Origin of the sequence: Rubrilithobacter danxiaensis, from assembly GCF_047272945.1 — a bacterium.
GTDB lineage: Bacteria > Bacteroidota > Bacteroidia > Sphingobacteriales > Sphingobacteriaceae > Rubrolithibacter > Rubrolithibacter danxiaensis.
The window spans coordinates 57,672-102,683 of the sequence record NZ_JBKOPS010000013.1; the positions used below are offsets into that span (position 1 = coordinate 57,672).

A 45,012-nucleotide genomic window follows, 5' to 3' on the forward strand; every position below is an offset into this window, starting at 1 on the left:
TCGAAAGGCTCTTCTGTTTTTTGCAGGGGCATATTCAGGTAAACACAGCAGTTACAAACTTTGTTGACAAAGATTCAGCAGGAAAAAGTTTTAAAATAAAAAAACCGCCATCATTAAACCTTGAGGGATAGAGGCCGTCATACAGAAGTCAGTGGTTGTGCGTTTTAAGGGAGCTGTATTGTGTGCAGCTTCCTTTTTTATTTATATATCGGTTATATAAGCCGGATTCCTTTTCAAAATGTAATATTTAAGGTTTAGTTTTTTAGCCTGGGCGGACCATCTTTTAATATTATAATCGCTGTTAGTTCCATCAATAAGCAGTGTAGGAAAATTAAAAGTGTTTTTAATCCGGTTTATATTTACTCTGGGATTTCCGCTTATAAGCACTGCGCTTAATACCATCTTTTCTGAATAATGTTTCTTATCGAAGTTTTTATCCCAAATGGCCATTTTCCAATTTCTGAATTGAATAAAATTACCCTCCAGGTAAAAATTGCTACTTATTATTTTCTGTCCGGTTTTAATCATCGTCAACTCTCCTATTCCCTGTTCCTCTGTTGATGGTTTTACAGAAAAGGTAAAGGTTTTATCGGCTGAAGTAAGACCGGTAAGAAGAAACATGTGATTGCCTTCTATAAAACCAACCGCCGAGCTCTTTCTTAGTGTGTAGAAAACTACTTTCTTTTCTTTTATTTTAACCAGCCTGGTATTGATGTGGGTTAAAGAAAAAATTAACATGAAGAATGACGTATGCCAAATTGCAGCCTTCTTCTTATAAATTATAAAATAGAAAAGTGAAAAAACGATGGCATAAATCAGGAGATATTGAAAACTGTTGATCCAAATCTTGTTTAAAACAGAAAAAGGAAGATGCTCGACTGTAAACAAGAGCTTATTTGTAAATACAATACTATGATTTAGAAACCAGCCCAGAGAAGATTCTATTAATCCGAATGGCAGCAGAACAAACACCAGGCCGGCGTACATGATCAGTGCAACAGGGATAACAATTAAAAGATTGCTGATGAGAAAATACAAAGGAAACTGATGAAAATAGTAGAGGCTTAAAGGAAATGTAGCAAGTTGGGCTGCGATTGATAATGCAGTATAACTCCATATCTGGTCGAAAAAATAGTTCTTCACATAAAGAAGCTGATAAATTTTGGGATACAGATATATTAACCCCAGCACCGCCAGGTACGAAAGCTGAAAACCCACTTCAACAAGGTAAAAAGGATTGTAAATTAGAAGCAATACCGCCGAAATTGAAATAAGATTGTAGGAATTGGTGTGTTTGTTAACAGCTTTCCCGATGATAACAAAACTAAGCATAATTGCTGCCCTGCATACGGCTGAAGAAAATCCGGTTATTGTTGCATAAGTCCAGATAAAAATCAATAAAATAAAAGCTTTTAATATTCTTAATCTTTTATTTTTATCAAGGGGACGAAGCAGAAAAGCAATTACAATAAAAACGATACCTACATGCATACCTGAAACGGATAGGACATGCATGGTTCCTGTTTGAGAATATGCATTTAAAACTTCCTGTGTTAGATCTGCTTTGTAGCCGAGAATAAGGGTAGAAGCTACGGCTGCTGCATTTTTATCTGCAATGTGTTTATTAAAACGCTCAACAAGTTTTTGCCGCAGGTTGATGGCATATTCTATAACAGGATTTCCTGTATGATGACCTATCAGACGGATTTGCTGCTCGTTAATAAAAGCCTGATAATAAACAGAACGGTAGCCCAGGTACTTCTTAAAATCAAATTCAAAAGGATTATACGGAGGATCTATTTCTTTATATTTTGAAGGAATCAGCAGTAAATCCCCATACTGATATTTTTGATTGAGGAGGGTGTCTGTTTTTAAAGCAACTAATAAATTTCCCTTTGATTTTTGAAACTGGTTTTTATTCAATACTTGCTTTACTTTTACCTCGAAGCGCAAAATATCGCCGGTTAACTTAGGTTCGTAAGAAATGGAGGCAATCAGAAAATCCGGATTTAATTTACTGAAATGGTTCACCTCTAACTTTTCACTTTGCCGGACGCAAAGCAGGTATCCACTTAAAGCAATAAACAAACTGAACAAAAATCCGGCAATTCCCCTGTAATTAAATAGGGAAAGCCTTTGATAGAAAACTATAAAAAGGAACAGTAAACCCAGCAACAAAAATTGTACATGCTGCATCATTTTAAAAAGCTGCAGTGTAGGAATGCTGTAAATTGCCACACTTATTCCGGCTATCAGCGGCAGCAGAATACGTACAAAGGGAATTTCGCCTTTTAATATCCGATCCATTACAATTGCAAGTGTAATTGAAGTTTTATCTCTGATTTTTTGCGACCATTAATTTTATCCGTCCCCGAACCTATTTCATTTATATCAATATAATTTGTAGTGGAGTACCTGACTGAAACATCAGTTTTCCTGGTAATCCTGTATCGGGTATTTAAATAAAAGCGCATACCGCTGTTCTGGAAAGCAGGTGAAGAAAAATTATATAAAAGATCTGTTTCGTAAGCATATATGCGGGAATTAAACCCGGGAGTATCAAATAATGCGAATCGTCCGCTGCAAGAAAACCGGGATTTTGGACTGTATGCAATATCGTGGTAAGCAAGGTACCCTGATTCAGTTTTTTCCAACCCTTTCCTGTATGTACTTATTTCTAAACGGTTTTTGAACCGAAGATCCTTAAACTGATAGCTCAGTTCTGCCCTGTAACTTCTCCTGACAACCTCTTCCAGGTAATTGATTTCATTATCCTCCTCATCATTTTCTTCTTTATTTTCAATTTTATAGCGAAGATTTACAGTTAGTTTTTTATTTGGAGAATAATTAAGCTGAGCAAGGATTTCAAAACCTTTTGAGGGAGCATCCACGCGAAATTTCATCCAGGGGAAACGAAAAAAATCAGCATATGCTGAAATCTCAATTTTTGATCCTGCTTTAAGATTTAAACCTGTATAAAGTCCCTTTTCATTTACTGCAGTGCTTGATTCTGCTAACGCCTGGTTATAAAACGAATGATAATTTTTCTGGTAGCTCCGTTTTAAAACTACTAAAGAAAGATTTGGAGATAAACTTACCAGAGCCCCGGCCTGGTAAGCCATTCCGCTGCTCATGCTTTTAGCAACCTCTCCGAAAAAATAAATATTTTTATAAATGTAACTGTAGTATAAGCCGGTATTTATTAAAGAGGACGAAGCAAAATCAAACTTTTTGTATGGTTCAGAATCAGCCGCAAAGGAATGATTAAAACCAGTACGATAAATAATAGCACCGAGCTTCAATTGCTTATTCTTAAATTCTATTACTGAACCGTAATCAAATTCTGCTATTGATTTTCGGTTTTCTGATTCTGTGGCTGTTCGATGCAATCCCGTTTCAAGCAGTGACTTTACCCGGAAATCTTCTGTAAAGCTCCCATCAATTTTTTTATAGGAAACAAATGGCGTAATACTGATCTTTTCGTAAGCGATAGTAACTGCAGATCCCCGAAAAAAAGAAAACTCATTTGCAGAGGTATAGGGTTTAATTCCTATATCATTTCTTACAATGGATGCGATTGTTGAAGTTTTACCGAAAGACAAACCGGACCATAACGTTAATCCCTGACCAAATTGAAGAGAATAATCACCAATAATCACTTTTTTAATAATTCCGTCCGATTTTAAAAGCACATGGCCAGAATAAAAATCAAAACCGCTTTTATGCCTGCCGGAAAAGAAACTTTCTCCCGGATCTTTTTCCATTGTAAACCCTGCGGATAAGCGGTGATCGTAATTAAAACGATACTGCATTAACAGTTTTTGAGGAGATCCGGGATAAGCACTATTCTTTGCCGAATCTCCTTTTAAGAATCCTTCCTGCTTCTCTACCAGCTGTACTGTTCTGAAAATAATTTCACTTTGTCCTTTTTTCAGCAACTGGTTTATAGAAAGATTTGAGAAGGGATTACCAGAAGCTATTTTTAACATCGGCAACAATTTCTGAACGGTTTTTGCATCAAAACCTTCAATACTTTGCAATTCAAGTAACTCAATAAACTTTCCGCTTTCTTCCCGGTAGTTCATAAAAGCTGCAATTTGCAGCGGCGATAAAAATACAAGCTCTTCTAACTGTTCTTTTGTTATCCTGTTTACATCCACCGGATTCTTGCGGTAAGCCATCCATATTTCGGTTAATTCAGACAGATCGGTTTCTTCCTCAGTACTTTCTGCTACAGATTCTATGAGTTCCTCACCCCACTCGCCAACCGTTTGTGCTGCTATTTTCCCTGATGCTATTACCTGAATTATAAGAAACACAGCAAAAGGCAACTTTTTAAAATTCATAGCTAAAAGCAACCTGGGGTGAAAATCCAAGAACAGGATGAGAAGAGGAAGCAAAATCAAAATGGAACTTTTCGTATTCAAATCCAACTCCTGCATATTCACGTACAGGATTTGCCGAAAATCCACCGCGTAATGCAATCCAGCTTACAGGTATATATTCCAATCCGATTTTAAAATCTGAAGTTGTTTTCAAGGTCTTAGCCAGCGCCGAACTCAGCAGAATTTTATCAGTAAATTGATAAGAAGCGCCAAACTCAATTGTAACAGGTATTACAGCGTCAACCTCTGTAGTAAATCCACTATTGTTGGGATTAGAAATATGCGTTCCGATACATAGCTTCTCATAAGGTTTATATTGTAAGCCTCCTTCCACAGAAAAGCTTTTTGCCGAACCATATTGCTGGATTTTTACCTGATGATAATTAAAATCGAGTGCCGCAAAAATTGTCTTTCCGAATTTCCGGGCGTACGTAAAACCCATTCGCTGTTCATTGTACACAGAAAAACCATAATTTTGAAAGCTAAGTCCGAAAACATTCGTATTGAATGGAACGGCAATCACTGCAGATTGCGTACTGAGATCTTCGTTCAGGTATTTGCGTTCGTAAGCGCCCGCAATAACAGCATACGACAAGGCTGCCAATCCCGCCTGGTTAGATTGCAAACTCCATACATCCTGCAAAGAAACTCCCGTATTACCGAGAGCAGTAAATCGCGGACCGGAATTAATCTGCGCCTGAAGTAATACCGGCAGAAATAGTAGTATCGAGAGCCAGAGACGTTTCAACTTATTGAAGATAAGAATTTTACACTATCAATAAGAAAAAAATTTACTTTTGATTAAAAAGCCTATCGCAATTGATACTATAAAAACTGCCTGATCTGTTTGTAGATAAGAAGTAATTAACGATTTTAGTAATTTAATTAAATCAGATCGAACTATTAACCTACTTGAAATGAAATCCTCTTTTTTAAATAAGGCTCTGATCCTTGCGTTTTTTACCACGGTTGGCTCATCTCATTTATACGCACAATCAAACGCTGTAAAGAAAAGCTACTCAGGAAATCCGGTTTTTGATGGCTGGTATGCCGACCCTGAAGGGGCGGTTTTTGAGAATCGCTACTGGATTTATCCAACTTATTCGGCGCCTTATGAAAAACAGGTTTTTATGGATGCTTTTTCATCTCCGGATCTGGTAAACTGGACTAAACATGCACACATCGTTGACACTGCCTCCATCAAATGGGCTAAGAAAGCAATGTGGGCACCAGCAATTGTAAAAAAAGATTCCTCTTACTTCCTGTTCTTTTCAGCGAATGACATTCAAAATGAACAACAAACCGGCGGGATCGGAGTTGCAATAGCGAATCGCCCCCAAGGCCCTTTTAAAGATTACCTGCAAAAGCCTTTGCTCGATAAAATTGTTAATGGTGCTCAACCAATTGATCAGTTTGTATTTAAGGATAAGGACAATCAGTATTATATGATTTACGGCGGCTGGGGACACTGCAATATCACCAAATTAAAAGACGATTTCACTGGTTTTGCTCCATTAGAAGACGGCAGTACTTTTAAAGAGATTACGCCTAAGGATTATGTGGAAGGTCCTTTCATGTTTATCAGGAATGGCAAATATTATTTCATGTGGTCAGAAGGTGGTTGGGGCGGACCTAATTATCGTGTTGCTTATGCTATTTCTGATTCTCCTTTTGGTCCCTTTAACCGTATTGGTACTATTTTACAGCAAGACCCTACGGTGGCCACAGGAGCGGGGCACCATTCTGTTATTCACAACGAAAAGAAAGATGAATGGTATATCGTTTATCACAGGAGGCCCTTAGGTAAAAAGGATGCCAATGAGCGTGAAACCTGTATAGACAGAATGTATTTCGATCAAAACGGCCTGATCAAACCTGTAAAAATAACAATGCAGGGAGTAAAGAAAAGCCGCTTGAAGTAATTTAAACAACATTTTATAAAAACAAATCCGAACTATGGGCTGGGCTTATGCTGATGGAGAAAAGCTTCAAACGGTTTTTGTTATTTTACTAATTCTGTTTTTTGCCGCTCTATTTCTTGGATTATTTTTTCTTTATAAATTACTTAAACGAGCTATCAGAAGAATAAGCAAAACAAACTAAACTCATTTTGTTACCAATAAATATGATTAAAAGAATAATGCCGGAGGGTTTCCGGCATTATTCTTTTGAAATATATGAAGGGCTTTTAAATTATTTATCGTTTTTTATTTCTACCCGCCGATTCTGTGCTCTTCCCTCTTCGGTATCATTTGTTGTAATTGGCTTGCTTTCGCCATATCCCACAGTTTGCAGGTTTTCAGAATTTACACCGGCATTCACTAAGAAAGTTTTCACTGAAACAGCTCTGTCAACAGATAAGGATTTATTATGTTCCTCAGTTCCCTCTGCAGATGAATGGCCGTTTATAATAAACTTTGCTTCGGGATATTTCTTCATTTCGGAGGCAATTTTATCTAAAACAGGGTAAGACGAAGTTTTTAATACTGCAGAGTTAAATTCAAATTGAATATTACTGAAATTGAAATCGGGATTATCTTCAATAGAAACAGGTTCTTCCTTTTTCTCTTCAGTTACAACCGGTTCCGCTTTTTCTTCTACTTTTTCAGTTACAACCGCAGGTTCCTGCGCAGGTTGAGCTGCTATTTTTTTTGTTTTACAAGCCTGAAATGAAAGTGCCATAACTGCAATCATCAATGGCAAAAAAATTTTTTTGAAAATTCTCATAATAAAGATTTTTGTTAAAAATCTAAAACTACTTAAAACGTTCTACACAGGCAATACTTTGTAAACGATGTTGATTTTAACATCCCGGATTTTTATTCCAGCCGGATCGCAAAAATTTTACAAAAAACTTGCATGAAATAAATTCACATCTTATTTTTGATTTAACCAAATGGTTAAACAATATGGATAAAACAGTGAAAGATCAGTCAACAGAAGAAAAGATACTACAAGCAGCTAAGAAAGTGTTTGTACTGAAAGGCATGGCCGGTGCACGAATGCAGGATATTGCTAATGAAGCCGGAATAAACAAAGCCTTGCTTCATTACTATTTTCGCAGCAAGGAAAAGCTTTTTGAAGTAATTTTCACTGAAGCATTAATGCGGATCGTTCCAAGAGTTACTGCTATCCTTGATTCGGATGAACCCTTGTTTGATAAGATTGAGGAATTCTGTTCCGATTATATTGATGTGGTATCGGATAACCCATACATTCCTCTGTTTGTTATTAATGAAATGAATAAACAGCCGGATGATTTTATTAAAAAGATCTGGGGCAAACAAAAACCTGCAATTAACAACTTTCTTAAACAGGTAGAAGAATACAGCATGAAAGGTCTAATAAAAGAAACAGATCCGCATCAATTATTAACACATATAATTTCGATGACAATTTTTCCTTTTCTTGCAAAACCTATCCTCTTTTTTATCACTGATATGGATAACAAGCATTATTTGGAATTCATGCAGAAAAGAAAAAAAGAAATACCGCAATTTATTATTAATTCAATAAAGAAATAATTTTTTTGCCATGAAATTAACTAAATGGTTAAACAGAACGGTTATTACTTTAGTAACTTTTATCAGTCTTACATCAACTACTATAGGGCAAAATTTACCTGAATTAAGCCTGGAAGAGGCACAGCGTTTAGCACGCGAACACTACCCGGCTCTAAAACAAAAAAACTTTATAAAGCAAGCAGAAGAAGTAAGCATCAGTAATCTGAATAAGGGATTTTTGCCTCAGATCAGTATAAACGGCCAGGCTACTTATCAATCGGAAGTTACCTCGATAACAATTCCAATACCCGGAATTAACATTGATCCCCCGTCTAAGGACCAGTATAAAGCTACCACTGACATAAACCAGCTGCTTTTTGACGGAGGAGTGATCAGGCAGCAGAAAAAAATACAAAAGTTGAGTTCGCAAACAGAAGCACAACGAACGGAAGTAGAACTTTATCAGCTTCGTGAGCGAGTTGATCAGATTTATTTAACAATTCTTTTACTGGAACAGCAGCAAAAACAAATTTCGCTGATTTATAAAGACCTGCAAACAGGTATAGCAAAAGTACTGGCTCAGGTACAAAACGGAACTGCTTTTCGCTCCAACCTGGATGTATTAAAAGCAGAACTGCTTAAAACGGACCAGCGAAGTGTAGAATTAGAATCGTCAAGAGAAGGTCTGCTGAATACGCTATCAGTTTTAACGGGAACAGACCTGAACGCGGAAACAAAATTTGCCATTCCTCCCACCCCGGTTATAGGTGATTCAATTCAACGTCCCGAATTAGATCTTTACGAAAAACAGGAGCAGTTATTAAACCAGCAAAAGAAACTGGTTGCTGCAAAGAATCTTCCGAAAGCAAGCCTCTTCGGACAAGGAGGTTACGGAAGACCAGGGCTGAACTTTTTGAAAGATGAATTTGACTGGTTTTATATAGCAGGAGCAAAACTTACGTGGAATTTAAGCAGCCTATACACTGCAAAAGCGGAGAAAAAGCTGATTGATCTGAATAAAAACGGTGTTGAAGTCCAAAAAGAAACTTTCCTGATTAATACGCAATCACAATTAAAGCAGCAATTAGCAGAGATTAAAAAGCTCAAGCAGTTAATTATTTCAGACGAAACAATAATCAGTTTACGTGAAAAAGTAAAAATGGCCTCCAGAGCGCAGCTGGAAAGTGGCGTAATAACAGCAAATGATTATCTGAGAGAAGTGAATGCCGAAGACCAGGCCAGGCAATCCAGAATTATTCATCAGATGCAAGTGCTGCAGGCACAAATAAATTATCAGCATTTAACCGGATTTTAATTATACAGCAATGAATAAAATAATAACCTTATTACTTGGCACTTCAATTCTATTAGCCTTTTGCACCTCCAGTGAAAGCGATTATGATACCTCAGGTACTTTTGAAGCCAATGATGTGATAGTTTCTTCTGAAATAGCAGGCAAAATAATATCATTTAATATTGATGAAGGACAAACCTTACCGGCAGGCAAAATTGTTGGCGAGATTGATGCAGAGGGAATAGCTCTTCAAAAAGAACAGGTTGAAGCAAGCATACGTGCGTTAAATCAAAAAACTGCTGATGTAAAGCCCCAGGTAAAGCTACTGGAGGATCAGCTGGCTGTACAGCAATCGCAATTAAAAACACTGTTTAGAGAAAGAAAACGCACAGAGAACCTGCTAAAACAGGACGCAGCTACAGGAAAGCAGTTAGATGATATCAACGCCCAGATAGATGTGCTTAATAAACAGATAAAAGTAACACGGCAGCAGATCAATGTGCAGAAAAGCGCTATTTCTACTCAAAACAGGGGAATTTTAAGCGAGGGCAAACCGCTTGAAAAACGAATAGCCCAATTGAATGATCAGCTTGAGCGGGCAAACATCACCAATCCGGTAAAAGGCACAGTAATTACCAAATACGCAGAAGCCGGTGAGATAACAGCTCCCGGAAAAGCCCTTTATAAAATAGCCGATCTTTCTGAATTAACCCTGAGAGCCTATATAACCGGGAGTCAGCTACCTGAGGTTAAACTGGGTCAGCAAGTGCAAGTACGGGTGGATAAAGGGGAAGACGACTATAAAACCCTGCCCGGAACAATTACCTGGATAGCAGATAAGGCAGAATTTACACCAAAAACGATACAAACGAAAGACGAGCGGGCCAACCTTGTTTATCCGATGAAGATCCGGGTGAAAAACGACGGCTTTTTAAAAATAGGTATGTATGGAGAAGTAATTTTTAACCCCGAACAATGAAAGCGGTAACTGCAACGGATATAGTAAAAAGTTACACCACCGGAAAGACGACTACCATTGCTTTGCAAAAACTTTCGTTTGAAGTGAATAATGGAGAGCTTTTTGGAGTAATTGGCCCTGACGGCGCCGGTAAAACCAGTCTGTTCAGGATATTAACTTCGCTTCTTTTACCGGATGAGGGAGCTGCTTCTGTAGCCGGTTTTGATGTAGTAAGGGATTATAAGGAGATAAGGCAACGAATTGGCTATATGCCCGGAAAATTTTCTTTATACCAGGATTTGACTGTTGCCGAGAACCTGGAGTTTTTCGCCAGCATCTTCAATACCAGCATAGCTGAAAATTACAACCTGGTAAAAGATATTTATGTACAGATAGAGCCATTTAAAAACCGCCGGGCAGGAAAACTTTCCGGAGGCATGAAACAGAAGCTTGCTCTTTGCTGCGCCCTGATCCATAAACCTTCTGTATTGTTTCTTGACGAACCAACTACCGGCGTGGATGCTGTCTCACGAAAAGAATTTTGGGAAATGCTTAAAAGACTGAAAGCGCAAGGCATTACCATTCTTGTTTCAACTCCATACATGGATGAAGCGAGCTTATGCAACCGTGTAGCCCTGATGCAGTCGGGAAAAATTCTTTCAATAAATACACCTGAAAATATTATTAACTCATTTTCAAAACCTTTGTTAGCGGTGCAGGCTGAAAACATGTTCGGACTCTTGAAGGCATTACAGCAACTCCCGGAAGTAGCGGATGCTTATCCTTTCGGAGAATATCATCATGTGGTTTTAAAAGAAGGGAGTGACAGTAAGCAACTTTCCGATAAGTTGAAGGAGTCAGAATTTCCCGGCCTTGAGATTATTCCTGCTAAAGCCAATATCGAAGATTGTTTCATTCAATTGATGAAGAACTGATGGAAACTGCACAGCAAGTAATAACGGCAGATAAACTAACCAAGCGTTTTGGCAGCTTCGTTGCCGTAAATGAAATATCTTTTTCAGTTGGACGGGGCGAAATATTTGGATTTCTTGGTGCAAACGGCGCCGGAAAAACCACGGCCATTCGAATGTTATGCGGATTATCTATGCCTACCTCAGGAAAAGCAACGGTTGCAGGATTTGACGTTTACAGGCAGAACGAGCAGATTAAAAAAAGCATAGGTTACATGAGCCAGAAGTTTTCCCTGTACGAAGATTTGACAGTAAAGGAAAACATCCGCTTTTATGCAGGCATCTATGGCAAATCCAACAGTTTTATTAAGGATAGAACAGCAACATTACTGAAAGAACTTCACATGGAAGCAGAGGAAAATAAGCTTGTCCGCTCACTTCCTCTAGGTTGGAAACAAAAGCTCGCCTTTTCGGTATCCGTGTTTCATGAACCTGAAATCGTATTCCTCGATGAACCAACAGGTGGTGTTGATCCCGTTACACGTCGTGAATTCTGGAACTTGATTTATGAAGCCTCAGAAAAAGGAATTACTGTGTTTGTAACTACACACTACATGGATGAAGCCGAATATTGCGACCGCGTATCGATTATGGTGGATGGACAAATTGAAGCTTTAGACAGTCCCAAAAAATTAAAAGAAACATTCAGCGCTGAATCAATGGACGAGGTATTTTTAAAGCTGGCAAGAAAGGCAACCAGAAGCGATGGATGAGAAAGGAGTTAAAAGTTGAAGGTTAAAAATTGAAAGACTGATTATGAAGCAATTTCTATCATTCGTTAAAAAAGAATTTTACCATATTTTTCGCGATCCGCGTACCATGCTCATTCTTTTAGGTATGCCCATAGTACAGATCATCATTTTTGGATTCGCACTTACAAATGAGGTAAAAAACTCTACTATTGCTGTACTTGATAATGCAAAAGATCCTGGCTCTCAATCGCTAATCCAACAGTTGGATGCAAGCAAGTATTTCCAGGTAACCAAATATCTCCAATCGTACCGGCAGATTGATGATGAGTTTAAGAAAGGAAAAATAAAGCTGGTAGTAGTATTACCAGAAAAATTCAATAAAGAGCTGCATTACTCAAACAAAACTGCCGTACAACTCATCGCCGATGCTTCCGATCCGAATGTTGCCAATACACTTACCAATTATGCTTCGGCAATTATTCTGGATTATCAGAATCGTGTTTCAGGAAATGATAAGCTCCCTTACTCTATCAACACAGAAGTAAGGATGTTATATAATCCCCAATTAAAAGGCGCTTATAGTTTTGTCCCTGGTGTAATGGCAATGGTTTTAATGCTGGTTTGCACCATGATGACTGCTATCACCATCGTTCGCGAAAAAGAAAACGGAACAATGGAAGTGCTGTTGGTATCGCCGGTGCGGCCCTTAAAAATAATTTTAGCGAAAGCGGTCCCTTACCTGTTATTATCCGTTGTCAATATCATCAGCATTTTACTTTTAAGCGTATTTGTCCTCGATGTACCGGTAAACGGAAGCGTAATCCTATTGATAACTGAAAGCATTCTTTTTACAATTACAACCCTGTCTCTGGGCCTGCTTATCTCTTCGGCAACAGACTCGCAACAAACGGCCATGTTCATTTCCCTTACGGGGATGTTTTTACCAACGGTTATGCTCAGCGGCTTTATGTTTCCCGTAGAAAATATGCCTTTGCCGCTGCAGATTCTTTCGAATGTAGTACCTGCCAAATGGTATTATTTAATTGTGAAATCGGTGATGATCAAAGGCGTAGGACTGGAAGCTGTTTGGAAAGAAACGCTGATCCTTGCCGCAATGACCGTCGTTCTGCTGCTGCTTAGTATTAAAAAATTTAAAATAAGATTAGCATGAGAACGCTCAGATTTTTACTTCAAAAGGAATTCAGGCAAATATTCCGCGATCCTGCTATTCTTCGGATCATTTTTATCATGCCTGTGATGCAGCTCTTAATTCTGCCAAAAGCAGCAGATTATGAAATTAAGAACATTAAAATAACCGTGGTTGATAATGATCACTCATCCTATTCGCGGGAGCTTATTTCCAAGATATCTTCTTCAGGCTACTTTCTTCTCGAAAACTATACTTCTTCTTATTCAAAAGCAATAGAAGATATAGAGCGGGATAAATCGGATCTGATTTTACAAATACCGGCAGAATTTGAAAGAAATCTGGTTAGGGAAAACGAGAACTCCTTATTCCTAGCAGTTAACGCGATAAACGGAGTAAAAGCAAATCTGGGTGGAGCGTACCTTAGAAGCATTATACAGGATTTTAATCAGCAGATCAGGCTTAAATGGATTCAATTCCCCCGTTTTAGCCCACAACCTGTTATTGAAATCCGTTCTTCAAACTGGTATAATCCACTGATGAACTACGAATATTTTATGGTTCCTGGAATTTTGGTGATCCTGCTTACCATGGTCGGCGCCTTTCTTACTTCGTTAAATATTGTAAAGGAGAAAGAAATCGGCACAATCGAACAAATCAATGTTACTCCTATTAAAAAGTATCATTTTATTTTAGGTAAACTGATTCCTTTCTGGGTTCTTGGACTGGGCGTTTTAACCGTCGGACTTTTTATTTCCTGGATTTTTTACGGAATAATACCTGCCGGAAGTTTCTTTGTAATTTATGTTTTTGCTGCACTTTATCTTTTTGCCGTATTGGGTTTAGGATTGCTTGTTTCCACCTTTACTGCAACCCAGCAGCAGGCCATGCTGATCTCCTTTTTTCTTATGATGGTTTTCATCCTTTTGGGAGGACTTTATACTTCTATAGAAAGCATGCCCACATGGGCTCAATACATTACTAAATTAAATCCTGTAGCTTATTTTATAGATGTGATGAGATTAGTAGTACTTAAAGGAAGCGGGTTTGCCGATATTAAAAGCCATATTCTGGCAACTATTGCTTTTGCAATTATTTTTAACTCACTGGCAGTTTTTAATTATCAAAAGAGAAGTGGATAATATAGAAGTAAGGCTGACAGGTTTAAAACGCTGTCAGCCTTATTGTTTAAAATTATTCCTGTAAGCTTTTTAAATAAGCCATAGTTTGTGGAATCTGTTTTCCGTAGTTCGAGCTCTCATCTTCAATAAAATAATATTTCACTCCCACTTTTTTGGCCGCTTTTAAAATTTCAGGAACATTTAGCTGACCAGTTCCCAGGGCTACATCATTTTCTGTTGATGTTCCACCGGTAAGGTCTCCTTTAACTCCTTTTCTTAAATCTTTAAGATGGACTAACTTCCAGCGGGTTGGATATTTTAGTAAAAGCTGTGCAGGGTCCTGGCCCCCATGAAAAGCCCAGAGCATATCCAGTTCAAAGGACACATATTTAGGATTGGTATTTTTTACCATATAATCGAAAAGAGTTCCATCCTGGTAAGACGCAAATTCATAACCGTGAGGATGATAGCAAAGAGTAATTCCTTTTTCTTTTAAAACTTTTCCCGCAGCATTAAAATCGGTAATTGCTTTTTTTGCATCTTCCAGGGTAAATTCTTTCTGATGCGGTATCCAGGCTACCATTACATAAGAAGCACCAATAATTTTGGCTTTTCGTGCTATTTCAGCAGGATTCTTTACCAGTTCATTGTAGTCGGCTCCTACGGAAGGACTGCTCATATTCCGTTCGTCCAATAGTTTCCTGAATGCTTCTGCACTCATCCCCTGTGGATTCGTACTGCTTTCTAAAACAGTGATACCAAGAGATTTAATACTGTCTAAAGCTGCAGCAACATCTTTTTTCATGCTATTGCGGAAGGTGTACGTCTGCAAACCCGGCGTTTGCGGAAAAAGCGGCTTTCCTGTCTGTGCACTTGCTTCCAGGTAAATTCCAGACGAAATTGCTGCAATACTACAGGTATAAAATATCGTTTTAAAATTCATATATGTGTTTTTAAAATTACTACTTTGATAAGTTACTACATCCGCTCGGGCACTTCAATTCCCAATAATTTCATACCTTTTTTTATCACATTGGCAGTTGCAAAAGAAAGTGCAATTCTAAAATCACGTATAATTTCAGCATCGGCTTTTAAAATAGGTTCTTCATGGTAGAATTTATTATAAAGTTTTGCAAGTTCATATACATAATTGGCTAATTGTGCCGGACTAAACTCAGCAGCGGAAGCTTTTAATGTATCGGGATATTTGCTCAAAGCCAAAATGAGTTCTCTTTCTGTAGCCGCCAGGTTTTCAGGCAGGCCAAAACTTTTCGAAACATCTCCTCCAGCCCGTGCAATTACAGAACGAATGCGAGCATGCGTATATTGAATAAATGGCCCGGTATGCCCCTGAAAGTCAATCGACTCTTGCGGATCAAAAAGCAACCGTTTTTTGGGCTCTACCTTTAATAAGAAATATTTAAGAGCTCCCATACCGATAATATGATATAACTCCTTTTTCTCTTCTTCACTGAAGCCTTCCACCTTCCCTAACTCTTCTGTACGCTGCTGTGCAGTTTCTTCCATCTCAGTCATCAGATCATCCGCATCTACCACGGTTCCTTCTCTTGACTTCATTTTTCCCGAAGGCAGGTCAACCATCCCATAAGACAAATGATACAATCCTTTTGCCCATGTCTTTCCCAGTTTCTCCAGTATCAAAAAGAGAACTTTAAAATGATAATCCTGCTCGTTACCTACCACATAAATAGATTCATCCATTTTAAAGTCGTGGTATTTTAATTCGGCGGTTCCCAGGTCCTGCGTAATGTAAACAGATGTTCCATCGGCACGTAAAACTAGCTTTTCATCCAATCCGTCGGCGGTAAGATCTATCCAAACTGATCCATCCTCTTTTCTGAAGAAAACGCCTTTATCCAGGCCTTCCTGAATAATATCTTTACCTAATAAATACGTATTCGATTCGTAATAAAACTTGTCAAAATCAACACCTAGCTTCTTATACGTCTCTTCAAATCCTTTATATACCCAGCTGTTCATGGTTTTCCATAAGGAAATTACCTCTTCATCTCCAGCTTCCCATTTTTGAAGCATTTCCTGGGCTTCACGAATCAAAGGAGCATTCTTTTTTGCATCCTCTTCACTTTGTCCCTGTTGTTTGAACTCTTCAATCTGCTTTTTGTACTCCTTATCGAAAATAACATAATATTTGCCGGCTAAATGATCACCTTTTATACCACTGCTTTGGGGAGTTTCACCGTTTCCGAACTTCTGCCACGCCAGCATTGATTTACAAATATGAATTCCCCTGTCATTTACTAAATTGACTTTTATAACATTGAACCCGTTTGCTGATAAAATCTCCGCAACAGAATAACCTAATAAATTATTGCGTATATGACCCAAATGCAAAGGTTTATTTGTATTTGGAGAAGAATATTCTACCATTACCTTTTTGCCGTTCGGCGCAAACTGGCCAAAGTCAGTTTTTATTATTTTTTGCTGAAACTCCTCAAGCCAGTATTTATCAGAAACAGATAAGTTTAAAAAACCTTTTATAACATTAAAATCTGCTATTTCCGGGAATCTGGATTTTAAGAACTCTCCGATTTCTGAACCTGTTTGTTCCGGCGATTTTTTAGAAAAACGTGTAAAAGGAAAAGTGACAACCGTAACCTGCCCTTCAAATTCTTTCCTTGTTTGCTGCAGGTTGATGTCTGCAGAAGTAATTTCTGAATTATAAAGTGCCTTAACGGCATCAATTGTTCCGCGTATAATAAAATCCATCCGCCAAAATTAATTAATAAAGGCATATACTCCCACAATTTATATCGTGCAAAAACAGTTAGCTTTGTTGATACAAATAGTTATTTATGCCGACTGCTGATTTTAAGATAAAAGTTAGTTCTGAAGTAGGTAAACTGCGCTGTTTATTAATTCACAGTCCAGACAGCGGGTTAGGAAAAGTTGTTCCCTCTAAAGCTCAGGATTGGCTGTTTGAAGACATTGTGCATTTAGATACCATTAGGAGAAGGGAATACGATATTTATGTAAAAGTATTATTGTACTTTTTAGATGCAGCCAAAATAAAAGGGAAATACGACATCATTAATTCCACTGAAAGATCCTTTTTTATTCCAGATCATGTTGATTTTCATCATTCAACTAAAGTAATTGAACTGCAAACACTTTTATCAGAAATATTAGAAGATATCAGTGTAAGAAAAAAACTGGTCGCTGCCGTTTGTGCAATTGAAGGCTGCACCTACAGCTTACAGAAACAGCTGATAGAAACTGATCCGGTTGAGCTGGCTAAAGTTTTTATTTCAGGTTCTGTAAACGGTGAAAATATGATCTTCGCCCCAATTCCTAATTTTATATTTACACGAGATATAGGAATTACAATAAACGATCATATTTTATTAAACAAACCTGCTAAAACTGCCCGCAGCAGAGAAACTCTGTTAGCTCGATACATTTTTTTCAATCATCCGCTTTTTAGCAATTACAGGGATAAAATTGTTGAGATTCCCGATACCGTCCAATATTTTCTGCGCCCGGGAGAAGAACAAATTGAAAAAACCACGCTGGAAGGCGGCGACGTAATGATTGTAAGTAAAGATCACATTCTGATTGGTTGCAGTGAACGCACATCTTCCAGCGGAGCAGCAGAAGCTATTAAGATTTTATTTGAGAAAAACGTAGTTAGCAAAGCAACAGTAATTAAAATCCCCCGGAAAAGAGATTTTATGCATATTGATACTATTTTCACCCAGGTAAGAAAAAACATATGGGTGGTTTTAGATTCAATTACTTCTACCGATACTACCGTAAAAGATGATATTTTAGATAATCTGACAGGAAAACCAAATAAAGAACGTCCTGAAATTATACAGTTTGAAAAAGGCAATACCAAACAGCCAAAACGTTTTGAGTGTATACAGGAACTCCTGGAAGATATTAGTGAAAACGATTTGGGCTGTAAAGAAAAAACCGTCTTTATAAAATCAGGCAATAATATTTTTCCATACGATTCCCGCGAACAATGGACTGATTCCTGTAATGTGCTGGCTATTAAAGAAGGCGTGGTATTGGGATATGACAGGAATGATAAAACCATAGAAGCTTTTAAGGAAAATGGATTTGAGGTAATAAATGCGGTTGATCTGATTGATAAATTTGAAAGAGACGAACTTATACCGGAAAATATTGAAAACACGTTAATACTGATTCCTTCTGCCGAACTTTCAAGGGCCAGAGGCGGTTTTCATTGTATGAGTATGCCTTTATTAAGAGATCCTATTTAAAAAATACAAGATGCAGGCCACTTCCAATATATTAATGATCCGACCTGTTCAGTTTGATTACAACGAACAAACTGCTTTAAGTAATGCTTTTCAGAATTCTTCAGCGGCTAATGCAGAAGTTCAAAAAAAAGCACTGGAGGAATTTGACCGGTTTACAGAAATACTTCAGAAAAACGGTGTAAATGTATTAGTCGTCGAAGATACTCCGGCTCCTCATACACCCGATTCTATTTTTCCAAATAACTGGATTGCCACTTATAACGATGGTAAAGTATTCCTTTATCCTATGCAAGCCGAAAATCGCCGGCAGGAACGGCGTACAGATATTATCGATACATTAAAAACAAGATTTACGGTAAGCTCTGTAACCGACCTCAGTTATTTTGAAAGTGAAGAAAAATTCCTGGAAGGAACAGGAAGCATGGTTTTAGATCGCGATAACAAAATCGCATACGCTTGCCTGTCGCCCAGAACAGACCCCGAGGTTTTAAAGAAGTTTTGCGATTTAAGTTCTTATAAACTCATTTCCTTTAACAGTACCGATAAGAGTGGCAAAGCTATTTACCACACAAATGTTATGATGTGTATAGGCAATAAATTTGCTGTTATTTGCCTGGAAACAATTCTCGATGAAGCAGAAAAAGCAAACATTATTTCATCTTTGAAAAACACTGGCAAAGAAATTATTGAAATTACCGAAGAGCAAATGAATAGCTTTGCAGGAAATATGCTTGAGCTAAAAAATACCCATGGAGAAAGTTTACTGATTATGTCTGAACAAGCATTAAATTCATTAAGGGATGATCAGATCAGTATATTAAAAAAACATGCAAAAATTATTTCCTCCTCATTAAATACTATTGAAACCAACGGTGGCGGAAGCGCCCGATGTATGATAGCGGAAATACATCTCCCCGAAAAAATAAATTTTAGCATCTTTAAATAATTATGATAAACAATAAGAAAGTTTATGCTCAAAAAATCACATTTTTGCGAAAATTATAAGAATGCAGAGTTACGAAGAATTTCTTGATCTCAGTGTTGGCTTTCCACAGGAAGGTTTTGAGGTTTTGGATGATGAATTATATTTTCATGATCTTAACCTGATGGAGATGATCGAAACGTATGGAACTCCTTTACGTTTTACTTATCTGCCTATTATCAGTAAAAAAATTCAACAGGCAAAGTTGCTGTTTCAGCGTGCCATTCTCGAAAATAATTACCGGGGCGGATATAAATATTGCTATTGTACAAAAAGTTCGCATTTCAGGCATATAGTTGAAGAGGCTTTAAAAAACGACATTCACCTCGAAACCTCTTCTGCCTTTGATATGCCTATGATTGATGCGCTTGAAAAAAAAGGCATTGTAAGTAAAGATATCACAGTTATTTGCAACGGCTTTAAAACCTACCAGTACAAACAATACATCATTGATATGTTTCACGACGGGTTCAGAAATATCGTTCCCGTACTGGATAATAAAGAAGAGTTTAATATTTACGATGATGAACTGGATATTCCATGCAGTTTGGGAATAAGAATAGCTGCTGAAGAGCAGCCTGATTCGCAGTTTTATACTTCCAGATTAGGAATAAGAATGGAAGATGTAATAGATTTTTACAATAGTAAAATTGCTCAAAACCCTAATTTTAAAGTAAAACTGTTACATTTCTTTATCAATTCAGGAATTTCTGATACACCGTATTACTGGAACGAACTGGAAAAATACGTTACACTGTACTGTAAGTTCAAAAAGATCAATCCTGATCTGGATACGCTTGATATCGGAGGCGGAATGCCTTTTAAAGATTCATTGGTTTTTGATTTCGATTACAATTACATGGTTAACGAAATTGTTAAACGAATCAAAGAAATTTGTGCCGAACACGAAGTAATGGAACCGGACATCATTACTGAATTTGGTAAGTATACTGTAGCGGAAGCATCCGGTATATTATATAAAGTTTTGGGTCGGAAACAACAAAATGATCGGGAAAAATGGCTGATGCTCGACGGATCGTTTATAACGAACCTGCCCGATGTGTGGGCTTTAAACCAGAAATATATTCTATTACCGGTAAATAATTGGGACTCCGAATACGAACGGGTGAATTTAGGCGGAATTACTTGCGACGGACAGGATTATTACAATCAGGAAGCTCATATGAACAACGTGTTTATGCCCAAAACTCGTAAGGTTCAGTATCTTGGCTTTTTTCATACAGGTGCATACCAGGAAGTTTTAAGCGGATATGGAGGAATACACCATTGCCTTCTTCCTTCGCCAAAACATGTAATTATACGCCGTAACAGGGATGAAACATTTAACTTTGAAGTGTTCGGCGAAGAACAAAACAGCAAGCAGGTTCTTAAAATTTTAGGATACAATTAAAAAACAAAAGCTCCTAAAAAGGAGCTTTTGTTTTACCTGTTATTTTTTAACGGCTGTAGCAGGTATTCCAATCCGTTTAACTTGATTTCATACATTGTTGCCAAAAGCATTCCCAACTTACCGGGAGGAAAACCCTTTTGGTGGAACCAGATCAGATAACTTTCGGGAAGATCTGAAATTTTACGCCCTTTATACTTTCCAAAAGGCATCTCCATAGTAACAAGCGTTTTTAAAATTTCAGGATTCATTTACTTTTTAAATTTAAACTATTAACTTTAAACAATACAATTAAAAAACATCCGTTAAACGCAATTACCTTAAGCAAAAGTAAATATTTAAACAATCCGTTATTATTAACTCATCATGACCAAAGTAATTACTATCGACGATGAACCTATTAATCATAAAATAGCCCATTTAATTATCGGGAAGAACAACTTATTTGATCAATATACCGGATATACTGAAGCCTTAATTGCCTTTGAATTCATTAAAGACAACCAGAAAAACAGCCAGAATCTACCCGATGTAATTTTACTGGATTTAAACATGCCAAATGTAAGCGGCTGGGATTTCCTTGAAATGTTAAGTAATATCTCTTCCGATTTGAATAAAAAAATTAACGTTATTATTGTCTCTTCTTCTATTGATGACAATGATAAAAAACGCTCCAGAGATTTTCCTTTTGTAAAAGGATTCATTTCCAAACCATTATCCCCCGCTATCCTGCAAGAAACTTTAAATAAAATCAATTAAGCTTAAAATACTTCCAAAGCCACTTCTATCTGAGCATAAATATATTCCAGTTCATTATTGGAAATACAGTAAGGCGGAAGGATATAGATTATATTCCCTAATGGCCGCAGTATAATTCCCCGTTCAAGAAAGAAATTATAAAGATTATCCCGCAAATTACTAAAGTAAGAAGTACCCTCGCCCGTTTTTAATTCAAGCGCTATAATAGTTCCTGTTTGCCGTACTTCAATTAAACGCGGATGATTTTCTATTCGTTGCTTAAAACTGCTGTGAAGAGTTTCTATTCGTTTTATATTTTGTAACGTTTCATCCTTATTCATTAATTCGAGGCTGGCTAAAGCCGCTGAACACGCAATTGGATTAGCAGTGAAAGAATGACCGTGAAACAGCGTTTTTAATTTATCTTCAGACAGAAAGGCATTGTAGATTTCATTGGTGCAGGATGTTACACCCAAAGCCATTGTTCCTCCGGTTAACCCCTTCGAAAAGCACATAATGTCTGCTTTATTTGCCAGATAATCGGAAGCAAACAATTTTCCTGTCCTTCCGAAACCCGTTAACACTTCATCAGCAATAGTAAGAATGTTGTTTTCCCTGCAAAAGAAAATCAGTTCATCCAGATATTCTGCTTCATACATCAGCATCCCTCCGGAACCTAGCAGAAGTGGTTCGAATATAAAGGAGGAGATTTGAGGCTTGAGGTTCAATATTTGAGATTTGAGAGCATCTATATTATCTTTATTTGGAAGGTCGATATAATCCACATCAAATAAAAGCTTATCAAAATGAGCCGTAAAAGCGCTTCGGGCACTTACCGCCATAGCTCCAAAGGTGTCTCCATGATAAGAATTTTTAAAAGCAAGTACTCTTGACCGCTCCTGCCCACGGTTCGTCCAGTATTGAAAACACATTTTCAGTGCTACTTCTACAGCCGTAGAACCATTGTCGGAATAAAATATCTTTTTCTGATTGCCGGGCAATATCTTGAGCAAGCCTTCAGCAAGCTCTACAGCGGTTGGATGTGTAAAACCTGCAAAAATTACGTGCTCGAGTGTTTTTAATTGCTGGGCAACCTTTTCTGCTATATACGGATGCGAATGCCCGTGAGTAGTTACCCACCAGGAAGAAACGGCATCAATGTATCTTTTCCCGTTATCATCTACCAAATAAGCGCCTTCTCCCCTTACTATTGCAATGGGGGGAGCCGCAAGTTTCATTTGCGTGTAAGGATGCCATATTACCTCTAAGTCTCTCTCAGTTAGTGTTTTTTTCATTTTTTAATAGTTCTATAACTCTCTTATCTGTAGGAAAAGTAACATCGTCGGTTGAAAGCTCATCCAAGTATTTCCATCGAAAAACCTGTTTAATATCTCCCTCTTCATCAAAATCAAAAACCATTTCTTTAAATTTAAGCTGAAGTTCATTCAAAGGTTCTACCAGATAATAAACACTGATAATCTGGCTTTCGTTAAATGCAGATTTGCAGAAAAAATCAGTTGTGTAAAAGTGCCGGAGAATCTTAATTTTAACATTGCACTCCTCCATAAATTCACGTTCCAGTCCTTCCAACAACCCTTCGCCATATTCCAGTCCCCCGCCTGGGAATTTACTGAACTGATTCCCATACTCTTCTTCATCACTTATCAGAATCTGGTTATTCTGATTAATTAAAAGGCCGTAAACACGAACATTAAAGAGGTACATGCGGACAAAGTCAAAAGTTAAAAGTCAAAAAATAAAGCTATTTAATAGCTATTCAAAATGCTTTTTGTTTTTGGTTAAGTTATTCAAGGTCCATATAATATCAATTTTCTTTTCTTCACTCCTTACCGGGCAATCTTTCATACGGCAGTAATGGCAACATTGAGGCAGGCAGGGATCAGCGTGAATAAAAAATTCAGTTCGGGTAAAGCCTTTCTGATTGATGAGCGTATCTATTTTAGAAACCTCCTCGTGAACGTGATTCAAATCAAAGTAATAAGGAAGCGTTACATGACAATCTACATGGAAATCAGGCCCGTAACGTTGAGTTCGAAGGTTATGAATATCAATCCAGGGATCACGTCGGTTATCGTTTAATATTCCGATCACTTCTTCTATCCGGTCAAAATCAGATTCGTCCATCAAGCCTCCTACTGATTTTCTTACCAGCTTGTAACCTGTAAATACAATATAAATTCCAAGGGCAACAGAAAGGAGGCTGTCTAAATAATACAAACCTGTAAAATAAATCACTAACAAACCCAGTACTAAACCTGCACTGCTGTAAGCATCGGTAATCAGGTGTTTGCCATCTGCATAGAGAGTTAAAGAATTAAACTTTTTGCTTTGATTGACCATGTAAGTTCCGAGAATAAAATTAACCACTCCTGCAACTGCTATAATTAAAGTACCATCAAAAAGATCGGTTACTTGTTGAGGATAAAAAAGGTTATATCCCGACTTGCTGATTATCAATACCCCTGCAATGGCTATTAAAGTACCTTCAACAAACATGGAAAAAAATTCGACTTTACCATGTCCGTAAGGATGATTTTCATCGCGGGGCAAAGCCGACAGGTAAATGCTGTAAAAAGCGAATGTGCTGGCAACCACGTTTACAATACTTTCGGCAGCATCGGTAAGTATAGAGTTTGAGGAAGTAATAAAATAAGCAAGAAACTTTCCGAACATCAGTAAAATGCCGACAATAAGGGAAGTGAGGATGATTTTTTTATGCGATTTCAAACTGGACAAAGTTAAAAATTCAAAGGCTTTCCAATCAATTATCTTGCCTTTTATCTTAAAAATAACAAAATTATACTGCGGCTTTAGAAACAGCTTTTTATATTTGCTGATTATGAGCATACTATCAGATAGAATCAACAATCTTGCTGAGTCGGCCACTATTAAAATGGCAAAACTTGGCAGAGAACTGGCAGCAAAAGGCGTAGATGTTATCAGCCTGAGCCTTGGTGAAACAGATTTTTATACACCGGATTTCGTTAAAGAAGCTGCTAAGAAAGCTATTGATGAAAATTATTCTTACTATACACCGGTTGCCGGTTACCCTGAACTGCGAAAGGCAATTGCCGCAAAACTAAAACGCGAAAATGGCCTCGATTACTCTTTTGATCAGATTGTAGTTTCTACTGGTGCAAAGCAATCCCTTGCCAATGCTATTCTTTGCCTCATAAATCCGGGTGATGAAGTAATTATTCCTACCCCATACTGGGTTTCTTATTCTGAGCTGGTAAAGCTGGCTGAAGGCGAATCTGTTTTTATTAACACCAGCATTGAAAGTAATTTTAAAATCACTCCTGAAGAACTGGAAGCTGCGATAACCCCTAAGACCAAACTGTTTATGTTTTCTTCTCCAAACAATCCTACCGGAACTGTTTATTCAAGAGAAGAACTTGCAGGCCTGGTAAAGGTGTTCGAAAAGCACCCGAATATTTTTATTATTTCGGATGAGATTTACGAACATATTAATTTTCTTGAAAAACATGAGTCTATTGCACAATTTGAAAGCATTAAAGACCGGGTGATCATTATTAACGGATGGTCTAAAGCTTTTGCAATGACAGGATGGCGCTTAGGATATTCAGCAAGTAATAAAGAAATAGCAAACGCATGCGATAAACTGCAAAGCCAGATAACTTCCGGAACCTGTTCGATCACTCAACGAGCCGGAATTACAGCTTATGAAGGATCTCTGGATAGTGTAAAAACGATGAAAGAAGCATTCTTTAAACGCCGGGAATTAGTTTATAATCTACTTAAGAACATTTCGGGTATCAAGGTAAACTTACCTGAAGGTGCTTTCTATTTCTTCCCCGACGTAAGCTCTTTCTTTGGAAAAGCTACCGAAAATGGTGAAGTGATTAAAAACGCTGAAGACTTAGCCTTATATCTGTTAAATACTGGCCATGTAGCCGTAGTTAGCGGAGATGCTTTCGGAGATCCAAAATCAATACGTATTTCTTACGCAGCATCCGAAGAAAAATTAAAAGAAGCAGTATCACGTATTAAAAATGCTTTAGAACAGCTTAAAGATGAGAAAACTGTTCCAGCAGTTTAATACATTAAACATCCTTATTGTTGGTGATGTAATGATGGACTCGTACCTCTGGGGAAATGTAGAAAGGATTTCTCCCGAGGCACCTGTTCCTATTGTTTCTGTTAAAAAAAAGGAAAATCGTTTAGGCGGTGCTGCCAACGTTGCGTTAAATGTACAATCGTTAGGAGCAACTCCTATTATTTGTGCAATTATTGGTAACGATAAGGAAGGCGACGATTTTCTGGAATTATTAAAACAGCAGGGCTTAACCGACAAAGGAATAATCCGTTTAAAGGATCGGCCAACTACTGTTAAAACCCGTATTATGGGACAGAAACAGCAAATACTTCGTATTGATGCCGAAATGGATGAGCCTGTGGATGAACACACTTCTGGCTTAATCGCAAAAAAAATAAGATCTATTTTTGAAGAAGACCACATCAACGCTCTAATATTTGAAGATTATGATAAAGGAGTTATAACTCCCCGCCTTATTACAGAAATAGTAGCCTTTACAAACGAAAAGAATACAATTACCGTTGTTGACCCCAAGAAAAGGAATTTCTTAGACTACAAAAACGTCACCCTTTTTAAGCCGAATTTAAAAGAACTGCGGGAAGGTTTAAAAATAGATTTTGATGCCAGAAATTTACCAGAATTAGAACAAGCGGCAGCGAGTTTAAAAGGAAAAATAAATTCGCAGAAAGTGATGATAACGCTCTCGGAAATGGGAGTTTATATTGACGGAAATGAAGGAAAAACTTTGATTCCTGCGCACATACGTAATATTGCAGATGTTTCTGGCGCAGGGGATACTGTTATTGCCACAGCTACCGCCTGTTTAGCAGTGGGAATGGATGAATTTAAAGCAGCTGCTGTCGCCAATCTTGCCGGAGGATTGGTTTGTGAATACCTGGGTGTTGTTCCTATTAATAAGGAAAGGCTTTTAGCAGAGGCCGAAAATCTTAAATAACCAGAGTTATTTACTGCGTATAGCTTCTACCGGATCTAAACGTGCGGCCATTAAAGCTGGGATAATTCCAGAAATTAAACCAATAGTGGTAGAAAGTATAAACATTAGAATTACTTTTCCTAAATCCACTATAATAGTGAGATCGAAGAAAAACTTAGTTATAAAAGCAAGCGTAAAAACGATAGCCAAACCAATTACTCCACCCATCACACAAAGAAGAACGGATTCAAACAAAAATTGAAACAGAATGAAGTAATTTTTTGCTCCCAGCGATTTTTGAATCCCGATTATATTCGTACGTTCTTTAACAGATACAAACATTATATTAGCAATACCAAATCCTCCTACCAAAACCGAAAAAATTCCGATTGCTCCTCCTGCCAGGTTTACAACAGTAAACATCTGATCTAAACCTGCCGTTAAAATGGTAGATTTATTTAAAGCAAAATTATCGTCCTGACGGGGCCCTAAACGGCGGATAGAACGCATCACGCCTCTCAGTTCGCTTTCAAGTTCTGCCAGCTGAATCCCTTCTTTGCCTTTTACTGTAATTTGCGGCCCGTATTTTTCATCTTCAATATCAATAACGTTACGGGCGAAATTTATTGGTAATAAAATAGTTTTATCGGCAGAAACTCCAAGCATGTCTTCGCCCTCTTCTTTAAAAACCCCAACAACAGTTACTTTTCGTCCGAGCACACTGATAACCTTTCCTACCGCTGATTCATGCGGGAAAAGGCCATCGGCAATGGTATAGCCAATCAAAGCGATAGGAGAACCTGCCTTTGATTCTATTTCTGTAAAATATCGTCCTTCCGCCAGGTCAAAATTCCATGTTTTATAATAATCATGAGAAGCTGCAGAAATCTGAGCACCTTCAACATTATTGCTTTTATATTTTACAACCCGGCTTTCTATTCCAATTTCATAAGAAATACTCTCGGCTCCTTCTACCCTTTTTGATAATTTCTCAAAATCCCGAAGTGACGGAACGGGACGATTCATATATTTCCACCAGGGATAATCACCTCCAAACTGCCAGGGCCACTTTTGAATATAAATTGTATTGCTGCCCAATTTATCAACGCTGCTTTGCAGATAATTTCTGAACGTATCTACCGCCGAAAAAACTCCGATAATAGTCATTATCCCGATGGTGATTCCAAACAGGGACAAAAAAGCCCTCAATTTATTTTGTCGTAATGCCGAAAAAGCAAAGACAAAACTTTCACCTATTAATTTCAGGACAATCATAACCGTTAGAGTAAAAGTAATTAAAAACGTTACAGCTTTAGTACATTTTGAAGAAACAAAATCTAAGAAATAAGAATTAATATTTACAAATTTATTTTCGCTAAATTTGCGCCCGGAAATTTATACGACACTACATGAAATTATCACAGTTTAAATTCAATTTACCTGAATCTTTAATAGCTCATACTCCTGCCGAAACAAGAGATGAAGCTCGTTTAATGGTATTAAACCGTCAAACAGGTGCTATTGAGCATAAAATTTTTAAAGACATTTTAGGCTATTTTGATGAGGGTGATGTGATGATCTTAAATAACACGAAGGTTTTTCCTGCCAGAATGTATGGTAACAAAGAAAAAACCGGAGCGACCATCGAAGTATTTCTACTAAGAGAACTTAATAAAGAATTGCGATTATGGGATGTATTGGTTGATCCTGCACGTAAAATAAGAGTTGGTAATAAACTTTATTTCGGCGATGATGACCTGCTTGTAGCCGAAGTAGTTGACAATACTACCTCAAGAGGAAGAACTATTCGTTTTTTATTTGACGGCACTGATGAAGAGTTCCGTCGCAATATTGAAATTTTAGGAGAAACGCCACTTCCTAAATATATAAAAAGAAAAGCTACGCCAGAGGATAAGGAACGCTATCAGACTATTTTCGCGAAGAATGAAGGTGCTGTTGCAGCCCCAACTGCCGGACTGCATTTTAGCCGTGAGCTATTAAAACGTCTTGAACTTAAGGGTGTTAATTTTGCAGAGGTAACGTTGCATGTTGGTTTAGGAACTTTCCGCCCTGTTGAGGTTGAAGATCTTACCAAGCATAAGATGGATTCTGAACAATTTATTATTGAACAGAAAGATGCTGATATTGTCAATCAAGGTATAGAACGGAAAAGCCGGATTTGTGCTGTAGGTACAACCAGTATGCGATCTATAGAATCAGCTGTTTCTGCTAATAAAACGCTTAAGGCTGCAAATGACTGGACCAGCAAATTTATCTTCCCTCCGTATGATTTTAGTATCGCTAACTGCATGGTAACTAATTTTCATACTCCGGAATCTACTTTGCTAATGATGATATGCGCTTTTGGTGGATATGAACATGTAATGAATGCGTATGAAGTAGCAGTAAAAGAAAAATATCGCTTTTACAGCTATGGCGATGCTATGCTTATTATATAAAGAGGCATAAAACTGCTTCTGATGAAATATTATGCACTCATTGTAGCCGGCGGAAACGGGAGCAGAATGAGTTCTGATGTCCCTAAACAGTTTCTGTTGCTAAAAGGGAAGCCCGTTTTGATGCATACCGTTGAGGCTTTTTATCAATCGGACATAAAACCGGAAATTATTATAGTTCTTAATCGCTTATACACAGATCAGTGGAAGAGCTTTTGTGAAGAATATAATTTTAACATCCCACATAAAGTTGTTGCAGGAGGAGAAAATCGTTTTTATTCAGTAAAAAACGGCTTGAATGAAATTTCAGAAAACGCGGTTGTTGCGGTTCATGATGCGGTAAGGCCCTTAATTGACATAGCTCTGATTACTAAGTCCTATATAGTAGCCCAAGAAAAAGGAAATGCTGTTTGTTGTATTTCCAGTCGGGATTCTATCAGGCAAAAACAGGGTAACTCCTCTATTGCTTTAAAGAGAGAGAGTATATTTATTGTACAAACACCTCAAACTTTTCAAGCCAAATTACTAAAGGAAGCATATAATCAACCTTATACTGATGAGTTTACTGACGATGCTTCCGTTGCTGAAAAAGCAGGCGTAGCAATTAACCTGATTGAGGGAAACCGGCAAAATATAAAGATAACCTACCAGGAAGACCTGCTGATTGCTGAAGTTTTATTAAATAGAAAATCCGGCATTTAGCCGGATTTAATTGATAAATTGAATTTTTAAGCTGCTCCTCTTATAACTCTTAGCAGAATCGCAATAATCGCGATAACTAAAAGTATATGAATAATTCCTCCCGTGGCGTAACCGCCAAAAAAACTCACAGCCCAGATTATTATCAGGATAACTGCGATTACATAAAGTAGATTGCCCATAGTTTTAAGTATTTGGTGTAGATTGATTATTTAATCTACTATATAAATACCAAAATTGCCGCATTTGTTTAGAGAAAGTAAAGAAACACTTGTATATGTGAAATAAAATACATCAAATTTTATCGAAATACTTTCTTTTATAATCTAAAATTAAATGAGCTAAAGGCTTAGGAAATACTGTGTAAACTGTGGAAAGGAATTGAATTTCAATGCATAATCGGTTGTTTCACCAAATCCAAAATCAAGAAAAACAAAGGGAATACCGGCTAATTGGCTTTGTTCGCTATCTCCTTCTGTATCTCCAACGTATATTGGGCGTTCAAGCGAATACTCTTCTATAAGTAATTGAATATTAATATGCTTTGGCTTGTAATTCGTTCCATATTCCCTGTTGTCTATTATACAATTGTCTATAGCAGCCCAATTACAAAATCGCTCAACTATTCCCTCGGCACAATTGCTAACAATAAATAATTTATATTTTTTTGATAGCTTCTCAATCCCTTCCTTTACCCCTTCATACAAAATACCACCTACTTTAGGTAACATTTTCCGCCTTAGATCATTAACATGCCGGTAAATTTCTTTTCTGCGATCAATTTCAAATTCGGGCAATAATTTTTCCAAAACTTTAACACCTTCCCATCCCATCATACCTGTCAGGTCTTCCCTGGCAACTCTCCGTTGAATTTTTAACTCTTTAAATGTTTCATTCCAGGAGTAGACATACAAGTTAACAGCATCCCATAAAGTACCATCCATATCAAATAATATACTGTCCGGTTTCTCCATATTAAAATTAATGATTAAACAAATAAGCCTTTTTCGTTATTAATGTAGAATATCTTTAACAAAAATTTATACTATGCCCTTATCTGAGGATTATTTCCTGGTTTCTTTACTTGATAATGACTTCTATAAATTCACGATGCAGCAGGCAGTTATAAAATTATTTCCTAAGGCAAAGGCAAAGTACAAATTTATCAACAGAGGAAATCACTCTTTCCCGCCGGACTTTGCACACGCATTGCAGTCAGCCGTAAATGCAATGGCGAATCTGAAACTTACAAATGATGAGAAAAATTATTTGGCAATAACCTGCCCGTACTTTGATCCAACCTATTTAGACTTTCTGCAGGGATATAAATATAATCCTTCTGAAGTTTTTATAGAACAATCTGAAGATCGTGTTGAAGTTAGCGTGGAAGGATTATGGTATAGAACTATATTGTGGGAAGTCCCACTACTATCGCTCATATCTGAACTATTTTATAAGTTAAACGAAGGGGGTAGGATTACAGACGAGGAAATTACGAGATGTACAGAGAATAAAATAGAGAAATTTAAAACATTAGGGGTTACGGTAGCAGAATTCGGCACCCGGAGGCGTTATTCTTATAAAGTACATCGTTTGGTAATCGATGCCTTAAAAAGATCAGGAGGGAAAAATTTTATAGGAACAAGTAATGTACACCTGGCGATGAAAAACGCAGTTAAGCCTATCGGCACACATGCTCACGAGTGGTTTATGTTTCATGCTGCCAAGTATGGTTATAAACTGGCAAACTTATTGGCATTAGAAAATTGGGTAAAAATTTACCGGGGAGATTTAGGAATAGCACTTTCAGATACATACACAACAGCTATATTTTTTGAACAGTTCGATAAAATGTTTTCCAAACTTTTTGACGGAGTACGCCACGACAGTGGTGATCCTGTAACCTTTGGGGAAAAAACAATAAATCATTACGTAAGCAAGGGAATAGACCCTTTATCAAAAACTATTATCTTTTCTGATTCGCTGAACTATGAAAAGGTGGCGCGTATCTCACAATATTGCAAGGGTAAAATTGGAATGTCATTCGGAATTGGAACCAACCTGACAAATGATGTTGGCCCAAAACCTATGAATATTGTTATTAAAATGACCGAAGCTTTTCCTGAGGAAGCACATTGGATCCCAGTTGTTAAACTTTCAGATGAAAAAGGGAAATATACCGGACAAGCAGAAGCAATAAAACTGGCAAAAACTATTCTGGAAATAGAATAAGGAATGTTTTAATTCTGCTTAGACCTTTTAGCAGCAGATATAGGCTGATTATGAAGCAAAACCTTACTTGGAGCAACATTTCTCTTTTCAAACTCATCTTCCTCTTTTAAAGACTGCTGCAATAACAACTCATTATACTTTTCGAGCAAAGAGATATACTTATTCATCCAGTAATAAATATCTCGGTTAACAGCTTCTTCTTTAATATCAAATAAATGTTTCATCAGGTAATATCCTTAATAAAAAAATTACAACTGGTAATCCTGATACGCAACATGGAACAAGTTACCTTTCCTGTTACTTTCAGACACCTTAGGTTATCTATAAAATAATTATTTTTTGAGAGCAAAAGATGATATAGCACCTTCAGAAGTATCAAAAGATGCTATATTAAAATAAATGAGGGAAGTATTTAATTATATTAAATTATCAAATGGTATTAAGCACCTGATATTGATTGGCTAAGCTATAAGAATCAGAATCTGTTTTAGAATCGGAAGTTGGGAAAATTTCATCAAGCATAGCTCCCTTATGATCCTTTCTTGAAGATTTTATAAGCAACTCATTATACTTTTCAAGTAACGCAATGTACTTATTCATCCAAAAATAAACGCTTTCTGATGATTCTACCTCTTCCTTTGTATCAATCAACCTTTTCATTTGAGTAAATTCATCTTTCGGAAAGAAATTAGGAAACTCAATAGAAAAATCGTGTCCGAGTACACAGCCAATTTTACATATTATATCAAGCTTGAGCCTTTTTTGATTGAACCAGTTGTAAACAGATCTCCTGTTAACATGAGTCCGTCGGGCCAACTCTGTAATGCTTACCCCGCTCCTTCTCACTACTCTTTCAACAATAGCTCCAGTATGTAATTCCATATTAACAATGTTTTCTAATAGGTGATGATTGGGTAGATGTGTTGATTAACGTTATTTTACATAACACTAATACAGCATTAACAACATTTTAATAGTATTGTTTAATAAAAGTAAAAAAAATGAAATAAAATACAAAACTAATTAGTAATTAAATCCAACTGCTCGTAAATTGAGTTATTGCTCTTAAACTCAGGCACAATTTCCTTCATTTTCTTTACAAGCTCATAATGATTCTGAGATTTATTAATAGAAATCAGATCGTTAATTACTCTCTCAACTTCTTCAAACTGATAGGTAATAACCTTTGAAATCTTAATTTTTTCGTGATGAGTAGGTATATCTTCTTCAGCATTATGAAGTAATTCTTCATACAATTTTTCTCCGGGCCTTAAACCGGTATAAACTATTTTTATATCCCTGTGCGGAACAAAGCCTGAAAGCTTTATCATTTTTTCTGCAAGGTGAGTTATTTTTACCGGTTCTCCCATATCGAAAATATAAATTTCTCCGCCATTTCCCATTGCTCCGGCTTCAAGTACTAATTGTACAGATTCGGGAATAGTCATAAAATAACGGGTAATTTCAGGGTGGGTAACTGTTATCGGGCCACCCTTTTTAATTTGAGAACGGAATCTTGGGATAACAGATCCATTTGAACCTAAAACATTTCCGAACCTTGTGGTTATAAACTTAGTTTTAGTATTATAAAGATTGTTCAAAGATTGAGCATAGATTTCAGCAATTCTTTTTGATGCTCCCATCACGTTAGTAGGATTCACCGCCTTATCAGTAGAAATCATAATAAATTTTTCCACTTCAAAGTCAACTGAAAGATCTGCTATATTCTTTGTTCCTAAAACATTGGTAAGAATAGCTTCAGCAGGGTTATTTTCCATCATAGGCACATGCTTGTAAGCGGCGGCATGGAAAACAATTTGAGGCTTGTGTTCTTTAAAAAGTAACTTCATGCGGCTATAATTTTGTATATCGCCCATGAAAACCACTTTTTTTGTATCCGGAAAATTATCTTCCATTTCAAGCTGCAACTCATGCAGAGGTGATTCTGCCTGATCGCACAGTATAACCTGTTCCGGAAAATAAGTCATTACCTGCCTTACAATTTCAGAGCCTATAGACCCGGCTGCCCCGGTAATCAAAACCCTTTTACCTGAAATTGCTGTTAATATATTGGTAGTTTGAATTACAATAGGATCTCTTTGCAATAAATCCTCAATTTTCAGGTCCTGTAGCTGATTAATTTGCAATTTTCCATACAACCACTGGTCTGTTGGCGGAACAGTAAATACCTTTACTCCAAGCTCAATACATCTTTCTATCGCTTTCTTCTTTCCTTCACTTTTCAGGTCTTCGCTCATCACCAGCAACTTATCCGCCTGATGTTTATTTTTAAGCGTTTCTATCTCATTTAAATGAAACACTTTCTTTTGCTCTATGTATTTGTTTACGCTTCGGTAATCTTCATCAATAAAGCCAACCACATTAAAACTGCCATCGCTGGTTGCTTCTAAAGCTTGTTTAATCAGTAAAGACGACCGGTTAGACCCATAGATTAATATACACTCTTTGGCAACATTGGTATTATTATTTTTCACCAGGATAAATAAACCTTTAACACCTATCCTTAACATCACCAATAATGTAGATGACATAAAGAAATTAATAAAGAGTGCTGTATTTACTTCAACAATATTGCTTTGAAGGTAATTATCAAGAATAAAGTTGGTAACTATCCAGTGAATGATACTTACAGACAGTACAGCTGTAAAAATCCGTAAAATATCATGGGTATTTGAATATCGAATAATACCGGTATGGATCCGCATCGAAAAAAATACGGCCAAAGAAATTAGTGTATATAGAGCCATATAAATAAAAAAATGGCCCCTTAGTATTTCTGTAAATTCAAACTGTTTGATCATGAAATAGGAAACAGCGAATGACCAGCTTATTATTACCTGGTCCATTAGCAAAATGAGCCACTTTGACAACACCCTGCATCCTGAAATTATCTTTTCCATAGAAGAATAAATAAGTAGATTAAAAAGAATAGTTCTATTCTTCAGCTTCTGAATGAATATAAACTTTTTGTAAAAGCGGAATACTGCTTTTTATTTTCTTAATAACATACCTGATGTCGTTTTCAGTTAGATTTGAACCCGAAGGAAGGCATAATCCTTTATTAAAAAGCCGTTCACTTGTGCCATCTCCGTAAAATTTGCAACCTTCAAATACCGGCTGTAAATGCATTGGTTTCCACAAGGGCCGAGATTCTATATTTTCTCTCTCCAGCGCCAGTCTTATTTCTTCGGCACTAAATTTATCGTCGTCTTCAATTACAATAGAAGTTAACCAACGGTTAGAGAAGTAATCTTCATTCAATTCTTCCTGAAATTCAATTTCTTTAATAGATCCGAGCAAACGATGATAGTACAGGAAATTTTTCCTTCGCTGATATATCCTCAGGGGTAGTACTTCCATCTGTCCCCTTCCAATACCGGCACAAATATTACTCATCCGGTAATTATAACCGATTTGAGAGTGCTGGTAATGCGGCGCAACATCTCTTGCCTGCGTAGCTAAAAAACGTGCTTCTTGTATCCATTCTTCATTTTTCGAGATAAGAGCCCCGCCACCGGAGGTAGTAATTATTTTATTACCGTTGAAGGATAAAATAGCCATATCTCCGAAAGTTCCCAGCTTTTTACCTTTATAGGTAGAACCTAAAGCTTCGGCAGCATCTTCAATTACCGGAATAGAATAACGGGTAGCAATTTCCATTATCCGGTCCATTTGTGCGGGCATTCCATATAGATGGACTACAATGATTGCTTTCGGCTTTTTACCATGGGATAAACGATCTTTAATGGCAATTTCAAGGTATTCCGGAGACATATTCCAGGTACGCTCTTCACTATCAACAAATACCGGAGTTGCGCCCTGGTATGCGATAGGATTAGCAGATGCAGAGAAAGTCATGCTTTGGCAAATAACCTCATCTCCGGCCTGAACTCCCAAAATTATTAATGCAAGGTGCAAAGATGCAGTTCCGGAACTTAAAGCTGCAACATGTATATTATTTCCAAGATAAGAAGACAAATCCTGTTCAAATCCATCCACATTTGGCCCCAATGGAGCTATCCAGTTCGTTTCAAAGGCATTCTGCACATAATTAAATTCTTTCCCACCCATATGCGGTGACGACAACCAAATCTTTCTATTCATAAGTGTAGACATTAGACATGAGTAAATTTTTAAACCATACTAGGGTAATAATTAACTAAAAAATAAAAAATTAAATTATACTATTTTCAACCTGTTCGGCACCATAGAAACTTTAAATCGGGGAATAATGTTTAGCTAAAGAGGCAAAAAATTTTCAACATCTGTATAAAGGGAACCTATTGTTTGCTGCTTCTTTATCTTTACACCTCTCTTCCACCAGTGAATTATAGGCAGAAAGATTTGCAATATATCGCCAGGTTTTAAAGCTTAAATGCAAATCAGAAAAACCTGATTTAAATTCAAAAAGAGAATCTTCCTTCCCGCCAACCCCACCGCCCAGATGCAGATAGCTCATTCCAAGGCTTTTACCCAACACCGCTGCTTCATGAAAAAGCAGTTTCATAGGTGCATCGGGTAAAAATTCATTACGGGTGGCCGCTAAATGAAATTGCATGATATTATTGGAGAGGGTTACTATTCCGCCGGAAGTAATTTCTCCATCATAATAAGCTAATAGCAGCTTACTCTCAAAATCATCTGAGTTAAGCAGATCGAAGAAATACTGATCGTCAAAAAAGTAATAAGAGGAGGCATTCACCTTTATCATATTTTCATTATAGATTTTAACAAACTCTATAATTTCTTCTTTGGTAGATGCTTCTTTAACTTCAAAGCCCTTACGTGCCAACTGGTTTACTTTTTGCCTGATAGCTCTGCGATACCTCAGTTTTTGCTCTTCAAGAGGTAATTGCAAGTCAATTGCTACCGTTTTGCCATTATCAAATATTCCACCAAGTCTTTCTAAGAGAAGTTCCTGATTGATGATCGGATGAAGTCGTGAAAATACACTTACAATATTTTCATTATTCAGAAAATTTGAGAATGCCTCCTTAAAATCTTGTATTATTTTACCATTTAAGTCTTCAAAGGGTAAACTTGAAATGGGGCCTGCATATCCATATACAGACGTACAATCATAAAATGCTGATCCTTCAATTTCTCTTTTGATTAATGGCAATGCAATAAAATCATCCTGAAATTGAAAAACAAACAGAAAAGGATTTCCGGCTTTTTCCAAAGAATTATAGTACCAGGTATGATAAAAATCATACATAACGGAATTTTGGATATACTTGTTCCATAACTCCTTTTCATGTATTGAAATAATATAGTAAGGCATGTAGACGTTAACCTCCATATTCATAGCGTAAAAGTTTTATGTTTTTTAAAATCCCGTACATAAAATATAATCTAAACTGGTGTCTGAAAGAACTTTAATTCAGCAAGTGCTCCTCTTAAATAAAAAGATTTGTCAATTAAGCTAAGTGCTAATTCCCTTTTTGATACCAGGCAGACTGTAGATAACTCTAAGTTATTAAAAAAAGAAATAACTCTTTGCAATAAATTATAATCAATATCCGTTTTAAATACCAGGCATTTACTGTCTATTAAAGTAGCTATAGATTTATTAAGGTAAATAAGCTCTGAAATACCTTTATTTATTTTGGAGATTTGAAAAAAAACATTGTCGTTTTTATTTACAGAAGGATTCGTATTTCCGTTTCTCTTAAAATAACTCGTTATATCGTACCAATATTTACAGTTTAAGATTTCCATTCCGAGCTCTAAATACCATGAAAATATTTTTTTATTTTTTTCAAAAACCTCTACTTCTAAGTCGCTTAAATTGAATTGCTTTCGAAGAATGCTTAAGGAATTTACTAACAAAAAAGAGCCTATTTGCAATTGCGAGTATTGCTTATCCACTACTAAAGCATTGAGAAAAACGGTATCGTTAATTTTGATTGATATAAATCCTACGATCTTTTCTGTTTCAACACAGGTGGCATAAAAGATACGATTTTCATCACCCTCCAAAATATTAATAAGATAGCTATCAAAATTATTAAACATAGAGTAGAAAGAAATTTCCTGTTCTACACTATTTAGTTCAAACAAATTTTTGATTTTATTAATAATATTTTCTTCATAGTAAGGAAGTTCTGTAAAAAGTAGATTCATAAGACGATGAATATTACTCTCTGATAGAAAATGTTTTAAATGAACACTTTCTACAGGAAATTCAGATGGAAGTATACCTTATTCTACCGTTACAGATTTGGCCAGATTCCTCGGCTGATCTACATTGCATCCTCTCATAACTGCGATGTAATAAGACAACAGTTGCAATGGAATGGTAGCTAACAGTGGTAGAAAGGCTTCGCTTACTTCAGGAATTTCAATAACATAATCTGTCATTTTTTTAATCTCGGTATCACCTTCAGAAACTATTGCGATAACTTTTCCCTTACGAGCTTTCACTTCCTGTATATTGCTGATCACTTTTTCGTAAGATGAATGCTTTGTTGCAATAAATACAACAGGCATTTCTTCATCTATCAGGGCTATCGGGCCATGTTTCATTTCCGCAGCAGGATATCCTTCTGCATGTATATAGGAAATCTCTTTAAGTTTAAGAGCCCCCTCAAGTGCTACTGGAAAAAGATTACCACGCCCAAGGAATAAGCAATTTCTTGAATCTTTAAACTTGTATGCAATCTCCTTTATAATTTCGCTTACCTGAAGTGTTTTTTCAACTAGCTGAGGAATCTGTTCGAATTCAGTTAAATATTCTATCAGCTTGCTTTCTTTGATAGTTCCCCTTAATTGCGCTGTGTAAAAAGCAATTAAAGTAAGTACCGTTACCTGCGCTGTAAAGGCTTTTGTTGAAGCAACCCCAATTTCAGGTCCGGCGTGGGTATAAACACCTCCATCAGTTATACGTGGTATTGAAGCACCAACAACATTACAAACCCCAAAGACTGTAGCACCTTTTGCTTTTGCCAGTTCCAGCGCGGCCATAGTATCTGCTGTTTCTCCTGATTGAGAAATTGCAATTACAATATCTTTTTCACTTATTATCGGGTTACGATACCGGAATTCTGAAGCATATTCAACTTCTACCGGAACACGGGCACACTCTTCGATGAGATATTCGCCGACAAGGCCTGCATGCCAGGAAGTTCCACAAGCAATAATAATAATCCTGTCGACATTTTTAAGTTTTTCTGCATATTCATTAATACCTCCCAGCTGAACTTTACCCTGATGAGGATATATACGTCCTCTCATGCAATCTTTGATAGACCTGGGCTGTTCGTATATCTCCTTTAACATAAAATGATCAAAACCGCCTTTTTCCAACATCTCCAGTTGCAATTCAAGTTGCTGTACATAAGGAACACATACGGTATTATCAATTCTCTTGATTAAAAGATCTTCTTTTGTTAAATACGCTATTTCATTATCGTTTAAATAAATAACATTTTTAGTGTATTCCACAATTGGTGTAGCATCTGAAGCAAGGAAATATTCACCTTCGCCTACTCCTATTACAAGCGGGCTACCTTTCCGGGCAGCTATAAGTTTTTCAGGCTCATCTTCGCTCATTATTACAATTGCGTAAGCTCCTATTACTTCATTTAAAGCTACCCGTACAGCTTCATCAAGGCTTAATCCAGCTTCCTTCTGTATATTTTCTATCAAATGAATCAGTACTTCAGAATCGGTATCACTTTTGAAAGTATGGCCCTTTTCAATTAAAGCCTCTTTAATAGTATTGTAATTTTCTATAATACCATTGTGAATAATAGTTAATCTTCCGTTCTGAGAAGTGTGAGGATGGGAATTTCTGTCGCATGGGGCACCGTGTGTAGCCCAACGTGTGTGGCCCATTCCTACTTTCCCTTCTACATCTGCATCCTTAACATGTTCTAAAAGATCGTTTACTTTACCAGTTTTCTTGTAAAGTTTGAGTGATTTATCCATTATTGCTACACCTGCACTATCATAGCCGCGGTACTCAAGTCGTTGCAAACCTTTAATAATTATCGGGAACACATCACGATGTCCGATGTAACCTACAATTCCACACATAGTATTAGTTAGTAAAATTTTAAAATTTGATATTATCAGTTCAAGTTGTAATTCATATTTGAACCGAGATTGGTTTTAAGTAATTTATCTATACTAGCTTTGCTTAATGTTATCCCTTCTGTATTAATAATAAAGGGGTTGCCTATAACCAGATTTAAATTGGGTTCACGTAATTGCCTTAGATCAAATGAAGATGTTTTATTATTTCTAAAGGATGGATTTAAGATAGTTATATTTCCACTAACCTTCTCTCCAATTAATGATTTTTTATTATTACAAGCAATATGCAATCCTTTTGAAGATCCAAAGTCCTTATGATTTTTTAAATAAATTGAAATATTTTTATCAACTGATCCATAAAGCTTTTCTAAACTGAGTGAAATACCTTTCCCCAAATTACTTTCTGTTCGGGCATTTACTATCTTAACATTCTTTACTTCATCCATATAACTATTTGGCTCTATATCTATACCACACATTGGCGGAGTTCCATTATTATTTGCTGTATAGGTATCTTGAATAAGCAGGCTATCTACGCTTATTATAGAAATTCCGTTACGTCTATTAGACACGCAACTAGAACTCATTATTTTTATATTTTTTGATGGATTTCTTTTTATTCCGTTGATATAAATCCCATCACCCCAACAATTAGAAATTTTTGCATTATAAATTGAAATATTAGAGGAGTTTGTTATCTTAATTCCCATTCCCCATTCACCTGATTTGCCTAAATGTTTATTCCCATCCCCTATTAAAACAGGATTTATTAAAGATATCTGAGATGAACTTTCAATTAAGAATATGGCATAATGTGCTTTACTGCTCGGTAATAACCGGATTTCAGAACCTTTCGGGAATTTCAAAATACTATTAGATTTTATTCTAAGTCCTGAATCATTAATCAGTAAGGGAAAAGCTGGAAATATTATGTTATTATTTCGATTTAATACATTTTGAATATAATTTGTATAATCTACTGTCCCATCTTTCACATATCCTTTAGGTAAGGCATCCTCTAATCTAAATCCATCGTTTAAATTGAATTTCTGCAAAGCAGCGATGGGTTTATCTATTGTGTTACTCAAAGAATTCTTTTTATCTATTGCTTCTTTCTGTCCGCTATAATTTATTGTCAGGAAGAAAAGAACTATATTTAGATAGAATATCATATTTAAAAACTCTTAAGGTTCAACTGGAATCTCAACCATCCTATCACATTTGGCAAAAGCTTTACCTGAACTTATATTCATATATTTAGTAATATCCTGATTCCCTGATAGCATTTTAACTAATGCTCCAGGTATATTTACTCCAGATTCATGAGTAAAAGGATAACCACCGCCAAAGCGAGGATTTAATTCAAGAATATATAGTCCTTTACTTGTTTCAAAAACATCGCAATCTAAATTTCCTAAATGTTTAAGTCCCTTTCCTAATTTGGCACCAAGTACATGAAAGCGTTCATCTGAAACTGTTTGAGCCTTATCTGTTTCTCCATCCCTCATTGCAAGTTTCTTTTTAGCAAAACTCGCAATATAATTACCATTCAAATCGTTAAAAACATCCATTCCATACTCTTGGCCAGACAGCCTTTCTTGAATAAGAATAGCCTGATTGATACTGTTTTTTGAAACCTCTCCTAAAATAGTTCTATTTAACCGAAGGGATAAAAGTTTATATGTAAGTTTAAGTTCTTCTTCGTTTTCAACGCACTCTATTCCTATAGAAGCACTACCCCATCTTGGTTTAATTATTAAAGGAAACCTCACTTCTTGATTATGTATTGCATCAAGAGCATCTGAAAGAGTGATATATGTTTGAGGAGCATTTACTCCAATACTATCTAAAAATTTTTTTGTATTCCACTTATCAAAACAAATGTCAATAACAGAAGTATCAGAAACGATAGCAGTTACCCCAACTTCAGCAAACAAAGATTTGTTTGCTGCAATTATTGGTAATTCCAAATCATTCAAAGAGACTAAAGCTTTTACATTATTTTCTTTACAAATAGAAAGCAAATTACTTATATATGTTTCATCGTATATAGAAGGCACTTTAAATGCAATATCAGCATCCACAAGAGCAGGAGCATTTAATTGGACATCAGTAGCTATTACTTTCCCAGAGCCGCGAAGAGCCTCTTTAAAATAATTAACCAAATAATTTCTCCTGCCGGCACAAGTAAGTAGTATATTCATTTATATTTAAATTAGAGTAAATTCTGAGGTTATTAACCGAAGTAGTTGATAAACAAGTTTCTAATATTATTTTAGAATAAACTTTATATTATTCCACTATTCTTTCACCTAACCATTTCATGTTTCAGAACAGATATTATTACCCGATCTTTGAGCCCTCCATTAGTAAAAACATCTTGTCTTAATGTCCCTTCCATTTGCCCTCCCAATTTAAGATTGATGTTTATCATGGGCATGTTATCTGAAAGATGATGACTATAAATTTTATTTAATCTTAAATAATCGAAAGAATAAATAAGGATCGTTTTTTTTATATCAAATCCATATCCTTTCCCCCAATACTCTTTTGCGCCAATTCCCATATATGATTCAGCTTTCAAATTCTTATAATCAATGCTTTTTAAGCCGGCGAATCCGATGGGTGTGTTATTAGATTTAAGACAAACTATAAAATCTTTTCTTGAAGAATCTGTTGAGACTTTTCTCAACCATTGTTCAGTAGCTATTGCAGAGATTGGATAATCAAAAATAATAAGAGATTTTCTTACATCATTATCATTTATCCAATTTACTTTAAATTGAACATCACTGATTTCCATCGGACGCAAATAAATTTCATTGCCTTCTATCATATTTTTAATAAGATTAACTGTTAAACTTTATCAGGAAGATATTGATATACCTTGAATACTTATCAATGTTTTTTATAACTCTTTCTATGCTCAAACAAGAGCGTTATTGATGGATTGTTTTTCTTTGCGATAAACGTCTAAAGGTTTTCCATCAGGTATTATCTTTATGTCACTTCGTTGTATCACTTTTTGAATAGTTCTAATAAAAATTTTAGCATCAAGCTTAAAAGTTAAGTTTTCTACATAATAAGCATCAAACTCCAATCTATCTTCCCATTTTAAGAAATTTCTACCAGAAATTTGTGCTAATCCTGTCATTCCAGGTCGTACATTATGTCTTGTAAATTCTCGTTCAGAATAAAAAGGCAGATACCTAACCAATAATGGTCGGGGGCCTATAAATGACATATCATTTTTAATTACATTTATAAGCTGAGGTAACTCGTCTAATGAAGTCTTTCTTAAAAAACTTCCAATTTTAGTTAACCTTAAATAATCTGGCAATAAAGCCCCTTGTTTATCATATAAATCAGCCATAGATTTAAATTTGATCACTGAAAATATATGTCCCTTATAACCCGGCCGCTTCTGAAAGAAAAAAGGATTTCCTTTATATGTAATACTTAGAATAATGCAGAGCAAAATAAAAATTGGAGACAATAGTAAAAGAGAAATTGTCGCAATACATAAATCCAGTAATCTTTTAAAATATTGTTTATACATAAGACTATAGTTATACATCCTATTAAATATTCAGTATTGGTAAATTGTTATGAAGCATTTAAAATTTCGAGCATATGCTTGTTGACCTTATTTACATCAAATTTTTCTTCTGCATATTTTCTACCGTTCTTTCCAAATCTTATAATTTCTTCCGGATTCCTTATCAGAAATTCTAATTTAGAAACAAGGGCCTGAACATCTTTAACAGGAGTCAAAAAGCCGGTTCTTTCATTCTGAACAACGTTTACTGTTTCCTTACAACCAACCCAATCTGTTGTTATTATTGCCCTTCCCATTGCTAACCCTTCTAATAAAGATCGTGGCACCCCTTCTCTATAATAGGAAGGTAAAACAACAGCCGATGCATTTTTTATAAAAGGACGAACATCTGTTACCCAACCTTTGTAATCTAATATTCCATCAGATTGTATTTTTCGATATAAATCTTCACTTATACAATCTACACCGGTGGGATGATAACCGCCTAATAAAGTAAATTTCACATTCGGATATTTTGCTTTGATTGCTTTTGCGGCTTCATAATATTCTCTAACTCCTTTTGCATTTATAAGTCTAGACATCATAACAAAACCTATAGAATTTGTATCTGGCATAGAATTTTCATAATGAGACAGATCAACACCTGAGCCGTTAACTATATAGGTATTACTGTTTACGTCAATAATTTTAGCATCTATAAGTTCCTTATAATCATCCTCATTTTGAAAAATTATCTTTAATCTACTACTTGAACGAAGACTAAAGCGTAACAAACGCTGAGTTATTTTTCCCGCTGCACTACTTTTACCATCTTCAGTAAAGTTATAACCCAAACCTGTTAACATAGCGATAATACCTTTTACTTTACAGTAAGAGGCGAGTAGTGATCCAAAGATTATCGGTTTAAAAGTATAGGAAAAAAATATATCCGGTTTTATTTTTTTAATTATTGAATATAGTTGCAAGATATATTGAATATCTCCCAGTATTGAAATACTATTTCGTAATAAATCATTTTCATAGATAATAACACCTAAGTTATTAAGGGCAACTCTGTGTCGTTCTTCTGTAATTTTAGGCGTGAAAACATATACTTGATTATTTTTAACCAATTCTTCAATTAATTTTCCTCTAAAATTAATTAGAGAACCTGGTGTACTGCACGAAATAATTATTTTTTTCTTGTTTTTTTTCATTTCTGATGCTGATAATAATACTATATAAAGTGTAACAATAATTACTTTAAGCTCTATCCCTGATTAAAAGAGAAAACAACAGAATTACACTTACCTTCAAAAACTTATTGAGTTGAAATAGAAAGATATACTACAAAACAAAAAAGAACTACCGTAAGAAGTTCTTAAGGTAGTTCTTTTAATAATTAGAATGTTTGTTAAAATTATTCTACCAAGAATATATTGGCTTTTGACTATCAGATTGTACTTCCGGTAAATAATAATATTTCTGCTGCTCTTCAAACAGATCCTTTAATAATTCCAGATTGATGGATGACGCTTAAATACAGA

Annotated in this window: 43 protein-coding genes (1 of these 43 cut by a window edge); 17 read left to right on the top strand and 26 right to left on the bottom strand. The window is 36.2% G+C overall.

The window, feature by feature from the left end:
• The 4 genes from ACLCDL_RS15215 to ACLCDL_RS15230 form a co-directional block, all read right to left on the bottom strand.
• Window positions 1–32: the 5' portion of a metallophosphoesterase gene (locus ACLCDL_RS15215; RefSeq protein WP_423149259.1), read on the bottom strand. It extends 1,030 nt beyond the left edge of the window; only the first 32 of its 1,062 coding nucleotides appear in the window; it begins with the start codon at window positions 30–32; its stop codon lies off the left edge, out of view.
• 169 nt (window positions 33–201) lie between these two features.
• Window positions 202–2,307 (bottom strand): ComEC/Rec2 family competence protein, encoded by a 2,106-nt coding sequence (locus ACLCDL_RS15220; RefSeq protein ID WP_423149260.1) that lies wholly within the window; start codon window positions 2,305–2,307, stop codon window positions 202–204.
• On the bottom strand, window positions 2,307–4,346 hold the full coding sequence (locus ACLCDL_RS15225; RefSeq protein ID WP_423149261.1) for a ComEA family DNA-binding protein: 2,040 nt from the start codon (window positions 4,344–4,346) through the stop codon (window positions 2,307–2,309). The genes ACLCDL_RS15220 and ACLCDL_RS15225 overlap by 1 nt, the downstream gene beginning before the upstream one ends.
• Window positions 4,336–5,133 carry a PorV/PorQ family protein gene (locus ACLCDL_RS15230; protein ID WP_423149262.1) on the bottom strand — a complete coding sequence of 266 codons (798 nt, stop codon included), beginning with the start codon at window positions 5,131–5,133 and terminating at the stop codon, window positions 4,336–4,338. The genes ACLCDL_RS15225 and ACLCDL_RS15230 overlap by 11 nt, the downstream gene beginning before the upstream one ends.
• A gap of 169 nt (window positions 5,134–5,302) precedes the next feature.
• Here ACLCDL_RS15230 and ACLCDL_RS15235 point away from each other — a divergent pair, with 169 nt between their 5' ends.
• Window positions 5,303–6,307, top strand: coding sequence for a glycoside hydrolase family 43 protein (locus ACLCDL_RS15235; RefSeq protein WP_423149263.1), 1,005 nt, complete (start codon window positions 5,303–5,305; stop codon window positions 6,305–6,307).
• Between the two features lie 271 nt (window positions 6,308–6,578).
• Here ACLCDL_RS15235 and ACLCDL_RS15240 read toward each other — a convergent pair whose 3' ends face one another.
• Window positions 6,579–7,112, bottom strand: a complete 534-nt coding sequence (locus ACLCDL_RS15240) for an OmpA family protein (protein WP_423149264.1) — start codon at window positions 7,110–7,112, stop codon at window positions 6,579–6,581.
• Between the two features lie 182 nt (window positions 7,113–7,294).
• On the opposite strand from ACLCDL_RS15240, the gene ACLCDL_RS15245 reads away from it, so the two are divergent.
• The 7 genes from ACLCDL_RS15245 to ACLCDL_RS15275 are packed head-to-tail and all read left to right on the top strand — an operon-like array spanning window position 7,295 to window position 14,092.
• Window positions 7,295–7,909 carry a TetR/AcrR family transcriptional regulator gene (locus ACLCDL_RS15245; RefSeq protein WP_423149265.1) on the top strand — a complete coding sequence of 205 codons (615 nt, stop codon included), beginning with the start codon at window positions 7,295–7,297 and terminating at the stop codon, window positions 7,907–7,909.
• A gap of 10 nt (window positions 7,910–7,919) precedes the next feature.
• Window positions 7,920–9,203 carry a TolC family protein gene (locus ACLCDL_RS15250; RefSeq protein WP_423149266.1) on the top strand — a complete coding sequence of 428 codons (1,284 nt, stop codon included), beginning with the start codon at window positions 7,920–7,922 and terminating at the stop codon, window positions 9,201–9,203.
• Between the two features lie 10 nt (window positions 9,204–9,213).
• Window positions 9,214–10,161, top strand: coding sequence for an HlyD family secretion protein (locus ACLCDL_RS15255; protein ID WP_423149267.1), 948 nt, complete (start codon window positions 9,214–9,216; stop codon window positions 10,159–10,161).
• On the top strand, window positions 10,158–11,075 hold the full coding sequence (locus ACLCDL_RS15260) for an ABC transporter ATP-binding protein (protein ID WP_423149268.1): 918 nt from the start codon (window positions 10,158–10,160) through the stop codon (window positions 11,073–11,075). Before ACLCDL_RS15255 ends, ACLCDL_RS15260 begins: the two co-directional genes overlap by 4 nt.
• Window positions 11,048–11,824, top strand: coding sequence for an ABC transporter ATP-binding protein (locus tag ACLCDL_RS15265; protein WP_423149269.1), 777 nt, complete (start codon window positions 11,048–11,050; stop codon window positions 11,822–11,824). Before ACLCDL_RS15260 ends, ACLCDL_RS15265 begins: the two co-directional genes overlap by 28 nt.
• A 43-nt stretch (window positions 11,825–11,867) precedes the next feature.
• Window positions 11,868–12,974 carry an ABC transporter permease gene (locus ACLCDL_RS15270; RefSeq protein WP_423149270.1) on the top strand — a complete coding sequence of 369 codons (1,107 nt, stop codon included), beginning with the start codon at window positions 11,868–11,870 and terminating at the stop codon, window positions 12,972–12,974.
• The gene (locus tag ACLCDL_RS15275) at window positions 12,971–14,092 is read left to right on the top strand and encodes an ABC transporter permease (RefSeq protein WP_423149271.1); all 1,122 of its coding nucleotides are present in this window, start codon (window positions 12,971–12,973) and stop codon (window positions 14,090–14,092) included. The genes ACLCDL_RS15270 and ACLCDL_RS15275 overlap by 4 nt, the downstream gene beginning before the upstream one ends.
• A 52-nt stretch (window positions 14,093–14,144) precedes the next feature.
• On the opposite strand, the gene ACLCDL_RS15280 is transcribed toward ACLCDL_RS15275, so the two are convergent.
• Window positions 14,145–15,014: a sugar phosphate isomerase/epimerase family protein gene (locus tag ACLCDL_RS15280; RefSeq protein WP_423149272.1), complete on the bottom strand. Its 870-nt coding sequence runs from the start codon at window positions 15,012–15,014 to the stop codon at window positions 14,145–14,147.
• 35 nt (window positions 15,015–15,049) lie between these two features.
• On the bottom strand, window positions 15,050–16,819 hold the full coding sequence (argS, locus tag ACLCDL_RS15285; RefSeq protein ID WP_423149273.1) for an arginine--tRNA ligase: 1,770 nt from the start codon (window positions 16,817–16,819) through the stop codon (window positions 15,050–15,052).
• Window positions 16,820–16,905: 86 nt separating this feature from the next.
• On the opposite strand from argS, the gene ACLCDL_RS15290 reads away from it, so the two are divergent.
• The 3 genes from ACLCDL_RS15290 (at window position 16,906) to ACLCDL_RS15300 (ending at window position 20,732) form a co-directional block, all read left to right on the top strand.
• On the top strand, window positions 16,906–18,339 hold the full coding sequence (locus ACLCDL_RS15290) for an arginine deiminase family protein (protein ID WP_423149274.1): 1,434 nt from the start codon (window positions 16,906–16,908) through the stop codon (window positions 18,337–18,339).
• A gap of 10 nt (window positions 18,340–18,349) precedes the next feature.
• Window positions 18,350–19,285 (top strand): citrulline utilization hydrolase CtlX, encoded by a 936-nt coding sequence (gene ctlX / locus ACLCDL_RS15295; RefSeq protein ID WP_423149275.1) that lies wholly within the window; start codon window positions 18,350–18,352, stop codon window positions 19,283–19,285.
• A 61-nt stretch (window positions 19,286–19,346) separates the two neighbouring features.
• Window positions 19,347–20,732, top strand: coding sequence for an arginine decarboxylase (locus ACLCDL_RS15300; RefSeq protein ID WP_423149276.1), 1,386 nt, complete (start codon window positions 19,347–19,349; stop codon window positions 20,730–20,732).
• A gap of 32 nt (window positions 20,733–20,764) precedes the next feature.
• Here ACLCDL_RS15300 and ACLCDL_RS15305 read toward each other — a convergent pair whose 3' ends face one another.
• On the bottom strand, window positions 20,765–20,980 hold the full coding sequence (locus ACLCDL_RS15305; RefSeq protein WP_423149277.1) for a DUF3820 family protein: 216 nt from the start codon (window positions 20,978–20,980) through the stop codon (window positions 20,765–20,767).
• Window positions 20,981–21,095: 115 nt separating this feature from the next.
• Between ACLCDL_RS15305 and ACLCDL_RS15310 the strand changes: the two genes are divergently transcribed.
• Complete coding sequence (locus ACLCDL_RS15310; protein WP_423149278.1) at window positions 21,096–21,488, top strand: response regulator; 393 nt, start codon at window positions 21,096–21,098, stop codon at window positions 21,486–21,488.
• Window positions 21,489–21,490: 2 nt separating this feature from the next.
• Here ACLCDL_RS15310 and bioA read toward each other — a convergent pair whose 3' ends face one another.
• The 3 genes from bioA to ACLCDL_RS15325 are packed head-to-tail and all read right to left on the bottom strand — an operon-like array spanning window position 21,491 to window position 24,215.
• Window positions 21,491–22,762: an adenosylmethionine--8-amino-7-oxononanoate transaminase gene (bioA, locus tag ACLCDL_RS15315; protein ID WP_423149279.1), complete on the bottom strand. Its 1,272-nt coding sequence runs from the start codon at window positions 22,760–22,762 to the stop codon at window positions 21,491–21,493.
• The gene (locus tag ACLCDL_RS15320; RefSeq protein ID WP_423149280.1) at window positions 22,743–23,192 is read right to left on the bottom strand and encodes an NUDIX domain-containing protein; all 450 of its coding nucleotides are present in this window, start codon (window positions 23,190–23,192) and stop codon (window positions 22,743–22,745) included. Before ACLCDL_RS15320 ends, bioA begins: the two co-directional genes overlap by 20 nt.
• Window positions 23,193–23,240: 48 nt before the next feature.
• Window positions 23,241–24,215: a cation diffusion facilitator family transporter gene (locus tag ACLCDL_RS15325; RefSeq protein ID WP_423149281.1), complete on the bottom strand. Its 975-nt coding sequence runs from the start codon at window positions 24,213–24,215 to the stop codon at window positions 23,241–23,243.
• Between the two features lie 112 nt (window positions 24,216–24,327).
• Between ACLCDL_RS15325 and ACLCDL_RS15330 the strand changes: the two genes are divergently transcribed.
• Both ACLCDL_RS15330 and ACLCDL_RS15335 read left to right on the top strand, forming a co-directional pair.
• The gene (locus ACLCDL_RS15330; RefSeq protein WP_423149282.1) at window positions 24,328–25,548 is read left to right on the top strand and encodes a pyridoxal phosphate-dependent aminotransferase; all 1,221 of its coding nucleotides are present in this window, start codon (window positions 24,328–24,330) and stop codon (window positions 25,546–25,548) included.
• Complete coding sequence (locus tag ACLCDL_RS15335; RefSeq protein WP_423149283.1) at window positions 25,523–26,500, top strand: bifunctional heptose 7-phosphate kinase/heptose 1-phosphate adenyltransferase; 978 nt, start codon at window positions 25,523–25,525, stop codon at window positions 26,498–26,500. Before ACLCDL_RS15330 ends, ACLCDL_RS15335 begins: the two co-directional genes overlap by 26 nt.
• A gap of 6 nt (window positions 26,501–26,506) precedes the next feature.
• On the opposite strand, the gene ACLCDL_RS15340 is transcribed toward ACLCDL_RS15335, so the two are convergent.
• Complete coding sequence (locus tag ACLCDL_RS15340; RefSeq protein ID WP_423149284.1) at window positions 26,507–27,754, bottom strand: ABC transporter permease; 1,248 nt, start codon at window positions 27,752–27,754, stop codon at window positions 26,507–26,509.
• Between the two features lie 134 nt (window positions 27,755–27,888).
• Here ACLCDL_RS15340 and queA point away from each other — a divergent pair, with 134 nt between their 5' ends.
• Both queA and ACLCDL_RS15350 read left to right on the top strand, forming a co-directional pair.
• Entirely contained in the window at window positions 27,889–28,938 is a 1,050-nt protein-coding gene (gene queA / locus ACLCDL_RS15345) for a tRNA preQ1(34) S-adenosylmethionine ribosyltransferase-isomerase QueA (RefSeq protein WP_423149285.1), read from the top strand.
• Between the two features lie 21 nt (window positions 28,939–28,959).
• Window positions 28,960–29,637: a 2-C-methyl-D-erythritol 4-phosphate cytidylyltransferase gene (locus tag ACLCDL_RS15350; RefSeq protein ID WP_423149286.1), complete on the top strand. Its 678-nt coding sequence runs from the start codon at window positions 28,960–28,962 to the stop codon at window positions 29,635–29,637.
• Between the two features lie 26 nt (window positions 29,638–29,663).
• Here the strand turns inward: ACLCDL_RS15350 and ACLCDL_RS15355 are convergent, their stop codons facing one another.
• Window positions 29,664–29,816 (bottom strand): lmo0937 family membrane protein, encoded by a 153-nt coding sequence (locus ACLCDL_RS15355; protein WP_423149287.1) that lies wholly within the window; start codon window positions 29,814–29,816, stop codon window positions 29,664–29,666.
• Window positions 29,817–29,975: 159 nt separating this feature from the next.
• Entirely contained in the window at window positions 29,976–30,608 is a 633-nt protein-coding gene (locus ACLCDL_RS15360) for an HAD family hydrolase (RefSeq protein ID WP_423149288.1), read from the bottom strand.
• 73 nt (window positions 30,609–30,681) lie between these two features.
• Here ACLCDL_RS15360 and pncB point away from each other — a divergent pair, with 73 nt between their 5' ends.
• Window positions 30,682–31,866, top strand: coding sequence for a nicotinate phosphoribosyltransferase (pncB, locus tag ACLCDL_RS15365; RefSeq protein ID WP_423149289.1), 1,185 nt, complete (start codon window positions 30,682–30,684; stop codon window positions 31,864–31,866).
• Between the two features lie 8 nt (window positions 31,867–31,874).
• On the opposite strand, the gene ACLCDL_RS15370 is transcribed toward pncB, so the two are convergent.
• The 12 genes from ACLCDL_RS15370 to ACLCDL_RS15425 all read right to left on the bottom strand — a co-directional run bounded on the left by ACLCDL_RS15370 (window position 31,875) and on the right by ACLCDL_RS15425 (window position 44,682).
• Window positions 31,875–32,090, bottom strand: a complete 216-nt coding sequence (locus ACLCDL_RS15370; protein ID WP_423149290.1) for a hypothetical protein — start codon at window positions 32,088–32,090, stop codon at window positions 31,875–31,877.
• Between the two features lie 205 nt (window positions 32,091–32,295).
• Complete coding sequence (locus ACLCDL_RS15375) at window positions 32,296–32,748, bottom strand: hypothetical protein (RefSeq protein ID WP_423149291.1); 453 nt, start codon at window positions 32,746–32,748, stop codon at window positions 32,296–32,298.
• Between the two features lie 137 nt (window positions 32,749–32,885).
• Window positions 32,886–34,787, bottom strand: coding sequence for a polysaccharide biosynthesis protein (locus tag ACLCDL_RS15380; protein WP_423149292.1), 1,902 nt, complete (start codon window positions 34,785–34,787; stop codon window positions 32,886–32,888).
• Between the two features lie 34 nt (window positions 34,788–34,821).
• Complete coding sequence (locus ACLCDL_RS15385) at window positions 34,822–35,991, bottom strand: DegT/DnrJ/EryC1/StrS family aminotransferase (protein WP_423149293.1); 1,170 nt, start codon at window positions 35,989–35,991, stop codon at window positions 34,822–34,824.
• Window positions 35,992–36,145: 154 nt separating this feature from the next.
• The gene (locus ACLCDL_RS15390; protein WP_423149294.1) at window positions 36,146–37,195 is read right to left on the bottom strand and encodes a GNAT family N-acetyltransferase; all 1,050 of its coding nucleotides are present in this window, start codon (window positions 37,193–37,195) and stop codon (window positions 36,146–36,148) included.
• Window positions 37,196–37,242: 47 nt separating this feature from the next.
• Window positions 37,243–38,013, bottom strand: coding sequence for a GNAT family N-acetyltransferase (locus ACLCDL_RS15395; RefSeq protein WP_423149295.1), 771 nt, complete (start codon window positions 38,011–38,013; stop codon window positions 37,243–37,245).
• 78 nt (window positions 38,014–38,091) lie between these two features.
• On the bottom strand, window positions 38,092–39,927 hold the full coding sequence (glmS, locus tag ACLCDL_RS15400) for a glutamine--fructose-6-phosphate transaminase (isomerizing) (RefSeq protein WP_423149296.1): 1,836 nt from the start codon (window positions 39,925–39,927) through the stop codon (window positions 38,092–38,094).
• Window positions 39,928–39,962: 35 nt separating this feature from the next.
• On the bottom strand, window positions 39,963–41,099 hold the full coding sequence (locus ACLCDL_RS15405) for a right-handed parallel beta-helix repeat-containing protein (RefSeq protein ID WP_423149297.1): 1,137 nt from the start codon (window positions 41,097–41,099) through the stop codon (window positions 39,963–39,965).
• Between the two features lie 12 nt (window positions 41,100–41,111).
• Window positions 41,112–42,131 carry an ATP-grasp domain-containing protein gene (locus ACLCDL_RS15410; protein ID WP_423149298.1) on the bottom strand — a complete coding sequence of 340 codons (1,020 nt, stop codon included), beginning with the start codon at window positions 42,129–42,131 and terminating at the stop codon, window positions 41,112–41,114.
• Window positions 42,132–42,235: 104 nt separating this feature from the next.
• Window positions 42,236–42,763, bottom strand: coding sequence for a GNAT family N-acetyltransferase (locus ACLCDL_RS15415; protein WP_423149299.1), 528 nt, complete (start codon window positions 42,761–42,763; stop codon window positions 42,236–42,238).
• A gap of 90 nt (window positions 42,764–42,853) precedes the next feature.
• Window positions 42,854–43,504 (bottom strand): sugar transferase, encoded by a 651-nt coding sequence (locus ACLCDL_RS15420; protein ID WP_423149300.1) that lies wholly within the window; start codon window positions 43,502–43,504, stop codon window positions 42,854–42,856.
• A 29-nt stretch (window positions 43,505–43,533) separates the two neighbouring features.
• Window positions 43,534–44,682: a glycosyltransferase family 4 protein gene (locus tag ACLCDL_RS15425; protein WP_423149301.1), complete on the bottom strand. Its 1,149-nt coding sequence runs from the start codon at window positions 44,680–44,682 to the stop codon at window positions 43,534–43,536.
• Between the last annotated feature and the right edge of the window lie 330 nt (window positions 44,683–45,012).

Excerpts from the sequence above, each read along its gene's own strand:
- ACLCDL_RS15220 (WP_423149260.1), bottom strand. The coding sequence starts at position 2,307 with ATGGATCGGATATTAAAAGGCGAAATTCCCTTTGTACGTATTCTGCTG.
- ACLCDL_RS15225 (WP_423149261.1), bottom strand. The coding sequence starts at position 4,346 with ATGAATTTTAAAAAGTTGCCTTTTGCTGTGTTTCTTATAATTCAGGTA.
- ACLCDL_RS15235 (WP_423149263.1), top strand. The coding sequence starts at position 5,303 with ATGAAATCCTCTTTTTTAAATAAGGCTCTGATCCTTGCGTTTTTTACC.
- ACLCDL_RS15240 (WP_423149264.1), bottom strand. The coding sequence starts at position 7,112 with ATGAGAATTTTCAAAAAAATTTTTTTGCCATTGATGATTGCAGTTATG.
- ACLCDL_RS15245 (WP_423149265.1), top strand. The coding sequence starts at position 7,295 with ATGGATAAAACAGTGAAAGATCAGTCAACAGAAGAAAAGATACTACAA.
- ACLCDL_RS15250 (WP_423149266.1), top strand. The coding sequence starts at position 7,920 with ATGAAATTAACTAAATGGTTAAACAGAACGGTTATTACTTTAGTAACT.
- ACLCDL_RS15255 (WP_423149267.1), top strand. The coding sequence starts at position 9,214 with ATGAATAAAATAATAACCTTATTACTTGGCACTTCAATTCTATTAGCC.
- ACLCDL_RS15260 (WP_423149268.1), top strand. The coding sequence starts at position 10,158 with ATGAAAGCGGTAACTGCAACGGATATAGTAAAAAGTTACACCACCGGA.
- ACLCDL_RS15270 (WP_423149270.1), top strand. The coding sequence starts at position 11,868 with ATGAAGCAATTTCTATCATTCGTTAAAAAAGAATTTTACCATATTTTT.
- ACLCDL_RS15275 (WP_423149271.1), top strand. The coding sequence starts at position 12,971 with ATGAGAACGCTCAGATTTTTACTTCAAAAGGAATTCAGGCAAATATTC.
- ACLCDL_RS15280 (WP_423149272.1), bottom strand. The coding sequence starts at position 15,014 with ATGAATTTTAAAACGATATTTTATACCTGTAGTATTGCAGCAATTTCG.
- argS (WP_423149273.1), bottom strand. The coding sequence starts at position 16,819 with ATGGATTTTATTATACGCGGAACAATTGATGCCGTTAAGGCACTTTAT.
- ACLCDL_RS15290 (WP_423149274.1), top strand. The coding sequence starts at position 16,906 with ATGCCGACTGCTGATTTTAAGATAAAAGTTAGTTCTGAAGTAGGTAAA.
- ctlX (WP_423149275.1), top strand. The coding sequence starts at position 18,350 with ATGCAGGCCACTTCCAATATATTAATGATCCGACCTGTTCAGTTTGAT.
- ACLCDL_RS15300 (WP_423149276.1), top strand. The coding sequence starts at position 19,347 with ATGCAGAGTTACGAAGAATTTCTTGATCTCAGTGTTGGCTTTCCACAG.
- ACLCDL_RS15305 (WP_423149277.1), bottom strand. The coding sequence starts at position 20,980 with ATGAATCCTGAAATTTTAAAAACGCTTGTTACTATGGAGATGCCTTTT.
- ACLCDL_RS15310 (WP_423149278.1), top strand. The coding sequence starts at position 21,096 with ATGACCAAAGTAATTACTATCGACGATGAACCTATTAATCATAAAATA.
- bioA (WP_423149279.1), bottom strand. The coding sequence starts at position 22,762 with ATGAAAAAAACACTAACTGAGAGAGACTTAGAGGTAATATGGCATCCT.
- ACLCDL_RS15320 (WP_423149280.1), bottom strand. The coding sequence starts at position 23,192 with ATGTACCTCTTTAATGTTCGTGTTTACGGCCTTTTAATTAATCAGAAT.
- ACLCDL_RS15330 (WP_423149282.1), top strand. The coding sequence starts at position 24,328 with ATGAGCATACTATCAGATAGAATCAACAATCTTGCTGAGTCGGCCACT.
- ACLCDL_RS15335 (WP_423149283.1), top strand. The coding sequence starts at position 25,523 with ATGAGAAAACTGTTCCAGCAGTTTAATACATTAAACATCCTTATTGTT.
- ACLCDL_RS15340 (WP_423149284.1), bottom strand. The coding sequence starts at position 27,754 with ATGATTGTCCTGAAATTAATAGGTGAAAGTTTTGTCTTTGCTTTTTCG.
- queA (WP_423149285.1), top strand. The coding sequence starts at position 27,889 with ATGAAATTATCACAGTTTAAATTCAATTTACCTGAATCTTTAATAGCT.
- ACLCDL_RS15350 (WP_423149286.1), top strand. The coding sequence starts at position 28,960 with ATGAAATATTATGCACTCATTGTAGCCGGCGGAAACGGGAGCAGAATG.
- ACLCDL_RS15355 (WP_423149287.1), bottom strand. The coding sequence starts at position 29,816 with ATGGGCAATCTACTTTATGTAATCGCAGTTATCCTGATAATAATCTGG.
- ACLCDL_RS15360 (WP_423149288.1), bottom strand. The coding sequence starts at position 30,608 with ATGGAGAAACCGGACAGTATATTATTTGATATGGATGGTACTTTATGG.
- pncB (WP_423149289.1), top strand. The coding sequence starts at position 30,682 with ATGCCCTTATCTGAGGATTATTTCCTGGTTTCTTTACTTGATAATGAC.
- ACLCDL_RS15370 (WP_423149290.1), bottom strand. The coding sequence starts at position 32,090 with ATGAAACATTTATTTGATATTAAAGAAGAAGCTGTTAACCGAGATATT.
- ACLCDL_RS15375 (WP_423149291.1), bottom strand. The coding sequence starts at position 32,748 with ATGGAATTACATACTGGAGCTATTGTTGAAAGAGTAGTGAGAAGGAGC.
- ACLCDL_RS15380 (WP_423149292.1), bottom strand. The coding sequence starts at position 34,787 with ATGGAAAAGATAATTTCAGGATGCAGGGTGTTGTCAAAGTGGCTCATT.
- ACLCDL_RS15385 (WP_423149293.1), bottom strand. The coding sequence starts at position 35,991 with ATGAATAGAAAGATTTGGTTGTCGTCACCGCATATGGGTGGGAAAGAA.
- ACLCDL_RS15390 (WP_423149294.1), bottom strand. The coding sequence starts at position 37,195 with ATGAATATGGAGGTTAACGTCTACATGCCTTACTATATTATTTCAATA.
- ACLCDL_RS15395 (WP_423149295.1), bottom strand. The coding sequence starts at position 38,013 with ATGAATCTACTTTTTACAGAACTTCCTTACTATGAAGAAAATATTATT.
- glmS (WP_423149296.1), bottom strand. The coding sequence starts at position 39,927 with ATGTGTGGAATTGTAGGTTACATCGGACATCGTGATGTGTTCCCGATA.
- ACLCDL_RS15405 (WP_423149297.1), bottom strand. The coding sequence starts at position 41,099 with ATGATATTCTATCTAAATATAGTTCTTTTCTTCCTGACAATAAATTAT.
- ACLCDL_RS15410 (WP_423149298.1), bottom strand. The coding sequence starts at position 42,131 with ATGAATATACTACTTACTTGTGCCGGCAGGAGAAATTATTTGGTTAAT.
- ACLCDL_RS15415 (WP_423149299.1), bottom strand. The coding sequence starts at position 42,763 with ATGATAGAAGGCAATGAAATTTATTTGCGTCCGATGGAAATCAGTGAT.
- ACLCDL_RS15420 (WP_423149300.1), bottom strand. The coding sequence starts at position 43,504 with ATGTATAACTATAGTCTTATGTATAAACAATATTTTAAAAGATTACTG.
- ACLCDL_RS15425 (WP_423149301.1), bottom strand. The coding sequence starts at position 44,682 with ATGAAAAAAAACAAGAAAAAAATAATTATTTCGTGCAGTACACCAGGT.